The following is a 57,671-nucleotide window of genomic DNA, read 5'->3' on the forward strand; positions in this document are numbered from 1 at the left end:
GCACATGCACACCCAGGGCCTTTGGCAGGAAGACCTGCACCTGGACAACCTGCTGCGCCATGGCGGCAAGCTGTACCTGATCGACGGCGCCGGTATCAAGGCCGAAACGCCTGGCCAGCAACTGTCACGCCCGCGCGTGCTGGAAAACCTCGGGGTGTTCTTCGCCCAGCTGCCCAAGCGCCTGGAACCGTTTATCGAAGAGCTGTTGGTGCACTACCTGCTGGCCAACGCCGAGCATGCGTTGCCCCTGGAAGCCCTGCAAAAGCAGGTGGACAAGGTGCGCAGCTGGCGCCAGAAGGACTACCTGGACAAAGCGGGCCGCGAGTGCAGCCTGTTCAGCGTCCAGCGCAGCCTCTCGGGCTTGCAGGCGATCCGCCGCAGCGAAGTCGACGCCATGCAGCCGGTGCTGGAGCAGGCCGATGCGCTGATCGACAAGGGCCACCTGTACAAGACCGGTGGCGCGGCCAGCGTGGCGCGTGTCGAGGTGAACGGTCGCAAGCTGGTGCTCAAGCGCTACAACATCAAGAACACCGCGCACTGGTTCAAGCGCTTCTGGCGCCCGAGCCGGGCCTGGCATTCGTGGATTGAAGGCCACCGCCTGGAATTCCTCGGCATCGCCACGCCTCGCCCTCTCGCGGTGCTGGAACAGCGGGTGCTGGGCCTGCGTAGCCGTGCCTACCTGGTCACCGAGTATGTCGACGGCCCGGACCTGACGGCATGCTTCGCGCCCTACGTCGAAAGTGGCGATGCACCCGAGGAGCAAGTGGATGCCTTGGTCTATTTGATGCAGCAGCTGATTCGCGAGCGTATCAGCCACGGGGACTTCAAAGGCCATAACCTGTTCTGGCACAACGGCCAGTGGTCGCTGATCGACCTTGATGCCATGTGCCAGCACACCACCCAGCTCAGCTTCGCCCCGGCCTATGCCCGCGACCGGGCACGGCTGCTGCGCAACTGGCCGAGTGGCAGTGCCTTGCATCAGCGACTGGACCGGCTTTTGCCAAAACTGGTCGAGTAAGGCAGCCGGTTCGGGCTTTCATTGGGCTGGCGGTGGTTGGTCTGGCAGCGTCAGCCAGTCACTGCTGCGCCCTGCCTGGCGAACGCGTATCAGCCACTGGCCGCTTTCGTGACGCATCACCGCCCACGGCACCACCCCGGCGTTGTCGGGGCTAGCCATCTGCAAGTGGTAATGATTCGGCAGCAGGTGGCGGCGCACCGGCAACTGCCCGTTCTCGAGCCCCAGGTACAACTGGTCGTCAGCCTCGAAGAGCCCTTGTTCGATATTCAGTGGCAGGCCAGCCACAGGCACCTGCAGGTAGCAGTCTTGCAGTAACTGCTTAAGGTCGGGCAGCCCGTCGTGCCAGAGTACCGGTGAGTCGATGACCCACTGCCCGTCGGCCTTGCGCTTGAGCGGCTGCTGCAGGTAGGCGTCTGGCTGGCCAGGGTCGATGACCCGCCAGCGGTAGCCATCGAAGCTGACCTGATAATAGCGGTTGTCGTTGTCCTTGACGAAGTACAGCGATTGCCCGCCAAACACCGAGCTTTGCTCGTATACACCTTCACCGTAGATACCGTCTATGCGATAGCGCAGGCTGCTGCTGCCCGGTTGTACCTGTTGGCGTGCGGGCAGCGGCAGTGGCGGTTGTTTGGGGATCCCGCGCAGGGATCGGCGTAGCACTCTGGAACCCAGAAAACTGGTACCTGCGTCGTTGAGGTGGCTAAGCGCCTGATACGCATGCCGCATCACCCCTTCGACATCCTCTTGCTTGAAGGCCTCGGCGCCATCCAAGATATCGATTGCCATGCGGCCGATCGACAGCACCAGCAGCGCACGGTTCGGCAGCAGCAGGCTGATGAAGTCCAGTAAGCGCCAGCTCAGCGCCATGACCGATTCCACGTTCACTTCCCTGGTCGTCATGCTGTCGGCATCGGCCTGAGCGATCAGCGCCCGGGCTTCGGCCATGTAGTAAACGAAGAAAAGGTCGTCCTTGATCTCAGGTGTCGTCAAATGCGTGCTCATGCGCCCCTTGTCCAGCAGCCGCTGCACCGTGACGGCAGGTAGCAATGGCAGGCGTTGGGCTACGTATGCTCTTAATGCGGGCTGTTGGCGCAATGTGCGAAGCAGTTCGCGGGTTGTTCGGAAACGCCGCCAGGCCCTGCGGTCGGGGGCATCCGGGGTGTACAGCACACATGCAGGAGACTTGTAGGTGAGGCTGTTGAGCAGAAGCACCCCCTGCAGGGTATGGCCCATGATGTTCAGCTGCCGGACAGTGACCGGGTAGCCTGCTACCGGCGCACGCAAGGCATTGTGTGGTTGGTCCAGCACTGCGCGCACCCAGTTGTAGCCATGTTCGAAAGGGTCTTCGCCAAAGTGCCCTGCGTAGCGCGCCTTGACTGCTTCAGCGTGCATGCGTGCACGGTTGACCTTGCTGTGCGCAGTGAGGCGCCATTTGCCCGCTCTGGAACTGATGAGTTGGGTGCGCAGGTACTCTGCGTAACTGTCACCCACGTTCAGTTCCCGGACCATGTGCTTGACATACTGCGGCGTGAGCCCGGCGGGCATGGCTTTGCCATGGGCATGGATCACCCGGGCAGTAAGCCAGTAGTCGGTATCGAACCACGGCAAGTTCTTGAGGGCGATCTCTTCGAGGGTGTTGATTTCCTCGACCATTTCGACCATCTCGTCGCCCACGCGCCGCATGCCTGCATAGGTGACATAGGATGAGATGGCGAAGGGATGCATGACGGCGCCAGTGCGGCGGGCACGCACGACCACGATCTTGATATCGCGGGGATCTGCGGCGTACCCCAGGTCATGGCGCAGCCGCTCGCGAAGGCGTGCGTTGGCCCAGCCCAGCAGGCTATTGCGTTGCTGGAAGTCGTTGAAGCTCAGCACCCCCGGGGCGGCAGCCTGCTCGGCGATTGCCACCAGCTCTTGCATCGCCTGCATCATATGGCTCAGGCCTTGCGCAGATGTATTGCGCAGCCAGTTCGGCAGGTTCTTCTCAAGCAATCGGGAGTAACGTGTCTGCAGGATGGGTTTGGCGCCGACTTCGTGCCAGAGCTCCATGGCTTTATGTATTCGGGTGTGCTGGTGGGGTGAGCTGCTCCACAAGCCGGTGTCACTCAAGCGTTGGCGCTGGGCTTCTATCACACTGTCGATCTGGGCCTCCAGCAGGCTATCGGCGTACCAGTCATAGCGCAGGCGCTGTGACAGCCGCACGCGGTCCGCCTGCGCGTCAGTGTACAGATGCAGCAGCGGTTTGCTCTGGAGTGGGTCTTCCAGGCGTTCGCAAAGCTCCTGGTGCAGTGCGGCAAGGGACTCGAAGGCCTCAATGCCTTGTGAGAGGCTGCACAGCAACGCCATGCCTGCGGCATCCTCGGGTGTAAGCATAGGGCCCTCGGCGGTGCCGGCAACGATGATCAGTGTGCCTGGCAGGTAGCTTCGCCAGTTGGGCCGTAGGCCTTCCAGCAGAACGCGGTAGACCTGTGGCCTTTTGGCCAGGGGCATATGCCTGCGCTGGGAGGGTAGTGGCTGTTGCAGGCAGGCCCATAGTTGATCGGCTGAGCGGTAGCCCAAGGTCTCGTCGCCCAGGCGCAATTCAACCTCGGCCAGCATCAGCGCCTTGCGCAGTGCCAGCAGCTTTTGTCTTGGGGTTTCGCCTTGCTCATCGGCCGTGGTCCAGAAGCTGGCCACTTCGCCGTGCAACCAGGTGCGTGTGTCGGGGTTGATGGGGTGCTGAAGGGCAATCGTCGGAAGGCCGCCGAGCAGGTCACTGATCTGTCGGTCGATCTGTTCCAGTTGTTCGAGGGGGCGCATGGGGCGGGTCCTTGGTTGAGGAAAACCCCATGCTTGGCAATACCTGCGGTTGCGTGGCGGTAGCGGGCTAGCGCCCGCGACGCCAGAGCAGCCCGCGCAGGCTCAACAGGGCCGGCAGGCCCAGGCCGGCCCATGCCAGAACGTCCCAGCCACCGTCGCCAAGCAGTGCGGCGAACAGGCCCAGTAACCCAAGCATGGCAATCAACGCTGGCCAGGCGAAGAGGCGTGCAGTGGATTGCGACCTGTGGCTCATGCGCGCACCTCCCTGGGTTTGCGCTGCTTGCCCCACCACAGGTAGAGGCCGCTGCCGAGCACGATGATTGTCAGCACGTCCAGCAAAGCCCAGAGGATTTGCATCGGTCGCCCGCCGTAATCGCCAAAATGCAACGGCTGCGACAGGCCCATGGCATCCATGTACCAGGGACGGTCGCCTACGGCAGTCACAGCAAGGGTGCGAGCATCGATCAATACCGGCGTGAACAGGTGAGAACTCAGGTGTGTGGCACCGTTCATGAATACCGCATAGTGGTGCTCGCTGGAGAACCGCGTGCCTGGAAAAGCGATGAAGTCCGGGCGCATGCCGGGGGCGGCCTGTTCGGCAATTTCCAGCAGGCGAGTGGCTGGGGCGCGATCGACGAGCGGCGGCGCGTCGCGGTAGGGGGCAACCATCGCTGCCAGGCTGTCGTTACGCCAGGCCGCGATGACCAGGTCGGACAGGGCACTGATCACGCCCGTTACGCCCACGGTCAACGCCCAGGCCAGGGTAACTGCGCCGATCAGGTTGTGCAGGTCGAGCCAGCGCAGGCGGCGGGACTTTTCGTGGCGCACGGTGCCGAACGCCAGACGGCGCATGAACGGCGCATAGAGCACGGTGCCGGAGACAATCGCGACGATGAACAGCACGCCCATTAAGGCCAGTAGCAGCTTGCCGGGCAGGCCGGCGAACATGTCCACGTGCAGGCGCAGCATGATCATCATGAAGCCGCCATTGGCAGCCGGCATGGCCACTGCTTCGCCGGTGCGGGCGTCGAGCATGAAGGTGTGCGACAGGTTGGGGTCGGTGCCAGCGGTAGCGGCGGTGATGGCCACCACGCCGTTGGGTTCGTCCTCCTCATAGCCGAAGTACTGCACCACCTCGCCGGGACGGTGTTGCTCGGCTTTCAGTACAAGCTGCTGCAGGTCGAGGTGCGGGGTGCCAGCTGGCATTTCACGCAGTTCGGGGGCGTCGCCGAGCAGGTGTTCGAGTTCGTGGTGGAAGATCAGCGGCAGGCCGGTGAGTGCCAGCAGCAACAGGAACAGGGTACAGACCAGGCTGCTCCAGGTATGGATCACGGACCAGCGGCGGATGGTTGGGCTTTTCATCACGGTACCGATTTTTGTCTGTTGGAACGGGGGCCGCAAAGCGGCCCCCGTTCACTCAGAACTTGTAAGTGGCGCTGGCGACAACACTGCGCTCATCGCCGTAGTAGCAGTAGTACGAGTCACAGGTAGAGAGGTAATCCTTGTTCAGCAAGTTGGTGGCATTGACCGCCACCGATGCGCCCTTCAGGCTGCTGTCCAGGCGACCCAGGTCGTAATGCACCGACGCATCGAACACGGTGTAGGCCTTGGCCTTGCCCAGGTAGGTATTGGCCTGGTCACCGTAGGTATTGCCGGTATAACGCGCGCCCAGGCCGATGCCGAAGCCGTCGAGCACGCCGGAGTGCCAGGTGTAGTCACTCCATACCGAGGCTTGCTGGTTAGGCATCAATTGCAGGCGGTTACCTTTGTAGAGGCCGTCCTGCACTTCAGATTTGGCCAGGGTGTAAGCGGCAATCACTTTCAGGTTTTCGGTAACGTCGGAAACCGCTTCAAGCTCAAGGCCGTGGACTTTCACTTCGCCGCTCTGGCTGGTGACGGTTACGCCACCCACGTTGTTGGTGACCGCGACGTTCTTCTGGGTCAGGTCATAGACAGCTGCCGACAGCAGCGTGTTGGAGCCCGGTGGCTGGTACTTGACGCCCAACTCCCACTGCTGGCCCTCGGTCGGCTTGAACGACTCGGTCGCAGAAGCGCTGGCATTGCTGGCAGGTTGGAAGGACTCGGCATACGAAAGGTACGGCACGAAGCCCGAATCGAACACGTAGCTGAGAGCCGCGTTGCCGCTGAACTTCTTGTCGCGCTGGGTATTGGTGGCATCACCCTGGTTGAGATACCTGGTACCGGTATGTACCCAGTCCTCACGACCGCCCAAGGTCAGGCGCCAGTTGCCGAGCGCCATCTGGTCCTGAACATACAGGCCGGTCTGGCGGGATTTCTGGTTGTAGTCGTAGAACGCCGTCGAGCGGTCCGGGCGGGTGATCGGCACCCCGTAGACCGGGTTGTTGACGTTGCTGTCCGGCACGTTGAAGCCGAAGATCGACAGGTAGTTGGTGTTGATGCGCTGGTGGTCCAGGCCGAGCAGCAGGGTGTGGGTGATGTCGCCGGTGGCGAAATCTGCCTGGAAGTTGTTGTCCACGGCGAACTGGCTGATGTCTTCGTCAGTGTTGGTGGACATGCGGCTTACCGTGCCATCGTCCTTCACCGGGCCACCGGGCTGGTAGTAGCTGCCTGGTGTGATGGTCTGGAACGCCAGGTCTGTCTTGGTATAACGCAAATTCTGACGGAACTGCCACACGTCGTTGATGCGGTGTTCGAAGGCGTAGCCCAGGGCGTAGTAGGTACGGTCGTAGAATTCGTAGTCCGGGTCACCCAGGTTCTTGTGGTGCGAGATCTTGCCGAACGGCATGTCGATCTTGGTGCCCTGGATTGGCCGGAACTGGCTGGTGGCGCCGGTATCGTCGCGGGTGAACTGGGTGAGGAAGGTCAGCGTGGTGTCTTCGTCAATGTTCCAGGTCAGGCTCGGGGCGATGTTGTAGCGCTTGTCGTCGATGTGGTCGATCTGCGTGCCGCCGTCGCGGATCACACCGCTGACGCCGTACAGGAAGCGGCCTTCATCGTCGATCTTGCCAGTGCTGGCAAAGTTGATCTGGCGGTGGTTGTCGCTGCCGTACTGCAGTTCGATCTCGTGCTCGCTTTCGGCTTGCGGGCGACGGCTGACCATGTCCAGCAGGCCGCCGGGCGGGGTTTGGCCATAGATCGAGGAGGCCGGGCCACGCAGCAGGGCGAGGCGGTCGAGGTTCCAGGTTTCGGCTTTCGGGTTGGCGTACACGCCGCGTGGCAGCGGCAGGCCATCGAGGAACTGGGTGGGCTCGAAGCCGCGCACGCGCATCCAGTCATAGCGCGTGTCGCTGCCGAAGCTGGCCGACACGATGCCGGGCATGTAGCGCACGGCGTCATCCAGGCTGTGCACACCGCGGTCTTTCATCTGCTCGCGGGTGGCGATGGAGATGGAACGCGGGGCCTCCACCAGCGCGGTGTCGGTCTTGGTGCCAGCGGCGGTGCGCTTGGCCAGGTAACCCTCTACCGGGCCCCAGGCACTTTCAGAAACGCTGGCGGCGTCCACGGTGGTTTCCGGTAGTGCCAGTGTGCCGTCCGGCACGGCCACCAGGCTGTAGCTACCCACGCTGCTCTGTTGCAACTGCAGGCCGGTACCGCGCAGGGCCGCTTGCAGGGCGCCGAGGCCGTCGTACTGGCCGCTTACCGGGGCCGAGGTGCGGCCGCTTACCAGTGCCGGGTCGATGGCCAGGGCAATGCCGGCCTGGCTGGCGATCTGGTTGAGGGTGGTGGCTAGCGGCGCGCTGGGCAGGTTGTAGGCGCGCGGCGTGGATAGCTCGGCGGCGAACAAGGCAGGGCTGGTCAGCGGGGCAGCCAGGCCGATGGCCAGGGCCATCAAACTGGGGCGCAGGATACGATCAACGGCACGGGACATGCGGCGGTTCCTCGACGGGTAAGTGCTTGCTGCTTCCTTGCCGAGCGAGAATTGAAAAGTGACAGGGTGAATCTGAAAAATATTGAGAATTATTTGAAATGTGTATTTGCCTGCACTGGCCTCTTCGCGGGTGAACCCGCTCCCACAGGGACCCCACGGGGTCAGGCACTGTGAAACACCTGTGGGAGCGGGTTCACCCGCGAAGAGGCCGTTACAGGTCTACTTGGGAACGACGTTCACCCACCACTGGGTATGCCGCTCGATCTTCACCGGCAAGGCCGGCACCAACGACTCCAGCGCCAAGTCGGTGTTGGTCAGCGGGAAGCTGCCGGTCACGCGCAGGTCGGCGACTTGCTCGTCTACCCCCAGGTAGCCGCTGCGGTACTTGCCCAGTGCGGCCAGCAAGTCGCCCAGCCGCACGTTGTCCACCACCAGCATGCCGCGGGTCCAGGCATCGGCCCCGACCGGTACTGCGCCGACCTGGCCGAGGCCGTTGGCGTTCATCAGTACCTGCTGGCCTTCGCGCAGCACTTGCTCGTCGCCACTGTTGTGCGGCATGGCTGCGACCGAGGCTTGCAGTACTTCCAGGCGTGTACCGGCGGCTTCGCGGCGCACGAGGAAGCGCGTGCCAAGGGGGCGCAGGCGACCGTCGTCGGTGCGTACCAGCAGCGGGCGTGGGTCCTGGTGGCCGGTTTCAACCGAGATCTCGCCCTGGTGCAGCACGATTACCCGCTGCTCGCCCGCGTAGTCGATGTCTACGGCGGTGTGCGTGTTCAGGCTCAGCAGTGTGCCGTCTTCCAGGCGCAGGGTTCGCAGTTCGCCCGTGGCCGTGCGCTGGTCGGCCAGCCAGTAGCTTGGGGCCAGCGACGGTGCGCCGACCCACGCCAGCAGCGAGCCGAGCAGGAACATGCCAGCAAGCCCGCTGCCCGCTTTGCTGATGCGTCGACGCAGGCCGGCGCGTGATTGCAGCAACGCCTGGCGTGCCGGGCCGGCCGCGGCGCTGACACGCTGGTCCATGGCGCCGAGCTGGCGCCAGGCACGCGCGTGTTCTTCGCTGGCGGCATGCCAGCGCATGAATTCGTTGCGTTCATCGGGCGTGCCGCTGGCGCCGCCGAGGCTGAGTTTCCAGGCGATGGCGGCTTCCAGTACCTGGGACGAAACCGGTGCATTGCTCACGTCGGTTCCCCGTACAGGGCCACATAGCACTGGCGCATGCCTTGGGCGATGTACTGGCGTACCCGCGATACCGAAACGCCCATGCGCTCGGCGATTTCGGCATGGCCCATGCCGTCCAGGCGGTTGTGCAGGAATGCCGCGCGGGCCTTGCTCGACAGCTTGCCGAGCAGCCGGTCGATGGCCTTGAGGTCTTCGAGGATCAGCAGCTGCACTTCCGGGGAAGGTTGTTCGGCTTCCGGGATAAGCGCCAGCTCGACCAGGTAGGCCTGTTCCAGCGCGGCGCGGCGAAAGTGGTCGAACATCAGCCCTTTGGCCACGGCGGCCAGGAACGCACGGGGTTCGCGGGGCGTGTCCAGCTGCTCACGGCCGAGCAGGCGCACGAAGGTGTCCTGGCTCAGGTCTTCGGCACGTTGGCGGCAGGCCATGCTGCGTTGCAGCCAGGCGAGCAACCAGCCGCGGTGGTCGCGGTACAGCGCACCGACCAGATCGGCGTGTGGGCTCTGTGCTGAAGACAAGCAGCGTCCCCCCGGAACGAATGCATTAACTAACGATAATTATTCGCGATTGTTGCAGAGGGGAGGGGGTGGGTGCAATGGACGCTTATCGGATTGCCACCATGGAAAAGGCTGATGGCCCAATCGCCGGCAAGCCAGCTCCCACAGGGATCGTATGATTTTCAAGCCTTGTGTGCAGCCCTGTGGAGCAGGTGTCGAGTAATTTCGGGGTGTTGTGCAGTCCCTGTGGAGCAGGTGTCGAGTACTTTTCAGGGGTTGTGCAGTACCGTGGGAGCTGGCTTGCCGGCGATTGGGCCAGTCAGGCCAATGCAAAGCTACAGGCCATGACTTTGTGCTTTGCGCCGCCGCCACCCACGCAACCGCTGCTCCAGTTGCAACGGGCTGTCCAGCTGCTGGCGCCGGGCCTGGCTGAACAGGATCAGCGCCAGTTCAGCAGTCACCTGGGCATCGGCACTGGCATGGTGGCGCTCTTCCACCTGCAAACCAAACCGCGCCACCCAGTCATCCAGCCCGGCCTCGCGCAGCACCGTGTCGGGGTTTAGCATCGGCGCCAGTTCGGCAACGTCGAGGAACAGTGACTGCAGACGATGCCCAAGGCTCTCCTTCAGCGCACGGGCCAGCATGCGCTGGTCGAAGGGCGCATGAAACGCCAGCACCGGGCTGTTGCCAATGAAATCGAGCAAGTCGAGCAGGGCCTCGGCCGGGTCGCAACCGGCGGCCAAGGCGCCAGGGCCCAGGCCATGGATTAGCACGCTGGCGTTGGTCTTCTGTAAAGGCCTGTGCAGGGTGCGTTCGAACTGCTGGGCAAAATCGATGGCGCCGTCTTCGATGGCCACTGCGCCAATCGACAATACCTGGTCCCGGTTGGGGTTGAGCCCGCTGGTTTCCAGGTCCAGCACCACCCAGCGCTGTTCACGCAGGGTGCATACCCCCAGCGGCGTGGGCTTGGGTAACCGGCTCAGGCGCTGGCGTGTGGCGGGGTCCAGTTCGGGCGCGCTGGGGCGCAGCCAGGTGAACAGGCTCATAGCTGGTACCGCAGGGCCAGGCTGCTTTGCAGGCGCTGGGCCTGGCGCAGCGCCTCGCGCAGGATGCGCCGGTCCAGGTGGTTGAGGCTGTCCGGGTCGAGGCGGTTGGAGTAAGGCAGGTTGTCGCGAGCCTGGCGCTGGTGCTGCTGCATGCGGGTTTGCTGGATGAAGTGGTAAGCCTCTTCATAGGCCGCGCCATCCAGTGGCTCGATCACGCCCTTGGCCACCAGCTGGCGCAGCCGCTCCAGGGTGTTGCAGGCACCGACGCCATTGGCCAACGCCAATAGCCGGGCACCGTCGACGAATGGCGTCAGGCCCTGAACCTTGAGGTCTAGGGTGGCGGCCTTGTCATTGCCCTGGCGGGTCAGCACGAACTCGCGCAGGCGGCCCACCGGCGGGCGCTGGCGCAAGGCGTTTTCGGCCAGCATGCGCTGGAAGATGCGGTTGTCGGCCACTTGGTCCAACAGGCGTTGGCGCAGTTGTTCGCAACCTTGCTCATCGCCCCACACCACGCGCAGGTCGAAGTAGATGCTCGAACCCAGCAGGTTCTCCGGGCTGGCTTCACGAACAAAGCCGGCAAAGCGCCGTGCCCACTCGCTGCGCGACAGGCACAGGTCAGGGTTGCCGGCCATGACGTTGCCCTTGCACAGGGTAAAGCCGCACTGGGCCAGGCACTGGTTGATGTACTGCGCCAGCGGCAGCAGGCGGGCACGGATGGCGTCGGCTTCAGCGCTGTCGGCGGCTTCGAAGAGGATGCCGTTGTCCTGGTCGGTGTGCAGGGTCTGCTCGCGGCGCCCTTCGCTGCCAAAGCACAACCAGCTGAACGGCACGCCCGGGTCGCCGCGCTCGGCCAGCGCCAGCTCGATCACCCGGCACACGGTGTGGTCGTTGAGCAGGGTGATGATCTGGGTGATCTGCGTGGACGATGCGCCATGGGCCAGCATGCGCTCCACAAGTTGGCTGATCTCCCCGCGCAGCGAGACCAGGGTGTCCAGCCGAGGCGCATGGCGGATGGTGCGCGCCAGGTGCACCAGGTCTACCCGTTGCAGCGAGAACAGGTCACGCTCGGAAACCACCCCGCACAAGCGCCGGTTTTCTACCAGGCACACGTGGGCGATATGCCGCTCGGTCATGGCCATGGCCGCGTCGAAGGCGCTGGCCTGAGGGCTGAGGTAGAAGGGCTTGACCGTCATGTGCCGCTCGATGGGCGCGCCCAGGTCGGCATCCGCCGAGGCCACCACCTGGCGCAGGTCGCGCAGGGTGAAGATGCCGGTGGGGTAGCGCTGCGCGTCGACCACCACGATGCTGCCGACCTGCTGCTCGTGCATCAGTCGTACGGCTTCGCGCAGCGGGGTTTGTGCCGTGCACACCACCGGGTGACGCATGGCCAGCTCACCCAAGGGCGTGTTCAGCGAATACTGGGTGCCGAGGGTTTCCACAGCGCGCTGTCGTACCTGCTGGTTGACCTGGTCGAGCAGGCTGCTGACCCCGCGCAGGGCAAAATCCCGAAACACTTCAGACATCGAGAACACGCGGATGAACGCGGCCTTGTTCAACTGCAGGCAGAAGGTATCTTCACCGGCCAGGTGCTCGGTGCGGGTGGCTCGCTCGCCCAGCAGGGCGGCCAGCGGGAAGCACTCGCCACTGGTGATTTCGAAAGTGGTTTCCACGCCAGGCTTGACCAGGTGCTGGCGCTCGCCAACCACGCGGCCCTGTTTGACGATGTAGAAGTGCTCGACCGGCCCGTCGGCAGGTTTGACGATGCTTTCGCCGCAGGCATAGAAGCGCAGCTGGCACTGCTCGACCAGGTAGGCCAGGTGGCTGTGCTCCATCTGGTTGAACGGCGGAAAGCGCTGCAGGAACTGCAGGGTGCCTTGGATGTTCTGCAGTACTGCTGTCCTGCCCGCCTGGCTGTAGGCGTCCTTTTTGCTCATGAAACTGACCGTATCGCTACGCCGAACTATATATATCTATATATAGGTGCCGGCCTTGTTGTTCTCTGCCTCCATGGTCGGCTTGCGGCGGGGTGGTGCCCATTGGACGTAAGTCTATGAACGCCCCTGTCAAAGACCCGACGAAAGGCGAAACGGGTTACGCGAGTAATGTGGTCCTAAGGCTGAAGCGGAATTTTTTTGACGAGATGAGCATGCCTGAGCACACCGACATCCTGAGCGACGCCGAGCGTGAGGCCTTGGCCGTGGTAAGTGCGCCTGTGGCGCCCAGGCCGTTGGTGCTTGTGGTGGATGACAACGCGGTGAACCGCGAGGCACTGATCCTTTACCTGAAAAGCAGGGGCATTGATGCGGTGGGGGCGGACGGGGCCGAAGAAGCCAGGTTGTACCTGCATTACCAGCAACGGATTGCTTTGATGATCACCGATTTGCGCATGCAGCCAGAGGACGGTCTGGACCTGATCCGGCAGATTCGCGAGTCGGAGCGCGCAGCGTTGTCGATCATCGTGGTGTCGGGCGACACCGATGTGAAAGAGGCGGTGGACGTGATGCACCTGGGGGTGGTGGATTTCCTGCTCAAGCCGGTGGACCTGGGCAAGCTGCTGGAACTGGTGAAGAAAGAACTGAAGATCGAGTAAGTAGTGGCCTGTTCCGGCCTCATCGCCGGCAAGCCAGCTCCCACAGGGACCGCACAGGTTTCAACGCCTGTGCAGTTCCTGTGGGAGCTGGCTTGCCGGCGAATGGGCCGCACAGCGGCCCCCGTTCGCAGGTGTTACTTACAGTCCGTTACGCGCCTTGAACTCGCGGCGACGGCGGTGCAGCACCGGCTCGGTGTAGCCGTTCGGCTGCTTGCCACCTTCCACCACCAACTCTACAGCCGCCTGGAACGCGACGTTGTCGTCGAAGTTCGGCGCCATCGGGCGGTACAGGGCGTCACCGGCGTTCTGCTGGTCGACCACCACGGCCATGCGCTTGAGGCTTTCCAGCACCTGATCCTGGCTGACCACGCCATGGCGCAGCCAGTTGGCCAGCAACTGGGCAGAAATGCGCAGGGTGGCACGGTCTTCCATCAGGCCGACGTTGTTGATGTCCGGCACCTTCGAGCAACCCACACCCTGGTCGATCCAGCGCACCACGTAGCCGAGGATGCCCTGGGCGTTGTTGTCCAGCTCGTTGCGGATTTCTTCGTCCGACCAGTTGGTGTCGGCGGCCAGCGGGATGGCGAGGATGTCGTCCACCGATGCCGGGGTACGCGAGGCCAGCTCACGCTGGCGCGCCTGCACGTCCACCTTGTGGTAGTGCAGGGCGTGCAGGGTGGCTGCAGTCGGCGACGGCACCCAGGCGGTGTTGGCACCGGCCAGCGGGTGGGCGATCTTCTGCTCGAGCATGGCAGCCATCAGGTCGGGCATGGCCCACATGCCTTTGCCGATTTGCGCACGGCCTTGCAGGCCGGTGGCCAGGCCAACGTCGACGTTGTTGTTTTCGTAGGCACCGATCCACTTCTCGTTTTTCATGGCGCCTTTGCGCACCACGGCGCCGGCTTCCATCGAGGTGTGGATTTCATCACCAGTGCGGTCGAGGAAACCGGTGTTGATGAACGCTACGCGCTCGGCGGCAGCCTTGATGCAGGACTTGAGGTTGACCGTGGTACGGCGCTCCTCGTCCATGATGCCGACCTTGACGGTGTTGCGTGGCATGCCCAGCAGGTCTTCGACCTGGCTGAAGATTTCGGCGGCGAAAGCGACTTCTTCCGGGCCATGCATCTTCGGCTTGACGATGTACACGCTGCCGCTGCGGGTGTTCTTGCGGCTGGTGTTGCCGTTGAGGTTGTGCAGGGCGATCAGGTTGGTGAACAGGCCGTCCTGGATACCTTCGGGGATTTCGTTGCCCTGGGCATCGAGGATCGCCGGGTTGGTCATCAGGTGGCCAACGTTACGCACGAACAGCAGCGAACGGCCGTGCAGGGTCACGCTGCCGCCATTGGGCGCGGCGTACTCGCGGTCCGGGTTCATGGTGCGGGTGAAGGTTTTGCCACCCTTGCTCACGGTTTCGGCCAGGTCGCCTTTCATCAGGCCCAGCCAGTTGCGGTAGACGATAACCTTGTCGTCGGCGTCGACGGCGGCAACCGAGTCTTCGCAGTCCATGATGGTGGTCAGTGCCGATTCCATCAGGATGTCTTTCACGCTGGCGGCGTCGGTGCTGCCAACCGGGGTGTTGGCATCGACCTGGATTTCGAAGTGCAGGCCGTTGTGCTTGAGCAGCACGGCGGTTGGTGCGGCGGCGTCACCGTGGAAGCCGATGAGCTGGGCATCGTCACGCAGGCCGCTGTTGCTGCCGCCTTTCAGGGCAACAACCAGCTTGCCGCCTTCGATGCGGTAGCCGGTGGAGTCGACGTGCGAGCCGGCAGCCAGTGGCGCAGCCTCGTCGAGGAAGGCGCGGGCGAAGGCGATGACCTTGTCGCCACGGACCTTGTTGTAACCCTGGCCTTTTTCGGCGCCGCCTTCATCGCTGATGGCGTCGGTGCCGTACAGGGCGTCATACAGCGAACCCCAGCGTGCGTTGGCGGCGTTCAGGGCGAAGCGGGCGTTCATTACCGGCACCACCAGCTGCGGGCCGGCCATGTGGGCGATTTCTTCGTCCACGTTCTGGGTGGTGGCCTGGAAATCGTCGGCTTGTGGCAGCAGGTAGCCGATTTCCTGGAGGAATGCTTTATAGGCGACGGCGTCGTGGGCCTGGCCTTTGCGTGCCTGATGGTAGGCGTCGATCTTGGCTTGCAGCTCGTCGCGCTTGGCGAGCAGGGCTTTGTTCTTTGGAGCGAGGTCATTGATGATCTTCTCTGCACCCGCCCAGAACTGCTCGGCGACGATGCCGGTCCCGGGGATGGCTTCGTTGTTCACGAAGTCGTACAGGACCTTGGCGACCTGAAGGCCACCGACTTGAACGTATCCAGTCATTGCTTGCCTCACTCTGCTCAGCTATTTCGCTCTTCTGTATTAAGCCTGTAGCGCTTCTCTAAACACGGCACCAGTGCGTGCCCCCGGGTTGTACCGGGCGCGGCTGGGTGCGGCTTGCCAGACGGGCCGGCAGGCAGTGTGCGTATTTTCACAGGCGCCTTGGCAGACATCCAAACGACGTTTTGTAGTCCGCGCCACGGGATACTACATGAAGCAGTAGGCGGGGCAAAATCAGACTAAAAGCGCCGTTATGCGACCCGTTGGTCGCGTATGGTCACGCTGGGAGTGGGTATGTTCGCAAAAAACAGGTGGATTGTTCCAGATAAATCTTGAAACAGTACACGATTCGTTGTGCTGGCCGCCCTGCGGCAGGTTGCCGCGCCTTGCCTATACTGAGTCGATCCCCCGATTTTCTGCCGCCGGGCGCGGTCCGACACGAGGAAGGGCTTGTGGATCATCTTGTACTGACTGTTATCGCCCCTGACAAGGCTGGCCAGGTCGAACGCATTGCCCAGTGCATCGCCGACCACAGTGGCAACTGGCTGGAAAGCCGCATGTCGCGTATGGCCGGGCAGTTTGCCGGCATCCTGCGGGTGGCGGTGCCGGCTGAGAATTACGCTGAACTGGTGGCATCGTTGCAGGGGCTGGCCCGGTATGACATTCGCGTGCTGATTGCCGAGAGCGGCATCGAGCCGTCGTGTACCTGGAAGCCGATTGCCATGGAACTGGTGGGGAATGACCGGCCGGGGATCGTGCGGGACATTACCCGGTTGCTGGCGGATCTTGGGGTGAACCTTGAGCGATTTACCACTGAGGTGCGGCCGGCACCGATGAGCAGCGAGCCACTGTTTCATGCCGATGCATTGCTCGCGCTGCCGTTGACCCTTTCGCTGGATGAACTGCAGCAGAAGCTGGAGAGCCTGGCGGATGATTTGATGGTGGAGTTGAAGTTGCGGGCGGAGGATTGATTCGGGATTGCCGGGGCCGCTTTGCGGCCCATTCGCAGCACAAGGCTGCTCCTACAGGAGTTATGCGATTCACTGTAGGAGCAGCCTTGTGCTGCGAACGGGCTGCATCGCAGCCCCTTGCGGTTATCCCGATATCACGGGGAAGGCCCTGTGGATAACCTGGGGGTGTACCTCTCCACCCCAGGCCCTCTGTGCCCTGCGCAGTTTTGATCAAAAAACACCCAATAATCAGCAGCTTGTGCACAAAGCACGGGGACGAGGGTGTGGATAACCTTTGGAGATGTCGCTGCAGGCCACGAACCGCATGGTCTGCAGAGTTTTGATCGTTTTTTGATCAGCTGCGCTTGCGCAAACTCATCCACGCATCGACGCTATAGATCGCCAAACCTGCCCAGATGAACATGAACGCCACCAACGTGCTCGACGACAAATGCTCATCGAACAACAGCACTGCCTGCAGCAATACCAGCGTCGGCGCCAGGTACTGCAGGAAGCCCAGGGTGGTATATGGCAGGTGCCGGGCCGCAGCGTTGAAGCACACCAGCGGTATCAGCGTCACCGGCCCGGCCGCCATCAACCACAGTGCTTCGCTGCTGGTGTAAAACGCCCCCTGGGCACTCATCGCCGCCGGGTGCAGTAGCAGCCAGCCAAGGGCCAGCGGCACCAGCATCCAGGTTTCCACCACCAAGCCCGGCAATGCCGCCACCGGCGCCTGTTTGCGAATCAGCCCGTAGAAGCCGAAGCTCAGCGCCAGCACCAGCGACACCCAAGGCAGGCTGCCTACCTGCCACACCTGCTGGGCTACGCCTACGGCGGCCATGCCCACCGCCAGCCATTGCAGGCGGCGCAGGCGCTCGCCAAGAATCAGCATGCCCAGTACCACATTGATCAGCGGGTTGATGTAGTAACCCAGGCTGGCTTCGAGCATGCGGCCGTTGTTTACCGACCACACATAGGTCAGCCAGTTACCCGCAATCAATGCTCCGCTCAGCGCGAGGATGCCCAGCCGGCGCGGGTTGTCGCGCAGTTCGCGCCACCAGCCCGGGTGTTTCCACACCAGTAGCAGCAGCGAGCCGAACAGCGCCGACCAGAGCACCCGGTGGACAATGATCTCGACCGCCGGGACGTTCTGGATTGCCTTGAAATAGATGGGGAACAGGCCCCAGATGATGTAGGCGCTCAGGCCCAGGATGTACCCGCGACGCGGGTTTGCGGCGTGCATGCAGAATCCTTGCTTAGGTAGCTAAATAAAGCGACGCCTATTGTAGACAGACGTAGGCATGCTTCTAGAACAATTTCAGCGGTGCTTCATCCAGCGCGGCCATTTGTTCGCGCAAGGCGAGAATCTGGTCCCCCCAGTAGCGGGGTTGGCCGAACCACGGGAAGCTGGGCGGGAACGCCGGGTCGCTCCAGCGCCGTGCCAGCCACGCGCTGTAGTGAAGCTGGCGCAGGGCGCGCAGGGGCTCGATCAGGGCCAGTTCGCGCGGGTCGAAGTCGTGGAACTCGTTGTAGCCGTCGATCAGCTCGGCCAGTTGCCCCAGGCGCTCCTCGCGGCTGCCGGCCAGCATCATCCACAGGTCTTGCACCGCCGGGCCCATGCGGCAGTCGTCGAGGTCGACCACGTGGTACACCTCGTCACGGTGCATCAGGTTGCCGGGGTGCAGGTCGCCGTGCAGGCGGATCAGCTGGTGCGGTGTGCGGGCGTAGATATCCTCGACACGTTTTAGCAGGTCTCGGGCCACGGACTCGAAGGCGGGCAACAGTTCGCGAGGGACAAAACCACCGTCCAGCAGGGTGTTCAGCGAGGCGTGGCCGAAGTTGTCCACAGCCAGGGCCTCACGGTGCTCGAATGGTTTGGTGGCGCCCACAGCATGCAGGCGGCCGAGCAACTGGCCAAGGCGGTAGAGCTGGTCGAGGTTGCCCGGCTCCGGAGCGTGGCCGCCGCGGCGCGGGAACAGAGTGAAACGGAAGCCCTGGTGCTCGAACAAGGTGCGGCCGTCGTGCTGCATCGGCGCAACCACCGGCACTTCGCAGTCGGCAAGTTCGGCGGTGAAGCTGTGTTCTTCGAGGATCGCCGCATCGCTCCAGCGGCCCGGGCGGTAGAACTTGGCGATCAGCGGCTGCGCGTCTTCGATGCCCACCTGATAGACGCGGTTCTCGTAGCTGTTCAGTGCCAGCACCCGGGCGTCGCTGAGAAAGCCGATGCTTTCCACTGCGTCCAGGACCAGGTCGGGGGTGAGGGTGTCGAAGGGGTGGGACATGGTGACTCCGGAGGGTAAGCAGCGTGGGGCCATGGTAACGCGTTATGCCTGTACCGGCCTCTTCGCGGGCATGCCCGCTCCCACAGGCACAGCGCAGTTTTCAAGATTTGTGGGAGCGGGCGCGCCCGCGAACCGCGCAATGCGCGGCCAAGCTATGCAGGAACCCCAATCAACACATAGGACGGATGAAACTGCACTCGCACCGCACTGTCCGCCGCCACCTGCTGCCCAGCCAACCAATCCGCATCGGCGATGGCACACAACGTCTGCCCATTGCCCAACGCCAGCCGCACCTCACTGGGCCCCTCATCCTCTGCCAACACTTCTTCCACGGTTGCACTCAAGCAGTTGCTGCCCGCGTCGGCTGCCTCCCCCTCCGCCAGCAACCGTACCCACCCCGCCTTGAGCAGCGCCACCACCGTCGTCCCCAGTGTCAGCTCCAGCCGCGCGGTGCTGTCATGGGTGATCAGCGCATCAATCTCCAGCCCACCGCCCAATGCCAGGCTGACGCGGTCATACCGGCCCTCGCGGCGCAGGCCGCTGACCTGGCCCTGGAGCTGGTTGCGCGCACTGGTACGCAGCATCAGGCGACCGAGCAGGTCGAGGTCGCTGGATTCTTCGGCGGCCTCAAGAATTTGCGCCTGCAGGGCCTGCAACCTTTGATACAGACGCAACACCCGCTCGCCTTCCGGCGACAAACGCGCACCGCCACCGCCACGGCCACCGGTGCTGCGTTCTACCAGCGGCTGGCTGGCCAGGTTGTTGAGCTCGTCTATGGCATCCCAGGCCGCCTTGTAGCTGATACCCGCAGCCTTCGCGGCGCGGGTGATCGAGCCTTGTTCGGCAATGTGCTGCAGCAGGGCGATGCGCTGGGGGCGGCGGGCGATGTGCTGGGTAAGCAGGGTGGGTAGGGGCATGGGTATTGAGTCGTTATAGGTGAAGGTCCTGAAAGCGGATTGTGGAGGACTGCGCAGGGTCATGCATACCCCGGCTTGGGCGTGCGTGCCAGGCAATACACATCCACCCGCCGCGCTCCGGCCTTGCGCAGCACCTCGGCGATGGCCTGCGCGGTGGCACCGGTGGTGAACACATCATCGACGATAGCAACATGTTTGCCCGTCAGTTCACCCGAGAGCGCAAACGCTTGCCGCAAATTGCGCCGCCTTGCCCGGGCATCCAGCTGTTGCTGCGCAGGCGTCTCGCGCGTACGCAGCAACAATCGCTCATCGCACGGTAGCCCAAGTTGCGTGGACAACCACCGCCCGAGCATCCCGGCCTGGTTGAACCCGCGCTCGCGCAGCCGACGTTTGGCCAAGGGCACGGGCAACAGCAGGTCAGGGCGGGGTAGCCCTTCGGCAAAGCGATGCAGCAGCCCAAACCCCAGCAGTTCAGCCATCAAACGCCCCAGAGGCCACTGCCGGTTGTGCTTGAAGCGGCTGACCAGCGTGTCGACCGGAAAGCCGAATTGCCATGGTGCAATCACGCTCTCGAACGGCGGCGAGTGCCTGCAACAGTGGGCGCAGGTCAGGCCAGCGATAGGCAGCGGCAGGGCGCAGCGCAGGCATTGATCGCCCAGCCAAGGCAGTTCCTGCTCGCAGGCGATGCACATCGGGTAGGCCTGATCGGCAGGCTCGTCACACAACAAACACATTTGATTAATAAGTGAGCACTTGTAAACCAGTCTTTTCCAGTGTGGTTGACAGTTCATGGGCCTTCCGTAACTATGCGGGCTATCCGTGATGCGCTTGTGGGCTTCCTGTCCCGGCGCCAGCTACAGCCTAAACAAGGAAACGCCGATGAGCGCCAGCACAACTGCAACAACACGTCACGACTGGTCCCTGGCCGAGGTCAAGGCGCTGTTCCAGCAACCGTTCAATGACTTGCTGTTCCAGGCGCAGACCGTGCACCGCGCGCATTTCGACCCTAACCGGGTGCAGGTTTCGACCCTGCTGTCGATCAAGACCGGCGCCTGCCCGGAAGATTGCAAATATTGTCCACAGTCCGGCCACTACAACACCGGGCTGGAAAAACAGAAGCTGATGGAAGTGCAGAAGGTGCTGGAAGAGGCTGCCCGCGCCAAAGCCATCGGTTCCACCCGCTTCTGCATGGGCGCGGCGTGGAAGCACCCCTCGGCCAAAGACATGCCTTACGTGCTGGAGATGGTCAAAGGTGTGAAGGCCATGGGCCTGGAAACCTGCATGACCCTCGGCAAGCTCGACCAGGAGCAGACCGCAGCCCTGGCCCAGGCTGGCCTGGACTACTACAACCACAACCTCGACACCTCGCCGGAGTTCTACGGCAGCATCATCACCACCCGCACCTACAGCGAGCGCCTGCAGACCCTGGCCTACGTGCGCGATGCGGGGATGAAGATCTGCTCCGGCGGCATCCTGGGCATGGGCGAGTCGCTGGACGACCGCGCCGGCCTGCTGATTCAGCTGGCCAACCTGCCCGAGCACCCGGAGTCGGTGCCGATCAACATGCTGGTCAAGGTTGCTGGCACGCCGCTGGCCGAAGAAGAGGACGTCGACCCGTTCGACTTCATCCGCATGCTCGCCGTGGCTCGCCTGCTGATGCCCAAGTCGCACGTGCGCCTGTCCGCCGGCCGCGAGCAGATGAACGAGCAGATGCAGGCCCTGGCGTTCATGGCGGGTGCCAACTCGATCTTCTACGGCGAAAAACTGCTGACCACCGCCAACCCGCAGGCCGACAAGGACATGCAATTGTTCGCACGCCTGGGCATCAAGCCCGAAGCGCGTGAAGAGCACGCCGACGAAGTGCATCAGGCGGCCATTGAGCAGGCGTTGGTCGAACAGCGCAGCAGCGAGATGTTCTACAACGCTGCATCGGCCTGACATGGCCTTCGACCTGGCGGCGCGCCTGGCCGAACGGCGCGCCGCAGACCTGTATCGGCAGCGGCCACTGCTGGAGAGCCCGCAGGGGCCGGAAGTGGTGGTCGACGGCCAGCGGTTGCTGGCCTTCTGCAGCAACGACTACTTGGGCCTGGCCAACCACCCCGAAGTCATCGCCGCCTGGCAGGCCGGTGCCGAGCGCTGGGGTGTCGGTGGCGGTGCCTCGCACCTGGTGGTCGGCCACAGCACGCCGCACCACCAGGTTGAAGAAGCGTTGGCCGAACTCACTGGCCGCCCGCGCGCGTTGCTCTTCTCTACGGGCTACATGGCCAACCTGGGCGCCATCACCGCGCTTGTGGGGCAGGGCGATACCGTACTGCAAGACCGCCTGAACCACGCCTCGCTGCTGGATGGCGGGCTGCTCAGCGGTGCACGCTTCAACCGCTACCTGCATAACGATGCGGCCAGCCTGGCCAGCCGCCTGGACAAGGCGGTCGGTAATACGCTGGTGGTGACCGATGGCGTGTTCAGCATGGACGGCGACCTGGCCGAGCTGCCGGCACTGGCCGATGTCGCTCGCGCCCGCGGTGCCTGGCTGATGGTCGATGACGCCCATGGCCTGGGCACACTCGGCGCACAGGGCGGCGGCATCGTCGAGCACTTCGGCCTGAGCGTGGATGACGTACCGGTGCTGATCGGCACGCTGGGCAAGGCTTGCGGTACTGCGGGTGCCTTTGTTGCCGGCAGCGAAGAGCTGATCGAGGCACTGGTGCAGTTCGCCCGCCCTTACATCTACACCACCAGCCAGCCACCGGCGCTGGCCTGTGCCACGCTCAAGAGCCTGGAACTGTTGCGTCACGAAACCTGGCGCCGCGAGCACCTGGCGGCGTTGATTCGCCAGTTCCGCGAAGGCGCACAGCAGATCGGGCTGGCGTTGATGGACAGCCCGACGCCGATCCAGCCGATCATGATCGGCGACAGCGCTCAGGCCCTGCGCCTGTCGCGCATGCTGCGCGAGCGCGGCTTGCTGGTGACGGCCATCCGCCCACCCACCGTGCCGGCGGGCGGCGCACGCCTGCGGGTGACCCTGAGCGCCGCGCACAGCGAGGCGCAGGTGCAGCTATTGTTGAATGCATTGGCCGAGTGTTATCCACAGTTGGAGAACGCCGATGCGTAATCGTCTTGTATTGCTGCCCGGCTGGGGCCTGGGCACTGCTTCACTGGAGCCGCTGGCAGCCAGCCTGCGCGCCCAGGATGCCCGCTTGCAGGTAGAGCTGATGCCCTTGCCCGAATTGGACCACAGCGATGTGCAGGGTTGGGTCGCCCACCTGGACCGCAAGCTGCCCAGCGATGTCTGGCTGGGTGGCTGGTCGCTGGGTGGCATGCTGGCCAGCGCGTTGGCGCACCAGCGTGGCGATCACTGCTGTGGCCTGCTGACCCTGGCCAGCAACCCCAGTTTTGTGGCCCGGCCCGACTGGCCCCACGGCATGCCCGAAGACACCTTTGGCACCTTCCTCGATGGCTGCCGGAGCCATACACAGGTCACCCTCAAGCGCTTCCGTACCTTGTGCAGCGATGGCGCCCAACAGCCACGCACGTTGCTGCGCCAACTGGGTGTCGGGGTGCCGGACACCGACCCGCTGTACCTGGCAACCGGCCTTGAGGTGCTGGCCAAGCTGGACACCCGCGAAGCACTCCAGGCATATGCCGGCCCGCAATTGCACCTGTTTGCCGGCAGCGATGCGCTGGTGCCGGCAGAGGCAGCCAAGGCATTGAGCGAACTGCTGCCGGATGTGGAAGTGGGCCTGGTCGAAGACAGTTCCCACGCGTTCCTGCTGGAGTATCCGCAGGAGTTGGCGGCGGGCATCAAGAGTTTCCTGCATGAGAGTGGCGATGACTGACCTTTCCCGTCCGACCCTGCCCGGCGCATTGCCCGACAAACGCCAGGTGGCGGCTTCGTTCTCCCGCGCTGCGGCCAGCTACGACAGCGTGGCGGCCTTGCAGCGCGCCGTAGGTTTGAACCTGCTGGAGCAGTTGCCGGCCGGCTTGCAACCCTCGCACTGGCTGGACCTGGGCAGCGGCACCGGCCATTTCAGCCGAAAACTGGCCGAGTGTTTCGCACAGGCCAGCGGTGTGGCAGTGGACATTGCCGAAGGCATGCTGCGCCACGCCCGGAATGAACAGGGTGGGGCGCACTACCACGTGGCCGGTGATGCCGAGCGTTTGCCGCTGCGAGATGCCAGCGTCGACCTTGTGTTCACCAGCCTGGCGGTGCAGTGGTGCGACCAGTTCGCCTGTGTGCTTGCAGAGGCGTTGCGAGTACTGCGCCCGGGTGGCGTGCTGGCTTTCAGCAGCCTGTGCGTGGGTACCCTCGACGAGTTGCGTGCCAGCTGGCAGGCCGTGGATGGTCTGGTGCATGTGAACCGCTTCCGCCGGTTCGAGGATTACCAACGCCTGTGTGCCGGCAGCGGCTTTGAACAACTTGGGCTGCAGCGCTGCCCGCATGTGCTGCACTACCCGGATGTTCGCAGCCTGACCCATGAGCTGAAGGCACTGGGCGCGCACAACCTCAACCCGGGCCGCCCTTCAGGCCTCACCGGCCGGGCCCGCATGCAGGGCCTGTTGCAGGCCTACGAAGCATTTCGCCAGCCCGAGGGGCTGCCAGCCACCTATCAGGTGGTCTATGGTGTGTTGCGCAAGCCACAGGCGTAAGGGGAGCGAGATGAGCCAGGCCTATTTCATTGCCGGTACCGATACCGATGTCGGCAAGACCACCATCGCCGCCGGGCTTTTGCACGCGGCGCGCTTGCAGGGCATGAGCACTCTGGGTGCCAAACCGGTGGCCTCCGGCTGCACCATGACACCGAAGGGCTTGCGCAACAGTGATGCCCAGGCGCTGATCGACGAAAGCACGATCAAGTTGCCATACGAGCAGGTCAACCCGTTTGCCTTCGAGCCTGCCATTGCCCCGCATGTGGCGGCGCGTGAGGCGGGGGTGACGCTGGCTGTTCCGGAGTTGCTGGCGGCAATGCGCAATGTGCTGCAACAAAATGCCGATTTCACTTTGGTCGAAGGGGCCGGTGGCTGGCGTGTGCCGCTGTCGGGCCTGGAGAACCTTTCCGACCTCGCCGTTGCCCTGCAGTTGCCGGTCATTCTTGTGGTGGGGGTGCGGTTGGGTTGCATCAGCCATGCCTTGCTCAGCGCCGAGGCGATCGAGCGGGATGGGCTGCAATTGGCCGGGTGGGTGGCGAACATCATCGAGCCCCGTACTTCGCGTCTTGAAGAGAACCTTGCCAGCCTGGCAGAGCGCTTGCCTGCGCCTTGCCTTGGGCGGGTGCCCAAACTGAAGCAAGCCAGTGCCGATATGGTGGCTGAGCATCTGCAACTGGATCTGCTGGATTAGCCTTTTCCAGGCCCGGCTCGTGGTACCTGTAGGAGCTGGCTTGCCGGCGATAGGGCCGGTGCAGGAATACCCAAGGCCTATCAACTGGCACCAGGCCATTAGGCTTTTAAACGGGCCTTTTCGCGCCCAGCCTGCTTTAATTAGGCCTGTTCGTCATCCAGCGTCAATGGAGTCCTGACATGGAAATCACCGGTAGCTCCGCCTATTACGCGGGCCTGAGTGCGATTCAAACCGGCCAGAACCGCGTCGATCAGGCCGCCGGCCAGATCGCCAACACCACAGCCGAACGTACCGCCACCAGCCAGTCCAGCGATTTTCAGGCTGAACGCCTGCGCGCAGTAGATCGCAGTCAGCAGATGGACCTGGCCACCAGCACCGTGCAAATGGTTGTTGGCAAAACCGAAGTCGAGCTTGGTGCAAAGGTGGTCAAGGCATCCGACGAAATGCTCGGTCGGATCATCGACACCTACGCCTGACAGGCAACCCTCAAATTAAACACAGCCCCTGTGGGAGCGGGCGTGCCCGCGAATGCGTCAGGTCAGGCATCTCTTTTGTCTGGCCGGGCCCTTTCGCGGGCACGCCCGCTCCCACAGAGGCGGCGTTTTTTCTGAGTGTGGCGTAAAAGCCATTTTTCGTGGCGTAAATGGCACCATAGTCCCTCCTTGACATAAGCCGGAGCTAAACGTAAGTTTCAAACAACTGTTTGATAGACGGCCGCCAAGAGCTGGTCACCCCCACAGAACTGACCCAGAGGTTCATCGCAATGCCTGATTACAAAGCCCCCTTGCGTGATATCCGCTTCGTTCGCGACGAACTGCTTGGCTATGAGGCGCACTATCAGAGCCTGCCGGGCTGCCAGGACGCCACGCCCGACATGGTCGACGCGATCCTCGAAGAGGGCGCAAAGTTCTGTGAGCAGGTGCTGTCGCCGCTGAACCGTGTGGGTGACCAGGAAGGCTGCACCTGGAGCGAATCGGGGGTTAAAACCCCGACTGGCTTCAAAGCGGCCTACGAGCAGTTCGTCGAAGGCGGCTGGCCGAGCCTGGCGCATGACGTCGAACATGGCGGCCAAGGCCTGCCGGAATCGCTGGGCCTGGCCCTGAGCGAAATGGTCGGCGGTTCGAACTGGTCGTGGGGCATGTACCCAGGCCTGTCGCATGGCGCGATGAACACCATCTCCGCGCACGGCACTGCCGAGCAGCAGCACACCTACCTGACCAAACTGGTTTCCGGTGAGTGGACCGGCACCATGTGCCTGACCGAACCTCACTGCGGTACCGACCTGGGCATGCTGCGCACCAAGGCCGAGCCACAGGCCGACGGCAGCTACAAAGTGTCCGGCACCAAGATCTTCATTTCGGCCGGTGAACACGACATGGCCGACAACATCGTCCATATCGTCCTGGCCCGTCTGCCGGACGCACCAGCCGGCACCAAGGGCATTTCGCTGTTCATCGTGCCGAAGTTCCTGCCCAATGCCGAAGGCGGCGTGGGTGAGCGCAACGGCGTGAGCTGCGGTTCCATCGAGCACAAGATGGGCATCCACGGTAACGCCACCTGCGTGATGAACTTCGATGCGGCAACCGGCTACCTGATCGGCCCGGCCAACAAAGGCCTGAACTGCATGTTCACCTTCATGAACACGGCTCGCCTGGGTACTGCGTTGCAAGGCCTGGCCCACGCCGAAGTGGCGTTCCAGGGTGGCCTGAAGTACGCCCGCGAGCGCTTGCAGATGCGTTCCCTGACCGGCCCGAAAGCACCGGACAAGGCCGCTGACCCGATCATCGTCCACCCGGACGTGCGCCGCATGCTGCTGACCATGAAAGCCTTCGCCGAAGGCAACCGTGCGATGGTGTACTTCACTGCCAAGCAGGTGGACATCGTCAAGTACAGCCAGGACGAAGAAGAGCGCAAAAAGGCTGACGCCCTGCTGGCGTTCCTGACCCCGATCGCCAAGGCGTTCATGACCGAAGTCGGTTTCGAAGCGGCCAACCACGGCGTGCAGATCTACGGCGGCCATGGCTTCATCGCCGAGTGGGGCATGGAGCAGAACGTGCGCGACAGCCGTATCTCCATGCTGTACGAAGGCACCACCGGCATCCAGGCCCTCGACCTGCTCGGCCGCAAAGTGCTGATGACCCAGGGCGAGGCTCTGAAGGGCTTCACCAAGATCGTGCACAAGTTCTGCCAGGCGCAGGAAGGCAACGAGGCGGTCAAGGAGTTCGTTGAACCGCTGGCGGCAATCAACAAGGAGTGGGGCGAGCTGACCATGAAAGTGGGCATGGCCGCCATGAAGGACCGCGAAGAAGTGGGTGCGGCCTCGGTGGATTACCTGATGTACTCCGGCTACGCCTGCCTGGCCTACTTCTGGGCCGACATCGCCCGCCTGGCGGCCGAGAAGCTGGCAGCCGGCACCAGCGAAGAGGCGTTCTACACCGCCAAGCTGCAGACTGCGCGCTTCTACTTCCAGCGCATCCTGCCGCGTACCCGTACGCATGTGGCGACCATGCTGTCGGGTGCCAACAACCTGATGGCGATGGACGAAGAGCACTTCGGCCTGTCGTACTGATTCACCCGCTGTACCCAAAACCCGCCTGCCGTTACCGGCAGGCGGGTTTTTGCATTATGTGACTGAACACTACTCCTGTGGGAGCGGCCTTGTGTCGCGATTGGGCTGCGAAGCAGCCCCGGCAATTTTGGCCGTGGCACAAAAAGCCAGGGCCGCTTCGCGCCCCTTTCGCGACACGAGGCCGCTCCCACAAGGATTGCGTTCAGGCCTGTTCGTCCTGTTTCTCCTTCCTGAAATTCAACTGTTCATGTGCACTGCCGATGAAGTAAGGGCACAATGCCACTATTGATCTGCCGGGTTGGAGATTACCCTTGTTTCGTCTTAACGCTGTTCGCGCAAGCCACTTCCTGCCTTCGCTGATCCTGTTGCTGGCAGGGCTCGCCGCAGCCTATGTGAGAGACCTCAGTGTCTTTTTCACATCGCTGTTCAACGTCCTGCCTACCTTGGTGCTGCTGCTGGGCGGTGCCTACTGCGCGGTGTACCGCCGCCAGCGTGAGCTGTTCATGATGCTCACGGTGTACATCGCCTACTACCTGCTCGACACCCAGACCGACTTCTACCGTGACCATGGCCGCGTGCGCGAGGACGCGGCCGTGATCTTCCACCTGGTATGCCTGCTGCTGCCCGCCCTGTTCGGCCTGTACGGCGCCTGGCAGGAACGCACCCACCTGCTGCAGGACATGGTCGCCCGCGGTGCCGTGCTGTTTGCCGTGGGCAGCGTGGCGGTAGCCCTCGAACAAAGCTACCCCGAAGCGCTGCTGACCTGGCTGGCGGAGATCCGCTGGCCAACCTTGCATGGCCAGTGGATGAGCCTGATCCAGATGGTCTACCCCTTGTTCCTCGGCGTGTTCATCCTGCTGGTGGTGCAATACCTGCGCGCACCGCGGCCGCTGCACGCCGCGTTGATAACGGGCCTGGTGGGTATTTTCTGGATGCTGCCGCAAACCTTCATTCTGCCGTTCACCCTGAACATCATGTGCAGCCAGGTGATGTTGATGATCGCCGCAGCGGTTGCCCACGAGGCCTACCAGATGGCCTTCCGTGACGAGCTGACCGGCCTGCCGGGGCGCCGTGCGCTTAACGAGCGCATGCAGCGCCTGGGGCGCAACTACGTGATCGCCATGACCGATGTCGACCACTTCAAGAAATTCAACGATACCCACGGGCACGACGTGGGCGACCAGGTGTTGCGCCTGGTCGCCAGCCGCTTGTCCAAGGTGACCGGCGGTGGCCGCGCTTATCGATATGGTGGTGAGGAGTTCGCCCTGGTGTTCGCCGGCAAGACCGCCGAGGAATGTGTGCCCCACGTGGAGGCCGTGCGCGAGGTGATTGCCAACTATGTGATGCACCTGCGCGACCAGAGCAGCCGCCCACAGGACGATACAAGCGGGCGCCAGCGCCGGTCGGGCAACAGCGGCGGGACGGTGTCGGTCACCATCAGCATCGGTGTGGCCGAGCGCCAGGTTGACCACCGTAACCCTGAGGCGGTGCTCAAATCTGCTGACCAGGCGCTGTACAGCGCCAAAGGCGCAGGGCGCAATTGTGTCATGGTGCATGGGCAACAATCGCAGCGTGGTGCAGTGCGGATGGCGTGACTGATCAAGACCATGCGGTCAGTTGATGACCCTATGTCTCGTAAAAGTTGTTCGGTTACACTGCCAGTAACCCCAGTGTCGCGGTTCCCCGAGACCGCCCCGACCCGACTAGCGAGAGGTTGTCATGGCTGACTATAAAGCGCCCCTGCGCGACATGCGCTTCGTACTGAATGAAGTCTTCAATGTGGCCGAGCAGTGGGCGCAGTTGCCCGGGCTGGCTGAGGTAGTCGATGCCGATACGGCCATGGCCGTGCTGGAAGAAGCCGGCAAGGTCACCGCCAAGACCATCGCGCCGCTCAGCCGCGCCGCCGATGAAGAAGGCTGCCACTGGGACAACGGTGCGGTAAGCACACCGACCGGTTTCATCGAGGCCTACAACACCTACGCCGAAGGCGGCTGGGTCGGCGTGGGCGGCGACCCGGTGTTCGGCGGCATGGGCATGCCCAAGGCCATCTCGGCCCAGGTCGAGGAAATGGTCAACGCCTCCAGCCTGGCGTTTGGCCTGTACCCGATGCTGACCGCTGGCGCCTGCCTGTCGATCAACGCCCACGCCAGCGAAGCACTGAAGGAAAAGTACCTGCCGAACATGTACGCCGGCGTTTGGGCAGGTTCGATGTGCCTGACCGAGCCGCATGCCGGTACCGATCTGGGCATCATCCGCACCAAGGCCGAGCCTCAGGCCGACGGCAGCTACAAGGTCAGCGGCACCAAGATCTTCATCACCGGTGGCGAGCACGACCTGACCGAGAACATCATTCACTTGGTGCTGGCCAAGCTGCCGGATGCACCGGCAGGGGCGAAAGGCATTTCGCTGTTTCTGGTGCCGAAGTTCCTGGTCAACGAAGACGGCGGCCTGGGGGCGCGCAACCCGGCTACTTGCGGCTCGATCGAGCACAAGATGGGCATCCAGGCCTCGGCTACTTGCGTGATGAACTTCGACGAGGCAGTCGGCTACATCGTCGGTGAGCCGAACAAGGGCCTGGCGGCCATGTTCACCATGATGAACTACGAGCGCCTGGGCGTTGGCATCCAGGGCCTGGCCTCGGCCGAACGGTCGTACCAGAACGCCGTGGAATACGCCCGCGACCGCCTGCAGAGCCGCGCCCCGACCGGCCCGCAAGCCAAGGAAAAAGCCGCCGACCCGATCATCGTCCACCCGGACGTGCGCCGCATGCTGCTGACCATGAAGGCACAGATCGAGGGTGGCCGCGCCTTTTCCACCTATGTAGCCATGCAGCTGGACAGTGCCAAATTCAGCGAAGACGCCGCCGTGCGCAAGCGCAGCGAAGAGCTGGTGGCACTGCTGACACCGGTGGCCAAGGCCTTCCTCACCGACCTGGGGCTGGAGAGCACGGTGCACGGGCAGCAGGTATTCGGTGGGCATGGCTATATCCGTGAGTGGGGGCAGGAGCAGCTGGTGCGTGATGTGCGCATTACGCAGATCTACGAAGGCACCAACGGTATCCAGGCCCTCGACCTGATGGGGCGCAAGGTGGTGGCCAGCGGTGGCGCGTACTACCGGTTGTTCTCCGACGAGATTCGCCAGTTCATAGCCGGCGCGGGTGGCGAGCTGGGCGAATTTGCCAAGCCGTTGGCGGCCAGCCTCGACCAGCTCGATGGCTTGACCGAGTGGGTGCTGGAGCAGGCCAAGGGCAACCCGAATGAGATCGGAGCTGCGTCGGTTGAGTACCTGCATGCCTTTGGTTATGTGGCCTATGCCTACATGTGGGCACTGATGGCGCGGGCGGCCAAGGCGGGTGAAGGGGACGAGGCGTTCTACTCGGGCAAGCTGGGGACGGCGCGTTTCTACTTTGCACGTTTGCTGCCACGGGTGGATTCGCTGGTGGCATCGGTGAAGGCGGGGAGCGAGTCGCTTTACCTGCTGGATGCCGAGCAGTTCTGACAGATATTGGGGTCGCAAAGCGGCCCCAATTCCCGGTATGTCTGGGAATAAATCCTTTGTAAGCTTTTTCCTACACGACGTGGTGACTTTTCACCACTGTTCTCAGATTGGATCCACGGTTAATCTTTACCACATGGACGTTGCGCAGGAAGCGCAAAGGACAGATCAAGGAAGACGACGAAGGACCACCTGCCAGGATGGCGGGGCGATACGGATGTCACAGGGAAACAGTCTGGAAAACCCCGCTTCGGCGGGGTTTTCTTTGTGCGCGTGTTTTTCAGGCCAGCACATCCAGCGGCGATGCGCCCAACAGGCGGGCGTCCGTCTCTTCCTCCAGCAGGGTGCGCAGCAGCTCTACAGACGCCTGCTGGCGCTGGGCATCGCGAAACACCAGGCCAACCTTCAGCGGCACCCGCGGTTCGCTCAACGGCTTCCACAACAGGCCCTGACCATCCTCGGCGGCTTCTTTGGCCCGGCCCGGCAGAATGGTGGCCAGTGCGGTGTGCGCCAGGCTGTCGAGAATCCCCGCCATGTTGTTCATCTCTGCCTGTACGTGTGGCCGCCGCCCCTGGCTGGCCAGCTGCGCCTGCCAGATCTGGCGGATCTGGAACTCTTCGCCAAGCATCAACATGGGTAACTCGGCGGCCTGGCGGATGGACACCTTCTTGAAATCCTTCAGCGGGTGGGTATCGGGGATCACCAGCTGCAGCTCGTCTTCGTACAGCAGCAGGCCATGCAGCCCGGGCTGGCGCGGTGGCAGGTAGCTGATGCCGATGTCCAGGCTGCCGTTGAGCAGCCGCCGTTCGATCTCCAGCCCCGACAACTCGTAGATCTGCACCACAAGGTGCGGCTGTGCCTTGCGCAGCCGTTCGAGCAGCTGTGGCACCAGGCTCGGCCGCACGGTCTGCAACACGCCGATAGCCAAGGTGCGAAGCGACTGGCCCTTGAAGTTGCGCATGGCCTCGTGGGCGCGCTGCAGGCCATCGAGCAATGGCAAGGCGTGGTTGTACAGGGTGTGGGCAGCCAGGGTGGGCAGCAGGCGCTTGTTGCTGCGCTCGAACAGGCTCAGGTCGAGGCTGTGTTCCAGTTGGCGGATCTGCTGGGAGAGTGCCGGCTGGGACAGTGACAGGCGCTCGGCGGCGCGGCCCACGTGGCCTTCTTCATACACCGCGACGAAATAACGCAGTTGGCGGAAATCCATAAGTAACACTTATCGAAAATGCTGGAAAAACGAAATGGTCGAAAACCCTCGCGAAGCCTAGTCTATCGCCGTATTCCAACGGGTTACAGCGATCATTGGGTCGATTGTTACCCCGGATGAAAAACACTTTTGATAGGCAAGGCAAAATATCGAGTGCCGGCACCAAGACCGCACCGTAGCCGCCCTTTACCGTGATTGGTTGGAGCCCTGATGAACCTGTTCAACCTGCGCCGCTCGGCCCCTGCCGCTGTCGCCGAGCCCAAGCGCGCGCCGGTGATCGTGCCGCACGCTGATGAGCTGTCGCGTGATCGCCTGATGCCCAGCGCCGAACGGGCAGCGCAGGTGTTCGTACGTGGTCAGGGCTCCTGGTTGTGGGATAACGAAGGGCGTGCCTATCTGGACTTTACCCAGGGTGGTGCAGTCAACAGCCTGGGCCATAGCCCCAGCGTGCTGGTGAAGGCACTGGGCAACCAGGCCCAGGCGCTGATCAACCCGGGCTCGGGCTTCCACAGCCGGGGCCTGCTGGGGCTGGTCAACCGCCTGTGCCAGAGCACCGGCAGCGAGCAGGCCTACCTGCTGAACAGCGGTGCGGAGGCCTGTGAAGGTGCGATCAAACTGGCGCGCAAGTGGGGCCAGCTGCACCGCAACGGCGCCTACCACATCATCACTGCCACCCAGGCCTGCCATGGCCGTAGCCTGGGCGCCCTGTCGGCGTCCGACCCGCTGCCGTGCAACCGCTGTGAGCCTGGCCTGCCGGGCTTCAGCAAAGTGCCGTTCAACGACCTGGCCGCCCTGCACGCCGCCGTGGATTCGCGCACCGTGGCCATCATGCTTGAGCCAATCCAGGGCGAGGCGGGTGTTATCCCCGCCACCCAGGAATACCTCAAGGGCGTGGAAACACTGTGCCGTGAACTGGGCATCCTGCTGATCCTCGATGAGGTGCAGACCGGTATTGGCCGCTGTGGCGCGCTGCTGGCCGAGGAGCGGTATGGCGTGCGCGCCGACATCATCACCTTGGGCAAGGGACTGGGCGGCGGTGTGCCCCTGGCTGCCTTGCTCGCCCGGGGCACGGCATGCTGCGCCGAGCCTGGCGAACTGGAAGGCAGCCACCATGGCAATGCGCTGATGTGCGCCGCCGGCCTGGCTGTGCTGGACACCGTGCTGGAGCCTGGCTTCTTCGCCCAGGTGCAGGATAACGGCCGCCACCTGCGCGAAGGCCTGAGCCGCCTGGCTGGGCGCTATGGGCAGGGTGAGGTGCGCGGGCAAGGCCTGCTGTGGGCACTGCAACTGAAAGAAAACCTGGCCAAAGAGTTGGTGGCAGCGGCCCTGCATGAAGGCCTGCTGCTCAATGCACCGCAAGCGGATGTGGTGCGTTTGTCGCCAGCGCTGACCGTGAGCAAGGGCAACATCGACGAAATGCTGCTGCGCCTGGCCCGCGCCTTTGCCCGCCTGCATGCCCAGCAGCAGGCCCGCCGCGAAATGCCGGCGTAGCTGTTTGGCAAGACCGAGAATTCTACGAACCGTCTGGCGTTCCTGCGCATCGCCCCTGGCCTGTTTTATTCGGCCCGGGGCGTTTTTTTTTGCCTGTGGAACCTCTGTGGCGGACGGCTAGTCTTTGATGTAACCCTTCAGGAGAGACTCGCATGGACTTTATTCGCATCATCATCGCCATTCTTCTGCCACCGCTGGGCGTGTTTCTGCAGGTGGGGTTTGGCGGGGCGTTCTGGCTGAATATTCTGCTGACCTTGCTGGGTTACATTCCCGGGATCGTGCACGCGGTGTACATCATCGCCAAACGGTGAGGTTTTCTGGGGCTGCTTCGCAGCCCATCGCGACACAAGGCCGCTCCCACAAATGTCCTGCGGACGCCGATTAATGTGGGAGCGGCCTTGTGTCGCGATGGGCCGCAAAGCGGCCCCAAAATCTCAGGTCTCCAACACCCGGCAATAAAACTTCCACTCCTCTTCCAACGCATGCGCCAGGTTATCCGCTTTGCGGAACCCATGCCGCTCCCCCGCATAGAAGTGCCCTTCAGCCTCGATCCCGTTGGCCTGTAACGCCGCCAGCATGGCGCGGGTCTGCTCTGGCACCACCACAGCATCCAGCTCACCCTGGAAGAAAATCACCGGCACCTTGATCTGCCCTGCATGCAGCAGCGGCGTGCGCTGGCGATAGCGTTCGGCATCCTGCTGCGGGTCGCCGATCAGCCAGTCCAGGTAATCCCCTTCGAACTTGTGGGTGGCACGGCCCAGGGCAACCGGGTCGCTGACCCCGTACAGGCTGGCGCCGGCGCGGAACACGTCACGGAACGCCAAGGCGCACAAGGTGGTGTAGCCACCGGCGCTACCGCCGCGGATGAACGCCTTGTGCTTGTCGACCAGGCCTTGGGCAGCCAGGTATTCGACCGCCGCGCAGGCATCGGCCACATCGCTCTCGCCCCAGCGCAGGTGCAATGCCTGGCGGTATTCCCGGCCATAGCCGGTGCTGCCCCGGTAGTTCAGGTCGGCCACGGCAAAGCCGCGTTGGGTCCAGTACTGGATGCGTGGGTCCAGCACGGGATAGCAGGCAGACGTCGGCCCGCCGTGGATGAACACCACCAGCGGTGCGGCGCTTTGCGCCTGCGCTGGCGGGTAGAAGAAACCATGGGCCTGCTCGCCGTCACTGCCATAGTGGATCGACTGCGGCAGGCTGATCTGGGCTGCCGGCAGCACCTCGGCACCACCGGCCAGCACGCGGACCTCGTGGTTGCGGCGGTCGATGGCAATCACTGCCGGCGGGCTGATGGGCGAGGCGGCAATGGCATACAGGTTTTCGCTGTCCATGGCCAGGCTGCGAAAGCGTGTGTAGGCACTGGCGTAACGCGCCATTCGGCCATCTTCATGACGCAGCCCCAGTTGCCCGAAGCCATCTTTGAACCAGCTGGCCAGGTAGCTTTGCGGCCCCAGCGCCAACCAGGTGCAGGTGCCTAGTTGCCAAGGCGCAGCGGCGTGGTCCGCAGGCCCGGCAGGCAACGCCTGCCAGTGGCCATCGACTTCGCCCCATGGCTGCCAGAAGCCATTGCGGTCGGACAGGCAGTAGAGACGGCCTTCTTCATCGAAGCGCGGCTGTTGCAGCGATTCATCATCGCTGGCCACGCACTGCGCGGGCCCCCAGTGGCCACTGCTGTCGCGTACGCGGCACATCAATCGGGTGAGGGTCCAGGGTTGTGCCGGGCGGTCCCATTCCACCCATGCCAGGCGTTGGCCATCGGCACTCACAGTGGGTGAGGCATAGAAATCGGCCCCCTCGGCGAGCACCTCGCGGCTGCTTTCAGTCAACGCGACCAGGCGATGCTCCACCTGCTCGGCATGGCGTTCCTCGACGGCCAGCACCTGGCCATCGTGCCACTGCACATCGCCGTAGCGGCAGCGGGCATCCTGGGTAAGCGCACGCGGTGGCACATCGTCCAGCGGCTGGGTGTAGACCTGCTGGTCCTTTTCGTTGACGAACACCAGCCCGTCGCCACCCAGGCAAAAGCTGCCACCGCCATATTCGTAGACCCGGCTGCGCACGCTGAAACCATCCGGGGTCAGGCAGCGGGCCTGGTGGTACAGCCAGTGCCAGATACGGCAAGCACCGTCGGCGGGGCGAAATTCGACCCAGAACAGCCCGTCGGCACTGACCTTGAGTTCGGCGAAGTCGGTACCGGCAGCAACGGCCTGGGCCGCGCTGAATTCAGCCGCGGGCGATGACACGGGAGTTTCGATCATTGCGGAAGGTCATCTGTTCAATGGCGAGCTGGGCGGTTTCCGCCTCCTCGCGGGCCTTGAGGATGATGCCGTGCTCGGCCGACTTGGCGCACACCGGGTCGGCGTTGCTGGCATCGCCGGTCAGCATGAAGGCCTGGCAGCGACAGCCGCCGAAGTCCTTTTCTTTTTCGTCACACGAGCGGCACGGTTCGCGCATCCACTCATAACCACGGAAGCGGTTGAAGCCAAACGACTCATACCAGATATGGTGCAGGTCGTGGTCGCGTACATTGGGGAACTTCACGGGCAGCTGGCGGGCGCCGTGGCAGGGCAGCGCGGTGCCGTCCGGGGTAATGGTGAGGAACAGGTTGCCCCAGCCATTCATGCAGGCCTTGGGGCGCTCTTCGTAGTAGTCCGGGGTGACGAAGATCAGCTTGCACGGGTTGCCCTCGGCCTTGAGCTTTTCCCGGTACTCGTTGGTGATGCGCTCGGCCCGCTCCAGTTGCTCGCGGGTTGGCAGCAGCCCCAGGCGGTTGAGGTGCGCCCAGCCGTAGAACTGGCAGGTGGCAAGCTCGACGAAGTCGGCTTCCAGGGCAATGCACAGCTCGATGATGCGGTCGGTCTTGTCGATGTTGTGCCGATGGGTGACGAAGTTGAGCACCATCGGGTAGCCGTGGGCCTTTACCGCACGGGCCATCTCCAGCTTTTGCGCAAAGGCCTTCTTCGAGCCGGCAAGCAGGTTGTTGACCTGCTCGTCGCTGGCCTGGAAGCTGATCTGGATATGGTCCAGGCCGGCCTTCTTGAAATCGGCGATGCGCGCTTCGGTCAGGCCGATGCCCGAGGTGATCAGGTTGGTGTAGTACCCCAGCCGGCGGGCTTCGCCGATCAGCTCGGCAAGGTCCTGGCGCACCAGCGGTTCACCGCCGGAAAAGCCGATTTGCGCGGCGCCCATTTCCCGCGCTTCGGCCATCACCTTGAACCACTGTTCGGTGCTCAGCTCCTGGCCCTGGGCGGCAAAGTCCAGCGGGTTGGAGCAGTACGGGCACTGCAGCGGGCAGCGGTAGGTGAGCTCGGCCAGCAGCCACAGCGGCAGCCCGACCTCGGGCGTAGGCGGCAACTCAGGCGAGGACGATCCAGTGTTCGGCACGGGCCACCTCCATGAACTGCTCGATGTCATCGGCCACTTCCGGGACATCGGGGAATTGCTGTTCGAGTTCGCTGATGATGGCTGCCACGTCACGCTGGCCGTCGATCAGGCCACCGATCAGGCTGGCGCTTTCGTTGAGCTTGATCATGCCCTCGGGGTACAGCAACACATGGCCCTTTTGTGCCGGCTCGTACTGGAAGCGGTAGCCGGGGCGCCAGCTCGGCACCTGATTGCGATCCAGACTCATAGGGTGATCCCCTTGTGCCACACCCGGTCCTGGGTGACGGAGTGATAAGGCGGGCGGTTCAACTCGTAGGCCATGCTCATGGCGTCGAGCATGCTCCAGAGGATATCCAGCTTGAACTGAAGTATCTCCAGCATACGCTCCTGGCCCGCGCGGGTGGTGTAGTGCTGCAGGGTAATCGCCAGGCCGTGCTCCACGTCACGCCGGGCCTGGCCCAGACGGGTGCGGAAGTACTCGTAGCCGGCCGGGTCGATCCACGGGTAGTGCTGTGGCCAGCTGTCCAGCCGCGACTGGTGGATTTGCGGGGCGAACAGTTCGGTCAGCGAGCTGCTGGCCGCTTCCTGCCAGCTGGCGCGGCGGGCGAAGTTGACGTAGGCGTCCACGGCAAAGCGTACGCCGGGCAGTACCAGCTCCTGGGAGCGCAACTGGTCCGGGTCGAGGCCGACGGCCTGGCCCAGGCGCAGCCAGGCTTCGATGCCACCGTCCTCGCCAGGTGCGCCGTCGTGGTCGAGCAGGCGCTGGATCCATTCGCGGCGTACTTCGCGGTCCGGGCAGTTGGCCAGGATCGCGGCATCCTTCATCGGGATGTTGACCTGGTAGTAGAAGCGGTTGGCTACCCAGCCCTGGATCTGCTCGCGGGTGGCGCGCCCCTGGTACATCGCCACGTGGTACGGGTGATGGATGTGGTAATAGGCGCCCTTGGCGCGCAGGGCCTGCTCGAATTCGGCAGGGGACATTGGCAGTGCGTCGCTCATTCGGCTGGCTCCTGTAAAGCTGAGTCTCGGCTCGATCCCTGTGGGAGCGGGTTTACCCGCGAATGCGTCGGTAGATCCACAATCGTATTCGCGGGTGAACCCGCTCCCACAGGGCTGCTGTGTTGCTTGTGCGGTCTCGGTTTTACAACTCGATGCTCATGCCATCGAAGGCAACTTCGACGCCCCGGCGCAGGACTTCGGCGCGCTCGGGTGAGTCTTCGTCGAGAATCGGGTTGGTGTTGTTGATGTGGATAAGTACCTTGCGCTGGCGCGGGAAGCCGTCGAGCACTTCCAGCATGCCGCCAGGGCCGTTCTGGGCCAGGTGACCCATCTCGCGGCCGGTGCGGGTGCCCACGCCACGGCGCTGCATCTCGTCGTCTTCCCACAGGGTGCCGTCCACCAGCAGGCAGTCGGCACCGTGCATCATCGCCAGCAGCTTTTCGTCTACCTGCCCCAGGCCCGGTGCGTAGAACAGCTTGCCGCCGGTGCGGGTGTCTTCGACCATCAAACCCAAGTTATCGCCCGGGTGCGGGTCGAAGCGGTGCGGGGAGTAGGGCGGCGCGGCGCTGCGCAGCGGGAACGGGGTGAACTTGAGGTTTGGGCAGGCGTCGATCACGAAGCTGCCTTCCAGCTCGATGCGGTTCCACTGCAGGCCACCGTTCCAGTGGCTGAGCATGTTGAACAGCGGGAAACCGGTGGTCAGGTCCTGGTGGACCATGTCGGTGCACCATACCTGGTGCGGGCAGCCCTCACGCAGGCTGAGCAGGCCGGTGGTGTGGTCGATCTGGCTGTCCAGCAGGACGATGGCGTTGATGCCGGTGTCGCGCAGGGCACGGGCGGGCTGCATCGGTGCAAAGGCCTGGAGCTGGGCGCGGATGTCGGGCGAGGCATTGCACAGCACCCAGTGCACGCCGTCGTCGGACAGGGCGATGGACGATTGGGTGCGCGCCGTGGCCCGCAGGGTGCCGTCACGGTAGCCCTTGCAGTTGACGCAGTTGCAGTTCCACTGCGGGAACCCGCCACCGGCGGCGGAGCCGAGAACCTGGATGTACATGGCCACTCTCTATGCAGAAAACCGTGTCGTAAAAACGAAAACGCCCCGGCGGGCCGAGGCGTTGAGGCGCAAGCCTGGCTTAGCGGCTTGCGAAGTACATGGTGACTTCGAAACCGATACGCAGGTCAGTGTAAGCAGGTTTGGTCCACATGGAATTACTCCTTCCGAATGAGGGTTGGGTTGCTCAGCTACTACTTGGGTACCGCCATGGGCCGGCAGTTCCCTGAAACTGGGATTGCGCTATCTTACAAGAAAAATTTGTACCGAAAGGTTAATTATTCGAAAAGCGCCGTTGCAATTGGCGTAACAATCGCGAGGTTGGTCACTGCCATTCAAGGGCTGGCGCGGCAGCGTTGGCCAAGCAGAGCCAAGGGCAATCCTTGTCGAGCAGGGTGCCCAGCAGTTGGTCCAGATCCGTCTGCCGCGTCTTCAAGATAGCCCTGCGCAGCTCATCCAGCGTGCCGGGTTGTGTAGCCAGGTGTGTCTGCCATGCCCATTCAGCCACGTCCGCGTTGGCCATGGCGGGCTCGTCGAATTGCTCGGCCAACGCCACGCGAGCGTCCGGATCCAGCGTGATGCCTTGCCTCAGCAGGGTGAGCAGGTGGTCGAGGATCTGCGCTTGACGGGTTTGTGGCGACTGCACCCCGAACAACAGGCCGCCGACACCCTCGACCTGACGAAAGGTACTGAACACCGCGTAGCCGAGTTGCAGCTCTACCCGCAGCCGTTGGTAAACCGGCCCTTGCAACAGTTGCGCGAGCAGGCGCCCGGCGGCTTCGCTGGCCGCAGGTAGCGGGCAGAACAGCAGCAAGGCGTGTTCACTGCCGGGTACTTCGGCGTGCTGCCAACAGTGGTTGACCCATATGGGTGGGGGGCCAGGCAACGAGCCTTGCCCAGGGCAGTGCTGCAACGCAGTCCCCAAGGCGGCCAAAGCAGCATCGTCGAAACCCGTGGCAAGGCCATGCCAGTGGGCGTGCTGCCAGAGGCTGTCGAGTTGCGACTGCGTCGGCATGCCGGCTGGCGGACTTGTGGGGTGGGCGCCCAGTACCGCGTCGGGCAGTTGCTTGAGCAAAGCCCTGATGGGGATCAGTGGCGGTGGCGTCGCCGTGCTGGGCTGCCAGCAACTGGCTGCCGGCTTGAGCATCAGGGCCAAGGCCTGCTCCACTGCCCGCAGCACTGCTGCCGGTTGCCCGGCGCAGCGCAATTGCCAGTATTCGCCAACGCCACTGAACAGCAGTTGCACCGACGCGCGTTCGCAGCGCTCCTGCAGTGGGGCGAGCGCCTGTTCCTGCACGCGCTGCAAGCGCTGGCGCAAGGGCGAAGGCACATGCCAGCGCAGATAAAGCGCGGCGTACTGACGGGTACCAGGCAGCAGGTCGCTGGTCTTCAGGGCCGCCGGTAGAGGTTGCGCCGAGGCAAGGGGCAAATCAGCCATGAGCAAGGGGTCGACGGGGGGCAGTTGCCATTGCCCATGCACGTGGCCCGGCAGGCCTTTCAGCAGTGCGCCCAGGGCCTGCACACCTTGCGCATCCAGCTTGGCGAACGGCTGGCCCGTGCTGTCCCGGCGAGCCAGCTCAAGCGCGCCGGCGCTGCGTTCGCGGCTGCGCTGCAGCAGGCCGAATGCGTGGTTCATCTGCTCAAGGTCAGCTTGGCGGATGAAGCTGAACCAACCTTGCAGCAGGGCATCTGCTTCGTCCGGGTTGGCGCTTGCGCTGAGCTGCAGGTCGATGTGCCAAAGTAACTGCCCGGCGAAGCTGTACAGCCTCTCGGCCTTGAAGCTTTGCAGCCAGCCGCGTTGGCGCAGCACATGCAGCCAGGTACCCGGGCGGTTGTCGCCCAGGCAACTGATCAGTAATTCCAGGGCCTGCTCGGCACCTGCCGGGAGCTTTTCATGGGTGAACACCAGGCGCGCGTTCGGTGGCGACAGTGGCGGCGGCAGCGTTTGTGGTGCCTGCGTGCCTGGTGCGAACAGGCTGGCATGCTGCCTGCCCAGCTGTTCCAGTTCATCCAGTGACTGTGGGCCACACAGGCTCAGGGTCATCTGGCCGCCCTGGTAATAGCGTTGGTGGAAACCTTCGAGGGCTTGCTGAAAGGCAGGATTCTGCAAGGCCAGGGTGTGCCGGTTACCGGCGTGAAAAGCCCCTAGCGGATGGCCCGGCGACACCGATTGCAGCAAGGCGAACTGCTGCTGAGCCTGCGGGTTGCGCGACCAGGCGATGAACTCGGCGTGGATCACTTCGCGTTCGCGGCGTTGGCGCTCGATGCCCAGGTCCGGTTCGGCCAGCATCTGGCACAGGCGCTCAAGGCCCCCGGCCAAGGCATTGGTCGGCACTTCCAAGAAAAAATCGGTGGCGCGTTCCCGGGTGCTGGCGTTGACCTGGCCACCGAGGGCCTGGACGTAGCGCATCAGGCCGTCGTTCAGGGGGAACCGCGCGGTGCCTAGGAAGAAAAGGTGTTCGAGGAAGTGGGCCAGGCCGGGCCACTTGGCGGGAGCGTCATGGCTGCCCGCGTACACCCGCAATGCGGCGGCCGAGCGCTTCAGGCGCGGGGCGTGGCGCAGGGTCAGCTGCAGGCCGTTGGCGAGGGTGAGGTGGCGGGTGGCGTCAGGCATGGGGGCTCCGGTAACTGCTGTCCATGCTAACCCATTTGTTTGCAGGCCCGGCCCCATCGCCGGCAAGCCAGCTCCCACAGGATCACCACATATCTGAAAAACTGTGGGGTACCTGTGGGAACTGGATCACCACAGATCTGAAAACTCTGGGGTACCTGGGGGGGCTGGATCACCACAGATTTGAAGACTGTAGAGTACCTGTGGGAGCTGGCTTGCCGGCGATTGGGCCGCACCGCGGCCCCTGTCAGCCCTTACGCAGGTGCAGTTCCTGGCGCAGGTCTGTCAGGTAAGGAAATGCCTCCCGCCCCTGCACCACCTGTTCATGCTCCAGCTCCGCCAGCAGCAGGCATTCATCCCGCCCACCCATGGCCAGCAAGCTGCCATCCGGGCCGATGATGCTGCTCTGCCCGCAATACTGGATCTCGTCTTCCGAGCCGCAATAATTGGCATACACCAGGTAGCACTGGTTTTCCTGCGCCCGCGCCCTCACGGTCACCTGGCAGACGAAGTCGTACGGGGCCATGTTCGCCGTCGGCACCAGGATCAGTTCGGCACCACCCAGCGCCAGGCGTCGGGCGTTCTCCGGGAACTCGATGTCGTAACAGATCAGCAGGCCGACTTTCCAGCCGTCCAGTTCCACCACCGGGAAGTGGTCTGGGCCGGCGCTGAACATCGCGCGGTCCAGCTCACCGAACAGGTGAGTCTTGCGGTAGTTGCACAGGCTGCGCCCGTGCGCGTCGATCAACTGCACACTGTTGTAGATCGCCCCATCATCACCACGCTCGGGGTAGCCATAGACGATCGCGATGCGGTGCGCCTGGGCTATTTCCACCACGTCCATCGCCGCCGGGCCATCGTCGGCTTCGGCCAGCCGCTCGACCTGGGCCAGGCCGATGTTGTAGCCGGTCAGGAACATTTCCGGGCACACCAGCAGCTGAGCGCCGCGTTCGGCTGCCAGCTGCGCCTGGTGGCGCAGCCGTTGCAGGTTGCCGGGCACGTCCAATGGCTGGGGGGCGCCCTGGAACAGAGCAATGCGCATGGTGCCTCCTTGTATCAGTCTGCCAGGGCGATCGGGCCGATCTCGTCAAACACATCGCCCGGGCCGGGGTTGTCCGGGTGGGTCTGGCCACCGAAGTGGTTCATGATACCCCACACCGCATTCAGCGACGTCTGCACCGCGCCTTCCACCCACGCCGGGGTCCACGACACGTCGTCACCGGCGATGAACATGCCGCGCTGCTCGGCAGGCATGTCCTGCTGCATGAAGTGCGCGTACATGCGCTGGTTATAGCGGTAGTGGCCCGGCAGTGCGCCCTTGAAGGCGCCGAGGAAGTGCGGGTCGGCCTCCCAGGAAATGGTGATCGGGTCGCCGATGATGTGCCCGGCGATATCGGTCTTGGGGTAGATCTTCTTCAGCGCATCCAAGGCCAGCTGCACGCGCTTTTCCACCGGGTGCGGCAGCATCTTCAGCGCGTCGCTCATCCAGGCGTAGGACAGGCAGATCACCCCCGGCTTGTCGTCGCCGTTGTCGAACAGGTAGGTGCCGCGGGTGAGGCGGTCGGTGAGGGTCATGCTCATCAGGTCGCGGCCGGTTTGCGGGTCTTTGTCCTTCCAGAACGGCCGGTCGACCATGACGAATGTCTTCGACGACTGCATGTAGCGGGTGCGGTCCAGGGCCATCCACATTTTTTGCGAGAACAGCGATTCCTCGCAGTCTATCTGGGTGGTCAGCAGCCAGGTCTGGCAGGTGGCGAGCACGGCGCCGTAGTGCCGGGTGTCGCCCCAGTTGTCGGTGACCGCCAGGCGGCCATCGGCAGCACGCGCAATGCGCTTGACCCCGGTGCGCGGCGCGCCGCCATGCAGGCCGCTCAGGCTGGTGCCCTCCGGCCAGTGGGCGCAGCGCTCCGGCACATGGCGCCAGATACCTTGCGGCACCTGCTCCACACCGCCGACGACCAGGTGCTGGTGGTCGTCGCAGTTGGTCATCACCACGCGGAAGATTTCCAGCATCGAGTTGGGGAAGTCCGAGTCCCATCCGCCGGTGCCAAAGCCGACCTGGCCGAACACTTCGCGGTGCTGGAAGCTCAGTTTGGCGAACGAGCGCGAGGTGGCCACGAAGTCGTAGAAGGTGCGGTCATCCCACAGGGGCACCAGCTTGTTCCACAGTTCTTTCAGGCGCGGTACATCGCGGTCGCGGATGGCTTGCTGGATGTCGGCAAACTGGGCGCCACTTTCCAGCGCATCGGCCCAGGCGTCGGCGACTTCGTGGAACAGCGTGGGCAGGTCGGAGGTTTTTTCCGCGTAATAGGTCTGGCCTTCCAGGTCGATCACCGTGCTGCCCGAGGCCGGGGTCAGCGGGTTGGGGAAGGGCTTGGTCTCCAGGCCCAGCTTATCCACATAGTGATAGAACGCAGTGGACGACACAGGGAAACGCATGCCGCCGAGTTCGGCGATGATCCCGTCGGTGCCATTGAAAGCCTGCGAACGCAGCCGGCCACCCAGCTTGGACGCCTCGTACACCACCGGCTTCAAGCCCAGCTTCATCAGCTCGTAAGCCGCCACCAGTCCGGCGATACCGGCACCCACGATGGCCACTTCTTCACCCTGGCGATCTGCTGGAATGCTGCCCAGGCCTGCGGGGTGTTCCAGCCAGTCGTCGAAGGCGAAGGGGAAGTCCGGGCCAAAGATGGTGATGGGCTGCTTGCCGTCGGCGGGGTGGCGGTTTTTCTTGTTCATGAAGTGACCTTGCCAGAGAGGCTGCGCAGGGAGCGGAGCCTGAGTATAGGAGATGCCTGGCGGTCATTTTAGGGAGTAGGGCGTTCGTAATTAAGGTTCAGACTGGTGTCTGAATGTAGCTTATGTCGTCATATTTACTAGTAGAAGATCAATTATGACGAGTAATGACAGAGGTGCCACGTGTTCCAATCAGATTGGCTGACCGCGATCCACCTTGCTGCTGAGAATGATCGACGTGGTGGTCTTCTCCACCCCGTCGACACTGCCGATCTGGTCGAGCAGCTGGTCCAGTTGTTCGGGCGAGTCTGTACGCAGCCAGGCCACATAGTCGAATTCGCCGCTTACCGCACACAGCTGCTGCACCTGGCCCATGGCACTCAGGCGACGTACCACTTCCTTCCCGGAGCGCGGCTGCACCTTGATCCCCACGTACGCTTGCAGCCCGCCACCTATCACACTCTGACCCAAGCGCACGCCATAGCCTGAGATGACCTTGTTCTTCTCCAGCCGTTCCAGGCGCGAGTTGACGGTGGTACGGGCGATGCCCAGCTGGCGCGCGAGGGTGGCGACGCTTTCGCGGGCGTTGATTTGCAGCAGGGCGATCAGCTGGCGATCGATTTCATCCAGCGTGATGGAGCGGGAATCCGACATGGCGAGTCTCTACGGTTGGCCTGCTAGCCTAGCCAGCGAGTGCCAATCAGGGCAAGGCCCGGGCATAGCTGAACAATCCGACGCGCTCCTACAACGGCATGGGCGCCAACAGTTGCATCGTTGCCGACCGCATCGACATTGGCGACGACGTGGTGATTGGCGCCATGGCGCTGGTTACGCGGGATATTCCGGCTGGCATGACGTTCTACAACCTGCGGCAGGTCGAGATGCGGCCTGTCAGAAGGTCATCTTGACCTGCAAACCCGCCGCCAGCGCATTGCCTCTTTGTTTGCCAAAGAAAGCCCCTGGCTCGATGTAGTACTGAAGGTCGGGGCGCAGCAGCAGCCACGGTGTTACTTGTGCACCGTAGTTGAGTTCCAGCACTTGCTCTGCGCTGTCGAGGCCGGCAACTACGGCAAAGTCTTCTTTGGGGGCAGCAGCTTCCTGCGCATCCCGCGTACGTGGATTGATGACGGCGCGGCCATAGCCGAAAGAAATGGTGTCATGCGGGCGGCTGGCAAACGGCTTCTGTTTGACCAGGCCCAGCGAGTACCAGCGGCGCATTGGCGAGGTTGCGGCATTACTGGTGGCGGCTTGCCCGAACAACCTCAGGACACTGGCCGGGTCCTGTTCATCACGCCAGATTGCCTGGTCGACCAGCAGGTAAGCGCCGGTGCGGCTGCTGCTTTTGCCAGTGCCGCCAATCCTGGGGTAGTCGGATGTGTCGTAGTACCAGCCAACTTTGTACTGGCCATCGAGAAATGCACGGTTATTGAAGATCGCCTCCAGTGGCAGGATCGCGCCCGTGGTGCCGTTGCTGGGCATGGCGAACGCTTTGGAGACGCGAGCGTTGTAATCCGGGTTTACCTGGAACAATGCCGTTTGCAGCGTTAGCGACGGGTTTACGTCATAGCGCAACTCGCCACCCCAGTGTGCTGTCGGGTAGTTGCCCCAGCCACTGCCGCTGGACATGGTAAGCGGATGTGCACAAAAACCGGCACTGACAAAGTTGGCCAGGATCGGCATGCCGCCGAACTCGGTACCCATGACCATGTAGCCGACTTTGGCGGACAGGTCGGGCGAAAAGAGATTGCGCTGGTAACTCAGTTCCGTCAGCCGGGTGTATTCGCCCCCGTATATTTCTTGCGCGGACATGCGATTGCCAATCAGGTCTTCCGTGGCGCTATGGCCGCGGCGATCGTTGATCAGCAATTGCACGCGTCCGGCATCTGGAATGTCGAGCAGTTTGCTCAAGTCGAACTGAGCGCCCAAACGTATCTGTTGTGCATAGCGGGTACCGCGCTTGATGCCGCCATGCAGGTTGGAAAGGGTTTCCGAGGTGTAGTCGCCCGTCAGCTTTATGCCCTGGTCTGCCAGCTTCTGGCGCTGCCCACCCCAGTTGCCGGTGAGTGTAGGTTGGGTCATCAGGCTGGCAGTATCGGCCAGTGCGCAGGACACAGGCAGAAGGCAGAGAGACAAACCGCTGCACAGGCTGCTGGTCAGCGCGGCGCGGAAGGGTAATGACATTTTGGGCGGGCTCCCTTGCTTGAGAAATGGTTGAGCGGTTCAGGCGTTTGCGTGATGGGCCATTGGCAGAAAAAAATCCCCGCGAGCGGGGATTTTTCGTCATGCAACGAGCCGTTACGGCTTGATGCTGTCAGGCAGGGCGTAGGCGATGATGTAATCGCCCACATCTGGCGAATGGCTCATGCCGCCCGCAGAGATCACCACATACTGCTTGCCGGTGGCGGGGGACTTGTAGATCAGCGGTGCTGCTACGGCACCTACTGGCAAGCGGGCCTTCCACACTTCCTTGCCGGTGGCCGAATCGAGGGCGCGCAGGTAGTAATCCTGGGTGCCAGCGAAGAACACCAAGCCCGATGCAGTCGAGGTTGGGCCGCCAAGTGTCGGCATACCCAGCGGGATCTGCATGTGTGTCTTGATCCCGAGGGGCCCGGTATCCTGAACCGTGCCCAGTGGCACCTGCCACACCAGCTTCTGGGTATTGAGGTCAATGGCGCTCATGCTGCCAAAGGGTGGTGTATTGCAAGGTACGCCCAGCGGAGACTGGAGGATGTCGATTTTCACACCGCCGTAGATACCCGCGACCTGTGGGCGGATAGTGCCCATGAAGCCAGGTACCTCATCGGTCGACACTTTGTATTTGCGGGTGTTTTCCTTGGTCACCAACGACATGCGCAGCGGCATGCGCATGTCATTGACGAACATCATGCCGGTGTTTTCATCAATCGAAATGCCACCCCAGTTCATGCCACCCAACAGCCCGGGCCATTCGATGTACGGCTTTTCAGTAGGCGGCGTGAACGGGCCGACGTACACCGAGTCCTTGAACATGATGCGGCAGTAGAGCTGGTCGAACGTGGATACGCCCCACATCGACTGTTCTGTCAGAGGGTCTGCGCCAATTACTGGCATGCCAGTCGAATAAGGTTGGGTCGGTGACAGGTGCTCGCCTTCTGCGGCCGGTGAAGTCGGAACAGGGCGCTCCTGCACTTCAGTGACTGGCTCGCCAGTGCGGCGGTCCAGCACGAAGATATGGCCGGTCTTGGTGGTCTGGATCAGCACCGGGGTCTTCACCCCTTGTGCGTTCTTCATCTCGTAAAGCACGGGTTGCGAAGGCAGGTCGTAGTCCCAGACATCATGATGGACGGTCTGGTAAACCCACTTGGCCTTACCTGTCGAAGCGTCGACCGCGACAATGGCTGTACCGAACTTTTCTTTTACCTGGTTGCGGTCGCCGCCCCAATAGTCAGGTGGGCCATTACCGGTGGGCAGGTAGACCAGGTTCAGTTCCTTGTCGTAGGTGGGAATGGTCCATACGTTTGGTGTTTCAAGCGCGAACTGATGGTCAGCCGCGGCTGTGTCCGCGCCATCGGGGGCACCGACATCCCAGGCCCATACCAGCGCACCGGTCAGCACATCGAATGCGCGCACGGCACCGGAAGGCTCGCCGGCAACGATGTCACGCACCCAACCACCCACCACCGTGAGGTGGCCCATGACTACCGGCAGAGAGGTAGGGTGGTAGCGCTTGCTGTTTTCCGTTGGCCCCATGCCTTTCTTGAGATCAACGTAACCGGCCTCGCCGAAGTTGGGGCACAGGGTGCCGGTGTGTGCATCCAGGGCAAACAGCCGGGCATCGACCGACGACACCAGGATGCGCTGGCGGCATTGCTGCTCGCTGGCGTGAGAGGCTTTTACCTCGGCGCTCAGGCTGTTGTCGCTATCAATGTCGTAATAGCCCACGCCACGGCAAGTTACGTGCTCTGCGCTTTTGGCGTGAGGGTCGAACTTCCAGAGGGGTTTGCCGCTATCGCCATCAAGCGCAGTGATCAGGTTTTCCGGTGTACACGAGTACAGGACGTTGCCGATCTGCAAAGGCGTGTTCTCGTCGACACCAGCACCTGCACCCGTGGTTCTGCGGCCGGTGCGGTAGGTCCAGGCAACTTGCAGGTCCTTCACGTTTTCCGGGGTGATTTGGGTGTAGGGGGCAAAGCGGGTCCCCGAGGCGTTACGCCCGAAGAACTCCCAGTTTTCCGGGGCTGTGGAGATTGCCGCCTTTGGCTGGCTGGCTGCTGCGATCGGGTTCGAAATGCCGCCATGCGGGAAGAAGGCAGCGACGAACGTGGCGATCAATGCCAGAAACACGGCAAAGCCGCAGCGATTGGCAGCTCGGCGTTTGGCCGACGCGGTGTTGGGCAGCGCAGCACCCACCCACAGGCTCAGGGTCAGGATGATGGCCGGAACGACCAGGCGGGGCAGCAGTTGCCAATAGCTGAACTGGCCCACCTCGTAAAATGCCCAGGCGCAGGTAGCAAGGAATATCAGGACGGAAATTACAATGCTGATGCGCTTGCGCAGGAATACCAGTAAGGCCAGCACAGCGTAGGCAAGTCCCGCTAGCAAGTAGTAACTTGAACCGCCCAGTGCCAGAAGTTTGGAGCCGCCGTAAATCAATGCCACCGCTACACCCATTACAAGTAGCGAAAAAAGCAGTCGCGCGGCATTGCTTAACGAGCGCCTCCCGGCGTTGGAACAATTGTCATCCGTCATAGTTGTGTAAGCTCAGTTGGTGAGTACATGGCTGTTCCCTCAGGGTGCGAGCAAGCAGGCCAGGAAGTAGGCCGTTTTCAGTTGTTGCAGGTGGTGCGTACTAGAACGCGGTGCACGCTTGCGCCAAAGGCAAAGTTCGCCATGGACGTCAGTGCGATTGAAGGCATGCCAATGATCCTGGCTGCAGGTAAGCACGGTGGTGTTCCGTGGTGGTTTAAAACAAAGTTTGACGAGGCGTTCGATACCCGATGCCGGGTAGAGCATGTTGGCGTTGTTTTTAGTTTAAAGCGCTGTACGGACCGGATAAATCAAGCAGGCTGGAAAAGAGTATTTTTGAATTGGTAACAATTTGTGTGGGCCGCTGCTGTCGCCCTCGGCGCGCGGATGCCGGAATGGATTTTCGCCAAGCTGCTTCACCGGCAGTTTTTGCAGGGAGCACTTAGTGAGAGTGGCGTGGTCTTGGAGAGCCTTGGAGGCAAGACGCGAGAACGAAAAAGCCGCGCATTTGCGCGGCTTTCGTATTTGGTGGGCCCACACGGACTTGAACCGTGGACCAAAGGATTATGAGTCCTCTGCTCTAACCAACTGAGCTATAGGCCCTCAGTAAGTGGCCGGATTATAACGAGGGTTTCGCACCTGTGCCATCTGAAAGATCCGATAGTGCTATGCGAAGAAACGTTGCGGCGAACTCGCCTGGCGGCAGCGGCAGGCTGACGATGTAGCCCTGGATCTGCTCGCAGCCCTCGGCCGCCAGGAAGCGTTGCTGAGCCTGGTTTTCCACGCCCTCGGCAATGATGGTCAGTTGCATGCTGCGGCCCAGGGCAATGATCGCACGGGCGATGGCGGCGTCGTGGGGGTCGTCGGGCAGGCCGCGGATGAACGACTTGTCGATCTTGAGAATGTCCAGCGGCAGGCGCTTGAGATAGCTGAGCGATGAATAGCCGGTGCCAAAGTCGTCGATGGCCAGCTGCACGCCCAGTTTTTTCAGCTGGTACAGCACGGCCAGTGCTTCTTCCGCCTGGCTCATGATGAAGTTTTCGGTGATCTCCAGTTGCAGGTCACCCGCCTTGAGCTGGTAGTGCTTGAGCAACTGTTCGATGCGCCGGGCCAGGTGTGGCTGGCGTAGCTGGGCGCCGGCGAGGTTGATCGACAATGGGCCGAAGGGTTCGTAGTGCTGCTTCCAGGCCTGCATCTGCCGGCAGGCTTGTTCCAGTACCCAGTCGCCGAGCTGGAGGATGGTGCCGTTCTCCTCCGCCAGGTGGATAAAGTGCTCCGGAGGCACTTCACCAAAGGTCGGGTGGCTCCACCGGATCAGCGCCTCTGCGCCGACCAGGCTCTGCGTCTTGAGGCTGAGCTTGGGCTGGAAGCACAGGCTCATTTCGTTGCGTTCGACGGCACGGCGCAGCTCGTGCTCCAGGGCGATGCGCTCGCTGGCCTGGGCGGTCAGGTCGCGGGTGTAGGCTTCAACGCGGTTGCGGCCCTTGGCTTTGGAGCGGTACATGGCAGCGTCGGCGTTGCGGATCAGCGTGGCCACGTCGGTGCCGTCCTGCGGATACAGGCTGATGCCGATGCTGGCGCTGGTGAAGAACTCGTGCTCACCAGCCTGGAACGGGGCGACAAAGCAGGCCAGCAGCTTGTTGGCGATGGTGCTGGCGTCACTGGGCTTGTGCAGGCCGGGCAGCAGGATGATGAACTCGTCGCCGCCCAGGCGGGCCACGGTGTCGACGTCCCGCACCTGTTCTTTCAGGCGCTGGGCGATGCCTTTGAGCAGCAGGTCGCCGACCGGGTGGCCAAGGCTGTCGTTGATGTGCTTGAAGCGGTCGAGGTCAAGGAACAGCACCGCGCCCTGGCGGTTGGACACCTGGGCGCAAGTGAGCACGGCCTGCAGGCGGTTCTCGAACAAGGCACGGTTCGGCAGGCCGGTCAGCGGGTCGTGGTGGGCCTGGTAGTCGAGCTTGGCCTGGGCGTGCTTGAGGCTGGAAATATCGGCGAACACGGCAACGAAGTGGGTGATCTCGCGTTCGTTGTTGCGCACCGCACTGATGGTCAGCCAGCTGGGGTACAGTTCGCCGTTCTTGCGCTTGTTGTAGATCTCACCTTGCCAGTGGCCCTCGGCAGTAAGCTGGTGCCACATGGCGGCATAGAAGGCGCTGTCGTGCTGGCCGGAGGCGAGCAGGCGCGGGGTCTGGCCGAGGGCTTCGATCTCGCTGTAGCCGGTTATTTCGCTGAAGGCGCGGTTGACGGCACTGATGCGTTGGTCGATGTCGGTGATCAGCACGCCTTCGGCAGTGTTCTCGAACACGGTGGCGGCCAGCTGCAGTTTTTCCTGCATCAGGTGGCGCTCGGTGATGTCGCGGGCGATGGTCAGCATGCAGTCGACGCCGGCAATCGGCAGGGGCCTGGCGGAGAGCTCGCACAGGCGGATCTGCCCGTCGCTGCGGCGGATGTGACAGGTGAAGTCACGCACGAAACCGTCACGGTTGAGCTGGTCGACCATGCGTTTGCGTTCGTTGAGGTCGACCCAGATACCCAGGTCAAGCGAGGTCTGGTCGATGGTCGGGTTGAGGTCGTAGCCTGTGAGGCGGCAGAAGCCTTCGTTCACCTCAAGCAGCAAACCGTCGCTCTGGCGCGACAGCAGCAGGCCGTCGGGCGAAGCGTGGAAGGCCTTGGCGAATTTCTCTTCCGAGGTTTGCAACTGCCCCTGGGTTTCCTTGAGCTGGCTGATGTCGCGCACCGCCACCACCAGCGCAGGTGTGCCGTCGAGTTCGAAGGTTTCGGCCGAGGTGAGGCCGGTGAACAGTTGGCCATTGCTGCGCCGGAAGCTCATTTCCAGGTTGCGGATGCCGCCTTGGTGCAGGCGCTCAAGCAGCGGCGGGCCGGAGCCTTCGACACCCCACAGGTGCAGATCCGTAGCGCTGCGGCCAAGCACCTGTCCCGCGGTCAGGCCGATCTGCTCTTCGAAGGCTTCGTTCACCTCCAGCAGGCAGCCGTCACTGTGGCGGGCGATCAGCAGAATGTCGGGGCACTGCTGGAACACCGAGGCAAACTTTTGTTCGGAAAGGCGCAGGGCGTCCTCGGTACGCTTGGTTTCGCTGATGTCGATCATCAGCCCGCGCATCACCGGCTGGTGGCCGTGTTCGATCATGCTGACAATATTGCGTACCCACAGGGGCTGGCCGTCAGCCCGGATTACCCGATAGTCCAGGCTATGGTCGCGTCCGGCTGCGGTTTCGCTGTCGCAGTAGGCCTGGGCCCAGAGGGCGTCCTCCGGGTGCAGGATGCTGCGCCAGAAGCCCGGCCTGAGCCAGTCGCTCAGCGGGTAGCCAAGCAGGTCTTCGGCATGTGGGGAGACGTAGCTGTAGGTGAAGTCGTTGGCATCGGCTTCCCAGGCGATGGCGGACAGGCTCTCGACCAGGCCGCGGTAGTGGTACTCGCTGCTGCGCAGCTCCTGCTCCAGTGCGATACGCCGGGAAATTTCCGAGCTGAGCCGACGGTTGATACGGATCACCACGGCCAGCACGGCCATCAGTAACAGCACCGTTGGCAGGCCATACACCAGCAGGTCAGACCAGAACATCCGTTGGTCGACCACATTACCCACCCAGCGCTGCTGGATCTGGCTGACTTCGCCGCTGCTCATGTCGGCCATGACTTTGTCCAGAATGCCCACCAGCACTTTGTTGTCGCGTGGTGCGGCCATGGCCAACTGGTAGCGGTAGGGCGTTTCGCCACTGACGTAGAGCCCATCGAGCTTGAGCTGGCGCAGGCTCCAGATGCTTGAAGCGAGGTCGCCGACCACGGCGTCCACCTGATCGGTGGCCAAGGCCTGCAAGGTGGAGCTCACATTGGGCAGTGCCACCAGGTTGAGGTCGGGGTGGTGCGTACGCAGCAGTTCGTGCGGGGCGTAGTTTTCGACCACGGCTATCTTCAGGCCGTACAGGTCGTCCAGTTTGCGCGGTTGTGCGCCGCCTTTGTGGGCGAGGATGACGATGGGGAAGTCGAGGTACGGGCGGGTGAAGGCCAGGTAGCCTTGGCGTTCGGGGGTGGACATGATACCGGGCAGCAGGTCGATGCGGTTTTCCCGCGCTTGCGCCAGTACCTCGGTCCAGCTGCTGGGCTCGACCGGTTTGAGCGTCACGCCCAGGCGTTGCTGGATCGCGGCGATGTAATCGGCGGCCAATCCCTGGTACCGGCCCTCCTGGTCGCGAAACTCGAACGGTGGCCAAGAGGCGTCTACGCCCAGGCTCAGCTGTTGGTGGGCAGCCAGCCAGGCTTTCTCCTCGTCTGTCAGGGTCAGGGCGCCGGCCGTTGTGTTCCACAAAATCAGGAGCAGCAGCAGAATGGCCGGCATGAGCGGCATAGCGGCCTCGCATTTTTGGGGTCTGACGTCGAGTGTAGACGGGCATTGCGCAAGCGTGGGGTAAGCGAGATACGTGTAGGAGCGGCCTTGTGCTGCGAAAGGGCCGGTATGGGCGCAGGTGTACGGTGACCCGGATGGCCTCTTCGCAGCACAAGGCTGCCCTAAAGGGACCGCGAGTGTTTCAAAAGACAGAAAAGAAAAACCCCGGCCTGGGCCGGGGTTTTGTCATCACTCGTCGAGGAAGGAGCGCAGATGCTCGCTGCGAGTCGGGTGGCGCAGTTTGCGCAACGCCTTCGCTTCGATCTGACGGATCCGCTCACGCGTTACGTCAAACTGCTTGCCCACCTCTTCGAGGGTGTGGTCGGTGTTCATGTCGATACCGAAGCGCATGCGCAGCACCTTGGCTTCGCGTGCAGTCAGGCCCGAGAGCACGTCACGGGTGGCTTCCTTGAGGCTTTCGACCGTGGCCACGTCGATCGGGGACTGCATGGTCGAGTCCTCGATGAAGTCGCCCAGGTGCGAATCCTCGTCGTCACCGATCGGGGTTTCCATGGAGATCGGCTCTTTGGCGATCTTCAGTACCTTGCGGATCTTGTCCTCAGGCATTTCCATGCGCTCGCCCAGCTCTTCCGGGGTCGGTTCGCGCCCCATTTCCTGCAGCATCTGGCGGGAAATACGGTTGAGCTTGTTGATCGTCTCGATCATGTGCACCGGAATACGGATGGTGCGTGCCTGGTCGGCGATCGAACGGGTGATCGCCTGACGGATCCACCAGGTGGCGTAGGTCGAGAACTTGTAGCCGCGACGGTATTCGAACTTGTCCACCGCTTTCATCAAGCCGATGTTGCCTTCCTGGATCAGGTCGAGGAACTGCAGGCCACGGTTGGTGTACTTCTTGGCGATGGAGATCACCAGACGCAGGTTCGCCTCGACCATTTCTTTCTTGGCGCGACGGGCCTTCGCTTCACCGATCGACATGCGACGGTTGATGTCCTTGATCTCGGCAACGGTCAGGCCGGTTTCGGTCTCAAGGTCGATCAGCTTCTGCTGGCAAGCGACGATGGCGGCGTCCTTTTCACCCAGGGCGGCAGCCCATTTGGTGTTGCGCTTGGCCAGGTCACCGCTCCAGGTCTGGTCGGTTTCGTTGCTCGGGAACATGCGCAGGAAGTCGGCACGCGGCATGCGGGCATCACGCACGCACAGCTGCATGATGGCGCGCTCTTGCTGACGCAGACGGTTCAGGGCATCACGAACACGCTCTACCAGGACCTCGAACTGCTTGGGTACCAGCTTGATCGGCATGAACAGGTCGGCGAGGGCTTGCAGGGCCGCGATGCTTTCCTTGTGGGCACGACCGTGCTTCTTCACAACCTTGAAGGTCGCCTGAAGCTGGTCGGATACCGCACCGAAACGTTGGGCTGCGACTACCGGGTCCGGACCGCTCTCGGTCTCTTCCTCGTCGTCACTGCTCTCGGCTTCTTCCTCTTCGTCGTCAGACTCTTCCTTCGCAGCTGCGGCCTTGGCGCCAGGGATCGGCACCTCTTCGGTCGGCGCGGCGATGTTGTCGTCAGGATCGATGTAACCGCTGAGCACGTCCGACAGACGGCCGCCCTCGGTGGTGACGCGGTCATATTCGCCGAGTATGTAATCGACAGTGCCCGGGAAGTGAGCGATGGCGCCCATGACTTCACGGATGCCTTCCTCGATACGCTTGGCGATTTCGATCTCGCCTTCGCGGGTCAGAAGCTCGACGGTACCCATTTCACGCATGTACATGCGCACCGGGTCGGTCGTGCGGCCGATATCGGTTTCAACTGCCGCCAACGCAGCAGCGGCTTCTTCGGCCGCGGCTTCGTCGGTGTCGGCTTCCGCCAACAGAAGGGCATCCGCATCCGGAGCACTCTCGAATACGTTGATCCCCATGTCGTTGATCATGCGGATGATGTCTTCCACCTGTTCAGGATCTGAAATATCCTCAGGCAGGTGGTCGTTGACCTCCGCGTAAGTCAGGTAGCCCTGCTCACGACCGCGGGTGATCAACTCTTTGATACGAGACTGCTGTTGCGCTTTTCCGGACATAACACCCTATCCACTGAAGGTCTTGGCGGGCAAAAAACAAGCCGAGGATTATACCCGAGCATGGGCCTCACGCGCCAGATGAGGTCGGCGTTTGTGCGGGAACATTCCGGCTCAGCAGGGCGAGGAGCTGGGTTTTTTCCTCGCTGGTCAACTCACTTTGACGTGATTTCCTGAGCAGTTGTTCCAGGCTGCGCTCGCGTTGGCGGGCGGACAAGCTAGTTATAGTGTCGAAAAACTGTTGTTCAAGGTTGTCGGCTACGATCAGCCATTCCTTTTCCGCCAGGGCCCGCAGCAGGCGGCCCTGCTCGGTGCCATGCCAGCGTGCGATCAACTGCATTGAGCTTAGCCCAGGATTTTTCTGTGCGGCTTCGATCAATGACACCAGCAGCTGGCTGTACAGGTGTTCTTCGTCGGCAAAGTGGCTGGCATCTTCCACCTTGCCGGCCAGCAACGGGTGGTGCAGCAGGGTGCGCAGGGCGGCCAGGGTAGGCGGCTCGACCGGGGCTGGTACGCGCGGTGGCGCTTCATCTCGTTGCTGCCAGGGCTTGCCGCCTTTGCGGTTCTTGTCCCAGGGTTTGTCGCTCCACTGCTTTTTGCCCCCGCCCTTGTTGGGCTTCCACGCCTGCTCCTGCTGAGCGGGGGCGAAGTCGTGCTGCGGCATGTCGCCGTAGTCAGGGGTATAGCTGGCCATCGCGTCGTAGTCGTAGCCAGGGTCGTAGTCCGGCACGCTGCTGGCCGCTGGCGCTTGTTGGGCCAGTTGCTCGACCTGCTGCGGGTCCAGGCCGGTGATTTCCTTCAGGCGGTTGCGCATCAGTTGGCGCAGGTTGGCACCAGGGATCTTTTCGATCAACGGTGCTGCCAGGGTCGCCATGTGCGCCTTGCCTTCCAGCGATCGCGGGTCTGCTTCAACGCCCAGTTGCTCGAAGAAGTAGTCGGCCAGTGGCTGGGCGTGCTGGTTGATGCGGGCCCTGAAGGCATCGGTGCCTTCGGCGCGCACCAGGCTGTCCGGGTCTTCGCCTTCGGGCAGGAACAGGAAGCGCGCGCGGCGGCCGTCCTGCAGGTTCGACAGGGTCGACTCCAGCGCACGCCATGCAGCCTTGCGCCCGGCCTGGTCACCGTCGAAGCAGAACAGCACGCTGGGCACTACCCGGAACAGGCGCTTGAGGTGCTCTTCGCTGGTGGCGGTGCCAAGGGTAGCCACGGCATTGCGCAGGCCCTGTTGAGCCAGAGCGATGACGTCCATGTAGCCCTCGACGACGATGATTTCGTCGAGGTTGCGGTTGTGCTTGCGCGCCTCATACAGCCCGTACAGTTCCTGGCCCTTGTGGAACACCGGGGTTTCCGGGGAGTTCAGGTACTTGGGCTTGTCGTCGCCCAGTACCCGGCCGCCGAAGGCGATGATGCGCCCGCGGCTGTCGCGAATGGGGAACATCACCCGGTCGCGGAAACGGTCGTAGCGCTTGCCGCTTTCGGCGTTTTCGATCAGCAGGCCGGCATCGATCATCACCTTTTGCTGCAGGGCGTCAGCACCCAGGTGCTTGAGCAGGTTGTCCCAGCCGGGCGGGGCGAAGCCCAGGCAGAAATCGCGAGCGATCTCCCCGGACAGGCCGCGGCCCTTGAGATAGTCCACCGCGGCCTTGCGGGTCGGGTGGCTGCGCAGGGCCTGGCGGTAGAACTCCGAGGCGGCGTCCAGCAGCGGGTACAGCGGCGAGTCGGTTGGCTGGCGAGGCTTCTGGTCGCGGCGGCCTTGCTCGCGGGGCACTTCCATGCCAGCGGCGCGGGCCAGTTCTTCGACAGCCTGGGGGAAGTCCAGGTTGTCGTGGTCCATGACGAAGCCCAGGGCGTTGCCGCCGGCGCCGCAGCCGAAACAGTAGTAGAACTGTTTGTCGGGGCTGACCGTGAAGGAAGGTGTCTTCTCTTTGTGGAACGGGCAGCAGGCCGAGTAGTTTTTGCCGGTTTTTTTCAGCTGGACGCGCGAACTCACCACGTCGACGATGTCGAGGCGGTTGATCAGGTCGTCAATGAAACTCTGGGGAATCAGCCCGGCCATGGCAGTCTCGTCATCTGGCAACTGGCAAGTCTAATCGCTCACGCGCCGAATGGGGCAGGTGATGCTTGGGGAGGTGCGAGGGAATGTGTGCTCGTCGCCAGCCCCTAAGGGCCCGTCAGTCGGACGTGCACGTCTGGT

Annotated in this window: 44 protein-coding genes, 1 tRNA gene and 1 pseudogene (1 of these 46 only partly in view); 16 read left to right on the forward strand and 30 right to left on the reverse strand. The window is 63.0% G+C overall.

Annotated elements, in window-relative coordinates; all coding sequences use genetic code 11:
* Positions 1 to 1,018, forward strand: the 3' portion of a protein-coding gene (locus tag ACN6NG_RS01685) for a lipopolysaccharide kinase InaA family protein (RefSeq protein ID WP_353456155.1). 425 nt of this gene lie to the left of the window's left edge; the window shows 1,018 of its 1,443 coding nt (coding positions 426-1,443); its start codon lies beyond the left edge, outside the window; it ends in the stop codon at positions 1,016 to 1,018.
* 18 nt (positions 1,019 to 1,036) lie between these two features.
* On the opposite strand, the gene ACN6NG_RS01690 is transcribed toward ACN6NG_RS01685, so the two are convergent.
* From ACN6NG_RS01690 to ACN6NG_RS01725, 8 genes are all read right to left on the reverse strand, one after another.
* Positions 1,037 to 3,820 (reverse strand): dermonecrotic toxin domain-containing protein, encoded by a 2,784-nt coding sequence (locus ACN6NG_RS01690; protein WP_353456154.1) that lies wholly within the window; start codon positions 3,818 to 3,820, stop codon positions 1,037 to 1,039.
* Positions 3,821 to 3,887: 67 nt separating this feature from the next.
* Positions 3,888 to 4,073 carry a hypothetical protein gene (locus ACN6NG_RS01695; protein ID WP_063425403.1) on the reverse strand — a complete coding sequence of 62 codons (186 nt, stop codon included), beginning with the start codon at positions 4,071 to 4,073 and terminating at the stop codon, positions 3,888 to 3,890.
* On the reverse strand, positions 4,070 to 5,182 hold the full coding sequence (locus tag ACN6NG_RS01700; protein ID WP_353456153.1) for a PepSY-associated TM helix domain-containing protein: 1,113 nt from the start codon (positions 5,180 to 5,182) through the stop codon (positions 4,070 to 4,072). Before ACN6NG_RS01700 ends, ACN6NG_RS01695 begins: the two co-directional genes overlap by 4 nt.
* A 55-nt stretch (positions 5,183 to 5,237) precedes the next feature.
* Positions 5,238 to 7,670 (reverse strand): TonB-dependent siderophore receptor, encoded by a 2,433-nt coding sequence (locus ACN6NG_RS01705; protein WP_063425407.1) that lies wholly within the window; start codon positions 7,668 to 7,670, stop codon positions 5,238 to 5,240.
* A gap of 219 nt (positions 7,671 to 7,889) precedes the next feature.
* The gene (locus tag ACN6NG_RS01710) at positions 7,890 to 8,846 is read right to left on the reverse strand and encodes a FecR family protein (RefSeq protein WP_353456152.1); all 957 of its coding nucleotides are present in this window, start codon (positions 8,844 to 8,846) and stop codon (positions 7,890 to 7,892) included.
* Complete coding sequence (locus ACN6NG_RS01715; RefSeq protein ID WP_474312842.1) at positions 8,843 to 9,361, reverse strand: RNA polymerase sigma factor; 519 nt, start codon at positions 9,359 to 9,361, stop codon at positions 8,843 to 8,845. Before ACN6NG_RS01715 ends, ACN6NG_RS01710 begins: the two co-directional genes overlap by 4 nt.
* 314 nt (positions 9,362 to 9,675) lie before the next feature.
* Positions 9,676 to 10,386 (reverse strand): 3'-5' exonuclease, encoded by a 711-nt coding sequence (locus ACN6NG_RS01720; RefSeq protein WP_016497660.1) that lies wholly within the window; start codon positions 10,384 to 10,386, stop codon positions 9,676 to 9,678.
* Positions 10,383 to 12,320: a DUF294 nucleotidyltransferase-like domain-containing protein gene (locus tag ACN6NG_RS01725; protein ID WP_341797367.1), complete on the reverse strand. Its 1,938-nt coding sequence runs from the start codon at positions 12,318 to 12,320 to the stop codon at positions 10,383 to 10,385. Before ACN6NG_RS01725 ends, ACN6NG_RS01720 begins: the two co-directional genes overlap by 4 nt.
* Before the next feature lie 116 nt (positions 12,321 to 12,436).
* Here ACN6NG_RS01725 and ACN6NG_RS01730 point away from each other — a divergent pair, with 116 nt between their 5' ends.
* Positions 12,437 to 12,976, forward strand: a complete 540-nt coding sequence (locus ACN6NG_RS01730; protein ID WP_063425413.1) for a response regulator — start codon at positions 12,437 to 12,439, stop codon at positions 12,974 to 12,976.
* Between the two features lie 138 nt (positions 12,977 to 13,114).
* Here the strand turns inward: ACN6NG_RS01730 and ACN6NG_RS01735 are convergent, their stop codons facing one another.
* Positions 13,115 to 15,292 carry a malate synthase G gene (locus tag ACN6NG_RS01735; RefSeq protein WP_197898032.1) on the reverse strand — a complete coding sequence of 726 codons (2,178 nt, stop codon included), beginning with the start codon at positions 15,290 to 15,292 and terminating at the stop codon, positions 13,115 to 13,117.
* Between the two features lie 449 nt (positions 15,293 to 15,741).
* On the opposite strand from ACN6NG_RS01735, the gene ACN6NG_RS01740 reads away from it, so the two are divergent.
* On the forward strand, positions 15,742 to 16,260 hold the full coding sequence (locus ACN6NG_RS01740; RefSeq protein WP_016484572.1) for a glycine cleavage system transcriptional repressor: 519 nt from the start codon (positions 15,742 to 15,744) through the stop codon (positions 16,258 to 16,260).
* Positions 16,261 to 16,594: 334 nt separating this feature from the next.
* On the opposite strand, the gene rarD is transcribed toward ACN6NG_RS01740, so the two are convergent.
* From rarD to ACN6NG_RS01760, 4 genes are all read right to left on the reverse strand, one after another.
* Complete coding sequence (rarD, locus tag ACN6NG_RS01745) at positions 16,595 to 17,482, reverse strand: EamA family transporter RarD (protein WP_063424384.1); 888 nt, start codon at positions 17,480 to 17,482, stop codon at positions 16,595 to 16,597.
* Positions 17,483 to 17,546: 64 nt separating this feature from the next.
* Positions 17,547 to 18,521 (reverse strand): serine/threonine protein kinase, encoded by a 975-nt coding sequence (locus ACN6NG_RS01750; RefSeq protein ID WP_019470553.1) that lies wholly within the window; start codon positions 18,519 to 18,521, stop codon positions 17,547 to 17,549.
* Between the two features lie 152 nt (positions 18,522 to 18,673).
* Positions 18,674 to 19,438, reverse strand: a complete 765-nt coding sequence (locus tag ACN6NG_RS01755; RefSeq protein ID WP_063424385.1) for a TOBE domain-containing protein — start codon at positions 19,436 to 19,438, stop codon at positions 18,674 to 18,676.
* A gap of 59 nt (positions 19,439 to 19,497) precedes the next feature.
* Entirely contained in the window at positions 19,498 to 20,229 is a 732-nt protein-coding gene (locus tag ACN6NG_RS01760; RefSeq protein WP_474312843.1) for a phosphoribosyltransferase family protein, read from the reverse strand.
* Between the two features lie 88 nt (positions 20,230 to 20,317).
* Between ACN6NG_RS01760 and bioB the strand changes: the two genes are divergently transcribed.
* The 9 genes from bioB (at position 20,318) to ACN6NG_RS01805 (ending at position 30,843) form a co-directional block, all read left to right on the forward strand.
* Entirely contained in the window at positions 20,318 to 21,376 is a 1,059-nt protein-coding gene (bioB, locus tag ACN6NG_RS01765) for a biotin synthase BioB (protein WP_016497669.1), read from the forward strand.
* Between the two features lies 1 nt (position 21,377).
* Positions 21,378 to 22,550 carry an 8-amino-7-oxononanoate synthase gene (gene bioF, locus ACN6NG_RS01770; RefSeq protein ID WP_063424387.1) on the forward strand — a complete coding sequence of 391 codons (1,173 nt, stop codon included), beginning with the start codon at positions 21,378 to 21,380 and terminating at the stop codon, positions 22,548 to 22,550.
* On the forward strand, positions 22,543 to 23,274 hold the full coding sequence (locus ACN6NG_RS01775) for an alpha/beta fold hydrolase (protein WP_063424388.1): 732 nt from the start codon (positions 22,543 to 22,545) through the stop codon (positions 23,272 to 23,274). The genes bioF and ACN6NG_RS01775 overlap by 8 nt, the downstream gene beginning before the upstream one ends.
* On the forward strand, positions 23,267 to 24,085 hold the full coding sequence (gene bioC / locus ACN6NG_RS01780) for a malonyl-ACP O-methyltransferase BioC (protein WP_474312844.1): 819 nt from the start codon (positions 23,267 to 23,269) through the stop codon (positions 24,083 to 24,085). The genes ACN6NG_RS01775 and bioC overlap by 8 nt, the downstream gene beginning before the upstream one ends.
* A 10-nt stretch (positions 24,086 to 24,095) precedes the next feature.
* Positions 24,096 to 24,776, forward strand: a complete 681-nt coding sequence (bioD, locus tag ACN6NG_RS01785; protein WP_019472548.1) for a dethiobiotin synthase — start codon at positions 24,096 to 24,098, stop codon at positions 24,774 to 24,776.
* A 179-nt stretch (positions 24,777 to 24,955) separates the two neighbouring features.
* The gene (locus ACN6NG_RS01790) at positions 24,956 to 25,252 is read left to right on the forward strand and encodes a hypothetical protein (protein WP_016497674.1); all 297 of its coding nucleotides are present in this window, start codon (positions 24,956 to 24,958) and stop codon (positions 25,250 to 25,252) included.
* Between the two features lie 287 nt (positions 25,253 to 25,539).
* Positions 25,540 to 27,345, forward strand: coding sequence for a phenylacyl-CoA dehydrogenase (locus ACN6NG_RS01795; protein WP_063424390.1), 1,806 nt, complete (start codon positions 25,540 to 25,542; stop codon positions 27,343 to 27,345).
* A 311-nt stretch (positions 27,346 to 27,656) separates the two neighbouring features.
* Complete coding sequence (locus ACN6NG_RS01800) at positions 27,657 to 28,940, forward strand: GGDEF domain-containing protein (protein ID WP_063424391.1); 1,284 nt, start codon at positions 27,657 to 27,659, stop codon at positions 28,938 to 28,940.
* Between the two features lie 124 nt (positions 28,941 to 29,064).
* A complete protein-coding gene (locus ACN6NG_RS01805) occupies positions 29,065 to 30,843 on the forward strand; it encodes an acyl-CoA dehydrogenase C-terminal domain-containing protein (protein ID WP_063424392.1) in 1,779 nt (592 codons plus the stop codon).
* Between the two features lie 277 nt (positions 30,844 to 31,120).
* Here the strand turns inward: ACN6NG_RS01805 and ACN6NG_RS01810 are convergent, their stop codons facing one another.
* A complete protein-coding gene (locus ACN6NG_RS01810; RefSeq protein WP_063424393.1) occupies positions 31,121 to 32,044 on the reverse strand; it encodes a LysR family transcriptional regulator in 924 nt (307 codons plus the stop codon).
* Between the two features lie 210 nt (positions 32,045 to 32,254).
* Between ACN6NG_RS01810 and ACN6NG_RS01815 the strand changes: the two genes are divergently transcribed.
* Together ACN6NG_RS01815 and ACN6NG_RS01820 are read left to right on the forward strand one after the other, a co-directional pair.
* Entirely contained in the window at positions 32,255 to 33,535 is a 1,281-nt protein-coding gene (locus ACN6NG_RS01815) for an aspartate aminotransferase family protein (protein WP_474312845.1), read from the forward strand.
* A gap of 152 nt (positions 33,536 to 33,687) precedes the next feature.
* On the forward strand, positions 33,688 to 33,846 hold the full coding sequence (locus ACN6NG_RS01820; protein ID WP_003177654.1) for a YqaE/Pmp3 family membrane protein: 159 nt from the start codon (positions 33,688 to 33,690) through the stop codon (positions 33,844 to 33,846).
* Positions 33,847 to 33,969: 123 nt separating this feature from the next.
* Here ACN6NG_RS01820 and ACN6NG_RS01825 read toward each other — a convergent pair whose 3' ends face one another.
* The 10 genes from ACN6NG_RS01825 to ACN6NG_RS01870 form a co-directional block, all read right to left on the reverse strand.
* A complete protein-coding gene (locus ACN6NG_RS01825; protein ID WP_474312846.1) occupies positions 33,970 to 35,793 on the reverse strand; it encodes a S9 family peptidase in 1,824 nt (607 codons plus the stop codon).
* Positions 35,759 to 36,919, reverse strand: coding sequence for a pyrroloquinoline quinone biosynthesis protein PqqE (pqqE, locus tag ACN6NG_RS01830; RefSeq protein WP_063424395.1), 1,161 nt, complete (start codon positions 36,917 to 36,919; stop codon positions 35,759 to 35,761). Before pqqE ends, ACN6NG_RS01825 begins: the two co-directional genes overlap by 35 nt.
* A complete protein-coding gene (gene pqqD, locus ACN6NG_RS01835) occupies positions 36,891 to 37,166 on the reverse strand; it encodes a pyrroloquinoline quinone biosynthesis peptide chaperone PqqD (RefSeq protein ID WP_016497682.1) in 276 nt (91 codons plus the stop codon). The genes pqqE and pqqD overlap by 29 nt, the downstream gene beginning before the upstream one ends.
* Positions 37,163 to 37,918 (reverse strand): pyrroloquinoline-quinone synthase PqqC, encoded by a 756-nt coding sequence (pqqC, locus tag ACN6NG_RS01840; protein WP_012270176.1) that lies wholly within the window; start codon positions 37,916 to 37,918, stop codon positions 37,163 to 37,165. Before pqqC ends, pqqD begins: the two co-directional genes overlap by 4 nt.
* 142 nt (positions 37,919 to 38,060) lie before the next feature.
* A complete protein-coding gene (gene pqqB, locus ACN6NG_RS01845) occupies positions 38,061 to 38,972 on the reverse strand; it encodes a pyrroloquinoline quinone biosynthesis protein PqqB (protein WP_063424396.1) in 912 nt (303 codons plus the stop codon).
* A gap of 79 nt (positions 38,973 to 39,051) precedes the next feature.
* Entirely contained in the window at positions 39,052 to 39,123 is a 72-nt protein-coding gene (gene pqqA / locus ACN6NG_RS01850) for a pyrroloquinoline quinone precursor peptide PqqA (RefSeq protein ID WP_008365141.1), read from the reverse strand.
* A gap of 171 nt (positions 39,124 to 39,294) precedes the next feature.
* Positions 39,295 to 41,583: a pyrroloquinoline quinone biosynthesis protein PqqF gene (pqqF, locus tag ACN6NG_RS01855; RefSeq protein ID WP_063424397.1), complete on the reverse strand. Its 2,289-nt coding sequence runs from the start codon at positions 41,581 to 41,583 to the stop codon at positions 39,295 to 39,297.
* A gap of 244 nt (positions 41,584 to 41,827) precedes the next feature.
* The gene (locus ACN6NG_RS01860) at positions 41,828 to 42,622 is read right to left on the reverse strand and encodes a carbon-nitrogen hydrolase family protein (protein WP_063424398.1); all 795 of its coding nucleotides are present in this window, start codon (positions 42,620 to 42,622) and stop codon (positions 41,828 to 41,830) included.
* Positions 42,623 to 42,636: 14 nt separating this feature from the next.
* Positions 42,637 to 44,319, reverse strand: a complete 1,683-nt coding sequence (locus tag ACN6NG_RS01865; RefSeq protein ID WP_049276104.1) for a flavin monoamine oxidase family protein — start codon at positions 44,317 to 44,319, stop codon at positions 42,637 to 42,639.
* 189 nt (positions 44,320 to 44,508) lie between these two features.
* Positions 44,509 to 44,970, reverse strand: a complete 462-nt coding sequence (locus ACN6NG_RS01870; RefSeq protein WP_019471265.1) for an Lrp/AsnC family transcriptional regulator — start codon at positions 44,968 to 44,970, stop codon at positions 44,509 to 44,511.
* Between the two features lie 98 nt (positions 44,971 to 45,068).
* On the opposite strand from ACN6NG_RS01870, the pseudogene ACN6NG_RS01875 reads away from it, so the two are divergent.
* Positions 45,069 to 45,224: pseudogene (locus ACN6NG_RS01875) on the forward strand (LbetaH domain-containing protein); the annotation flags it as partial.
* Here the strand turns inward: ACN6NG_RS01875 and ACN6NG_RS01880 are convergent.
* Together ACN6NG_RS01880 and ACN6NG_RS01885 are read right to left on the reverse strand one after the other, a co-directional pair.
* Complete coding sequence (locus ACN6NG_RS01880; protein WP_063424399.1) at positions 45,208 to 46,497, reverse strand: carbohydrate porin; 1,290 nt, start codon at positions 46,495 to 46,497, stop codon at positions 45,208 to 45,210. The pseudogene ACN6NG_RS01875 and the gene ACN6NG_RS01880 sit on opposite strands and share 17 nt — an antisense overlap.
* A 114-nt stretch (positions 46,498 to 46,611) precedes the next feature.
* Positions 46,612 to 48,966: a membrane-bound PQQ-dependent dehydrogenase, glucose/quinate/shikimate family gene (locus tag ACN6NG_RS01885; protein WP_353456143.1), complete on the reverse strand. Its 2,355-nt coding sequence runs from the start codon at positions 48,964 to 48,966 to the stop codon at positions 46,612 to 46,614.
* Between the two features lie 219 nt (positions 48,967 to 49,185).
* Here ACN6NG_RS01885 and ACN6NG_RS01890 point away from each other — a divergent pair, with 219 nt between their 5' ends.
* Positions 49,186 to 49,389: a hypothetical protein gene (locus tag ACN6NG_RS01890; RefSeq protein ID WP_353456142.1), complete on the forward strand. Its 204-nt coding sequence runs from the start codon at positions 49,186 to 49,188 to the stop codon at positions 49,387 to 49,389.
* 178 nt (positions 49,390 to 49,567) lie between these two features.
* On the opposite strand, the gene ACN6NG_RS01895 is transcribed toward ACN6NG_RS01890, so the two are convergent.
* The 4 genes from ACN6NG_RS01895 to dnaG form a co-directional block, all read right to left on the reverse strand.
* Positions 49,568 to 49,644: transfer RNA gene (locus tag ACN6NG_RS01895), tRNA-Ile, on the reverse strand.
* A gap of 16 nt (positions 49,645 to 49,660) precedes the next feature.
* Complete coding sequence (locus ACN6NG_RS01900; protein ID WP_197898045.1) at positions 49,661 to 53,404, reverse strand: bifunctional diguanylate cyclase/phosphodiesterase; 3,744 nt, start codon at positions 53,402 to 53,404, stop codon at positions 49,661 to 49,663.
* 228 nt (positions 53,405 to 53,632) lie between these two features.
* Positions 53,633 to 55,483: an RNA polymerase sigma factor RpoD gene (gene rpoD / locus ACN6NG_RS01905; RefSeq protein ID WP_016497695.1), complete on the reverse strand. Its 1,851-nt coding sequence runs from the start codon at positions 55,481 to 55,483 to the stop codon at positions 53,633 to 53,635.
* Between the two features lie 67 nt (positions 55,484 to 55,550).
* Positions 55,551 to 57,533, reverse strand: a complete 1,983-nt coding sequence (gene dnaG, locus ACN6NG_RS01910; protein WP_059394950.1) for a DNA primase — start codon at positions 57,531 to 57,533, stop codon at positions 55,551 to 55,553.
* Between the last annotated feature and the right edge of the window lie 138 nt (positions 57,534 to 57,671).

The sequence above is a fragment of the Pseudomonas sp. TSO6 genome (assembly GCF_056098905.1).

What these genes read in the sequence shown, in the direction of transcription:
- ACN6NG_RS01775 (WP_063424388.1), top strand. Translation starts at nt 22,543, where the DNA reads ATGCGTAATCGTCTTGTATTGCTGCCCGGCTGGGGCCTGGGCACTGCT.
- ACN6NG_RS01695 (WP_063425403.1), bottom strand. Translation starts at nt 4,073, where the DNA reads ATGAGCCACAGGTCGCAATCCACTGCACGCCTCTTCGCCTGGCCAGCG.
- ACN6NG_RS01720 (WP_016497660.1), bottom strand. Translation starts at nt 10,386, where the DNA reads ATGAGCCTGTTCACCTGGCTGCGCCCCAGCGCGCCCGAACTGGACCCC.
- ACN6NG_RS01810 (WP_063424393.1), bottom strand. Translation starts at nt 32,044, where the DNA reads ATGGATTTCCGCCAACTGCGTTATTTCGTCGCGGTGTATGAAGAAGGC.
- ACN6NG_RS01735 (WP_197898032.1), bottom strand. Translation starts at nt 15,292, where the DNA reads ATGACTGGATACGTTCAAGTCGGTGGCCTTCAGGTCGCCAAGGTCCTG.
- ACN6NG_RS01815 (WP_474312845.1), top strand. Translation starts at nt 32,255, where the DNA reads ATGAACCTGTTCAACCTGCGCCGCTCGGCCCCTGCCGCTGTCGCCGAG.
- ACN6NG_RS01755 (WP_063424385.1), bottom strand. Translation starts at nt 19,438, where the DNA reads ATGCCCCTACCCACCCTGCTTACCCAGCACATCGCCCGCCGCCCCCAG.
- pqqD (WP_016497682.1), bottom strand. Translation starts at nt 37,166, where the DNA reads ATGAGTCTGGATCGCAATCAGGTGCCGAGCTGGCGCCCCGGCTACCGC.
- rpoD (WP_016497695.1), bottom strand. Translation starts at nt 55,483, where the DNA reads ATGTCCGGAAAAGCGCAACAGCAGTCTCGTATCAAAGAGTTGATCACC.
- pqqC (WP_012270176.1), bottom strand. Translation starts at nt 37,918, where the DNA reads ATGAGCGACGCACTGCCAATGTCCCCTGCCGAATTCGAGCAGGCCCTG.
- dnaG (WP_059394950.1), bottom strand. Translation starts at nt 57,533, where the DNA reads ATGGCCGGGCTGATTCCCCAGAGTTTCATTGACGACCTGATCAACCGC.
- bioD (WP_019472548.1), top strand. Translation starts at nt 24,096, where the DNA reads ATGAGCCAGGCCTATTTCATTGCCGGTACCGATACCGATGTCGGCAAG.
- pqqF (WP_063424397.1), bottom strand. Translation starts at nt 41,583, where the DNA reads ATGCCTGACGCCACCCGCCACCTCACCCTCGCCAACGGCCTGCAGCTG.
- ACN6NG_RS01865 (WP_049276104.1), bottom strand. Translation starts at nt 44,319, where the DNA reads ATGAACAAGAAAAACCGCCACCCCGCCGACGGCAAGCAGCCCATCACC.
- ACN6NG_RS01725 (WP_341797367.1), bottom strand. Translation starts at nt 12,320, where the DNA reads ATGAGCAAAAAGGACGCCTACAGCCAGGCGGGCAGGACAGCAGTACTG.
- ACN6NG_RS01690 (WP_353456154.1), bottom strand. Translation starts at nt 3,820, where the DNA reads ATGCGCCCCCTCGAACAACTGGAACAGATCGACCGACAGATCAGTGAC.
- ACN6NG_RS01805 (WP_063424392.1), top strand. Translation starts at nt 29,065, where the DNA reads ATGGCTGACTATAAAGCGCCCCTGCGCGACATGCGCTTCGTACTGAAT.
- ACN6NG_RS01705 (WP_063425407.1), bottom strand. Translation starts at nt 7,670, where the DNA reads ATGTCCCGTGCCGTTGATCGTATCCTGCGCCCCAGTTTGATGGCCCTG.
- ACN6NG_RS01825 (WP_474312846.1), bottom strand. Translation starts at nt 35,793, where the DNA reads ATGATCGAAACTCCCGTGTCATCGCCCGCGGCTGAATTCAGCGCGGCC.
- ACN6NG_RS01795 (WP_063424390.1), top strand. Translation starts at nt 25,540, where the DNA reads ATGCCTGATTACAAAGCCCCCTTGCGTGATATCCGCTTCGTTCGCGAC.
- pqqB (WP_063424396.1), bottom strand. Translation starts at nt 38,972, where the DNA reads ATGTACATCCAGGTTCTCGGCTCCGCCGCCGGTGGCGGGTTCCCGCAG.
- ACN6NG_RS01870 (WP_019471265.1), bottom strand. Translation starts at nt 44,970, where the DNA reads ATGTCGGATTCCCGCTCCATCACGCTGGATGAAATCGATCGCCAGCTG.
- ACN6NG_RS01730 (WP_063425413.1), top strand. Translation starts at nt 12,437, where the DNA reads ATGAACGCCCCTGTCAAAGACCCGACGAAAGGCGAAACGGGTTACGCG.
- bioB (WP_016497669.1), top strand. Translation starts at nt 20,318, where the DNA reads ATGAGCGCCAGCACAACTGCAACAACACGTCACGACTGGTCCCTGGCC.
- ACN6NG_RS01900 (WP_197898045.1), bottom strand. Translation starts at nt 53,404, where the DNA reads ATGCCGCTCATGCCGGCCATTCTGCTGCTGCTCCTGATTTTGTGGAAC.
- ACN6NG_RS01880 (WP_063424399.1), bottom strand. Translation starts at nt 46,497, where the DNA reads ATGTCATTACCCTTCCGCGCCGCGCTGACCAGCAGCCTGTGCAGCGGT.
- ACN6NG_RS01750 (WP_019470553.1), bottom strand. Translation starts at nt 18,521, where the DNA reads ATGTCCCACCCCTTCGACACCCTCACCCCCGACCTGGTCCTGGACGCA.
- ACN6NG_RS01700 (WP_353456153.1), bottom strand. Translation starts at nt 5,182, where the DNA reads ATGAAAAGCCCAACCATCCGCCGCTGGTCCGTGATCCATACCTGGAGC.
- ACN6NG_RS01890 (WP_353456142.1), top strand. Translation starts at nt 49,186, where the DNA reads ATGGACGTCAGTGCGATTGAAGGCATGCCAATGATCCTGGCTGCAGGT.
- ACN6NG_RS01790 (WP_016497674.1), top strand. Translation starts at nt 24,956, where the DNA reads ATGGAAATCACCGGTAGCTCCGCCTATTACGCGGGCCTGAGTGCGATT.
- ACN6NG_RS01885 (WP_353456143.1), bottom strand. Translation starts at nt 48,966, where the DNA reads ATGGGTGTAGCGGTGGCATTGATTTACGGCGGCTCCAAACTTCTGGCA.
- ACN6NG_RS01860 (WP_063424398.1), bottom strand. Translation starts at nt 42,622, where the DNA reads ATGCGCATTGCTCTGTTCCAGGGCGCCCCCCAGCCATTGGACGTGCCC.
- ACN6NG_RS01760 (WP_474312843.1), bottom strand. Translation starts at nt 20,229, where the DNA reads ATGAACTGTCAACCACACTGGAAAAGACTGGTTTACAAGTGCTCACTT.
- rarD (WP_063424384.1), bottom strand. Translation starts at nt 17,482, where the DNA reads ATGCACGCCGCAAACCCGCGTCGCGGGTACATCCTGGGCCTGAGCGCC.
- bioF (WP_063424387.1), top strand. Translation starts at nt 21,378, where the DNA reads ATGGCCTTCGACCTGGCGGCGCGCCTGGCCGAACGGCGCGCCGCAGAC.
- bioC (WP_474312844.1), top strand. Translation starts at nt 23,267, where the DNA reads ATGACTGACCTTTCCCGTCCGACCCTGCCCGGCGCATTGCCCGACAAA.
- ACN6NG_RS01820 (WP_003177654.1), top strand. Translation starts at nt 33,688, where the DNA reads ATGGACTTTATTCGCATCATCATCGCCATTCTTCTGCCACCGCTGGGC.